Raw genomic sequence first — 57671 nt, 5'->3', positions numbered from 1 at the left:
TAGGTTATAATCTCCACGTTTGGTTGCCTGCTGTAATGCATGAATGGTCTGTGGATTGTAACGATGTTTTTCGCCTTCACTTTTTGCTTTGTGCATACCAAGACTGTCGAGCTGAAGATTTGTGGTAAGTCCAAGTGGGTCAAATGCTTTGGAGTGACGGGCATCAACATCTTTTTCAATATCTTTTAAGGTAATACCACCGACACGGCTTACAGTACCGGTGAAATATTTTTCAATGACATCGGCGGAAATACCGATTGCTTCAAAAATCTTAGAACCCTGATAGGACTGGATAGTAGAAATACCCATTTTAGAAGCAATTTTTACGATACCGTGAAGGATTGCGGAATTGTAATCATTTACGGCAGCGTAGTAATCTTTATTTAATAAGTTATTGTCGATTAATTCCTGGATTGTATCCTGTGCAAGGTAAGGGTTTACGGCACATGCACCATAACCAAGCAGGGTGGCAAAGTGGTGGACTTCTCTTGGTTCACCGGATTCAAGGATGATGGCAAGAGAGGTTCTTTTCTTTGTTTTTACAAGGTACTGATGAACTGCGGATACAGCTAACAGAGATGGAATCGGCATGTGGTTTTCATCGACCCCGCGGTCAGAGAGCACTAAGATGTTTGCTCCATCTTTATAAGCTTTGTCAACTTCTACAAAAAGGCGGTCAATTGCACGGTCAAGCGGTGCGCTCTTATAATAGGTAATCGGAACGACAGCCACTTTAAATCCTTTTACATTCATGTGTTTGATTTTCAGCATATCTGTGTTGGTCAAAATTGGGTTGTTGACTTTTAATACCTGGCAGTTTTCAGGCTGTTCGTGAAGCAGGTTTCCATCTTTTCCTACATAAACGGTTGTGCTGGTTACAATTTCTTCACGGATTGCATCGATAGGCGGGTTGGTAACCTGTGCAAAAAGCTGTTTAAAATAGTTAAATAATGGCTGATGTTTTTCTGAAAGAACGGCAAGTGGAGTATCTGTACCCATTGCAGCGATTCCTTCTGAACCATTTAATGCCATGTTATAAATGGACTGACGGTATTCTTCGTAAGTGTAGCCAAATGCCTGCTGCATTTTTGTCAGTTCCGTACCTTCATAATCCTCAACACGCACGTTTGGAATTTTTAAGCTCTTTAATTCGACCAGATTGCTGTCCAGCCATTCACCATAAGGCTGTTTGGTTGCATATCTTTCTTTTAAGGTATCATCGTCTACGATTTCCCCTTTTACAGTATCAACTAAAAGGATTTTTCCTGGATGCAGACGTTCTTTTAATACGATGTCCTCTTCAGGAACCGGCATAACGCCAACTTCTGAAGAAAGGATAACGTCACCGCTCTTTGTGATATAGTAACGGGATGGACGAAGACCATTTCTGTCAAGTACAGCTCCCATAACATCACCGTCAGAGAACAGGATAGAAGCAGGACCGTCCCAAGGCTCCATCATAGTTGCATAGTACTGATAGAAATCACGTTTTTCCTGAGTTAAGGTCTGATTGTTTGCCCATGGTTCAGGAATACAAATCATAACGGCAAGTGGTAAATCCATACCATTCATAACTAAAAATTCAAGAGTGTTGTCAAGCATTGCGGAGTCAGAACCTCTGGTATCAACAACCGGAAGTACTTTATGAAGCTGTCCTTTTAGATAGTCAGAAGCCATGGTTTCTTCACGTGCGAGCATCTTATCGGCATTTCCACGAATGGTGTTGATTTCACCGTTATGTACCATAAAACGGTTCGGATGAGCACGTTCCCAGCTTGGGTTTGTGTTGGTACTGAAACGGGAGTGAACCATTGCGATAGCAGATTCATAATCTGCATCCTGTAAATCTTTAAAGAATGTACGAAGCTGTCCAACAAGGAACATACCTTTGTAAACGATGGTACGGCTTGACATGGAAGCAACGTAAGTGTTGTCATTACTCTGTTCAAATACACGGCGTGCGATGTAGAGGCGTCTGTCAAATGGAAGTCCTTTTTCTACATCATCAGGTTTCTGGATAAATGCCTGAACGATATGTGGCATTTTTTCGAGTGCTTTGTGTCCAAGTACCTCCGGACATACCGGAACATCACGGAATCCTAAAAATTCCAGACCTTCTTTTTCTACGATGATTTCAAACATCTTTTTCGCCTGATTGCATTTTAATTCATCCTGTGGCAGGAAGAGAACGGCAATACCGTATTCTCTTTCTCCACCGATTTTGATACCCTCTTTTTTGCAGGCTTTGGAAAAGAATTTATGTGAAATCTGAAGCAGGATACCAACACCATCACCGGTTTTTCCTTCTGCATCTTTACCGGCTCTGTGCTCTAAGCTCTCTACGATTTTTAATGCATTTTCAACAGTTTTGTGGCTTTTGATACCTTTGCTGTTTACAACTGCACCGATACCGCAGTTATCATGTTCAAATTGCTGTCGATATAAACCTTGTTCTCTCATATTGATTGACCTCTTTCCTTTTTATATGTGGCAGCCGCCTGCACCAGTCCTTTAAATAGCGGATGTGCATGATTCGGTCTTGATTTTAATTCTGGATGACCCTGAGTACCGACGAAGAATGGATGCTCGGTAATTTCAATCATCTCTACAATTCGTCCGTCCGGAGAAAGTCCGACAAGACTCATTCCATTTTCTTCAAGCTGTTTACGATAGTCATTATTTACTTCATAGCGGTGTCTGTGACGCTCGGCGATATCCTGTTTTCCATATAATTCGTAGGATTTTGTTCCTTCTTTTAATTTACAAGGATAAGAACCAAGTCTTAAGGTTCCGCCTAAGTCTTCAATTCCGTCCTGTTCCGGCATAAGAGCAATGACTGGATGAAGGGTGTCCGGATTTAATTCAATGCTGTTTGCATCGTGATATCCGAGGACATTTCTTGCAAATTCAATAATTGCAACTTGCATACCAAGACAGATACCGAGGAATGGAATTTTGTGTTCTCTTGCATACTGAACGGCAAGAATTTTTCCTTCGGTTCCTCTGGTTCCAAAACCTCCGGGAACAAGGATTCCGTCGAGTCCTTTTAAAGATTCCTCATAATTTTCTATGGTAAGATGTTCGGAATCAATCCAGTGGATGTGGACATTGGCATGATTTGCGATACCGCCGTGTTTTAAGGCTTCCACTACACTTAAGTAAGCGTCATGAAGCTGAATGTATTTTCCGACAATTGCAATGTCTACTTCTGTCTGAGGATGTCTTAAATCGTTTACCATTGATTTCCAGTCATCCAAATCCGGTTGTGGACAAGGAAGTTTTAGTGATTCGCATACAACCTGTGCCAGATTTTCTTTTTCCATGGCAAGAGGTGCTTCATATAAATATTCTACATCAAGATTCTGTAATACGTGGCTTTGCGGTACGTTACAGAATAAAGCGATTTTATCTTTAATATCCTGACCAATTGGATGTTCGGAACGGCAGACTAAAATGTCCGGCTGAAGTCCCATTCCCTGAAGCTCTTTTACACTTGCCTGTGTCGGTTTTGTTTTTAATTCTCCGGATGCCTTTAAATAAGGAATCAGAGTAACATGAATTAAGATAGCATTTTCATGTCCGACATCATGCTGAAATTGTCTGATTGCTTCTAAGAATGGCTGACTTTCGATATCACCTACCGTACCGCCAACTTCGATAATAGCGATTCGCTCTTCATCAGGAAATTTTGCACGGTAGAAACGGCTTTTAATTTCATTTGTAATATGAGGGATAACCTGAACAGTCCCTCCGCCGTAATCCCCATGTCGTTCTTTTTGAAGAACGGACCAGTAAATTTTACCGGTTGTAACATTGGAATTTTTATCAAGGCTTTCATCAATAAAGCGTTCATAATGTCCAAGGTCAAGGTCAGTTTCTGTACCGTCGTCTGTGACGAATACTTCACCATGCTGGATGGGATTCATTGTACCTGGATCTACATTAATGTAAGGGTCAAACTTCTGCATGGTGACCTGATAGCCTCTGGCTTTTAATAAGCGTCCTAAAGATGCGGCGGTGATTCCTTTTCCGAGACCGGAAACAACACCACCTGTAACAAATACATATTTTACTGCCATCACATTTTCCTCCTGCTGTTGTTTCATTATCAGAAACAGGTTATGCGGTCCTGAGTCTGATAAATAAGATAATTTCATGGGATTACCGTGAAATCAAAAAAGGCGTCGAAACTCCCATAGAAAATACTATGGAAATTCGACGCCTTTGTCGTTTTCTATTCATTATGTAAGTTATCAGTCGTTTTCGGGAAGTTCTTGGAACTCCGAAAATTATGCAAATACTATAGCTCATTTTTTTTTATTTGTAAATCCCTTTTTTGAATTTTTTTTTTGAAAAAATTTTTTTAAAAAAAGTGATTGACAAATTTCTTTTTCCGTGCAATACTACATGGCATAAAGCAAAGGCGCTTTGAACTACAAAAGTTCAGAGTGCCTTTTTTGTTTTTACCAGAGTCAAAAATTGAAAACCAAACCAATCCGTAGGTAAAAACAAATTTAAGTAATAATTTTAAAAGAAAAAACAATCACATGAAGAAAAATGGAAAGGAGTGCTGTGAATATGTCAAAAGATATTCCTACACTGTATGGAAGCCTTGTTTTCAGTGACAAGGTAATGCGTAACAAATTACCGAAGGATGTTTACAAAGCTCTTCGCAAAACAATTGAAAATGGAACTCATCTGGAACTGGATGTTGCAAATTCCGTAGCTGTTGCCATGAAAGAGTGGGCAGTAGAAAACGGAGCAACACATTTCACTCATTGGTTCCAGCCAATGACAGGATTTACTGCTGAAAAACATGACAGCTTTATTACTCCGGTTGGAGAAGGCGAAGTTATCATGGAATTTTCAGGAAAAGAACTGGTAAAAGGTGAGCCTGATGCTTCCAGCTTTCCATCCGGTGGTTTAAGAGCTACATTTGAAGCAAGGGGTTATACAAACTGGGATCCAACATCACCGGCTTTCATTAAAGATAATACCTTATACATTCCGACAGCATTTTGTTCCTGGAGTGGAGAGGCGCTGGATAAGAAAACTCCGCTTCTTCGTTCTATGGAAGCGTTAAACAAAGAAGCTGTTAAGATTTTAAATTTATTAGGAAATACAGAAGTAACAAGTGTTACAACAACCGTGGGTCCGGAACAGGAATATTTCTTAATTCCAAAAGAATTATATGCAAAACGCCGTGATCTGATTTTTACCGGAAGAACTTTATTCGGGGCTTCCGCACCAAAAGGACAGGAAATGGAAGACCATTACTTTGGCGCATTAAAACCAAGAGTTGCAGCCTACATGCATGATTTGGATGAAGAGTTATGGAAACTTGGTATTCCTGCAAAAACAAAACATAATGAAGTTGCTCCGGCACAGCATGAGCTGGCACCGGTATTTGATACCACAAACGTAGCGGTTGACCACAATCAGCTGACAATGGAAATTATGAAGAAAGTTGCAGAAAAACATGACCTTGTCTGCCTGCTTCATGAAAAACCATTTGATGGAATCAACGGAAGTGGAAAACATAACAACTGGTCTGTTTCTACCAATACAGGAGTAAACTTATTAGACCCGGGAAAAACACCGGCAGAAAACATTCAGTTCTTAGTATTCTTAGTAGCAGTTATCAAAGCTGTCGATGAATATGCTGATTTAATGCGTGTATCTGCTTCCGGAGCCGGAAACGACCATCGTCTTGGTGCAAATGAAGCACCGCCGGCAATTGTTTCTATCTTCATCGGAGATGAACTGACGGAAATTTTAAAATCAATCGAAGAAGATAAATTCTTCAATGCACATAAAACCATTCAAATGGATATCGGTGCTCATGTACTTCCTCATTTTACAAAGGATACAACAGATAGAAACCGTACATCACCATTTGCATTTACCGGAAATAAATTTGAATTCCGTATGCTTGGTTCTTCTGCATCTGTTGCAAGTCCGAATGTTGTATTAAATACAGCAGTTGCTGAGGCTCTGGCACAGTTCTACAAAGAATTGGAAGGAACAGCACCGGAAGATATGGAAACAGCAGTGCATGAATTAATCAAACGTGCAATCAGAAAACATAAAAAAGTAATCTTCAATGGAAATGGTTATACAGACGAGTGGATTAAAGAAGCAGAGGAGAGAGGACTTTACAATCTGGTTTCTACTCCGGATGCACTTCCACAGTTTATCGCTGATAAAAACATTGAATTATTTACAAAACATAGTGTATTTACAAAAGAAGAAATTTATTCTCGTTATGAAATTTTACTTGAGAACTATGTAAAGACTATCAATATTGAATCTAAGACATTACAGGAAATGCTGACAAAAGACTTTATTCCGGCAGTAAACGGATATGCAGCAGAAGTTGCAGTCAATGCAAATGAAAAGAAAGCATTAATCGAAGGTCTGGCAACAACAGCCGAAGAATCTATTGTAAAAGAATTAACAGAAGCTTCTAATACCTTATCTGCAAAAGTAGCAGAATTAAAAGCTGTAACAGAAAAAGCAGATGCGGCAGCAGAAGAAGATATGCAGAAAGCAGCAGAATCCTTCCATAAAGATGTATTAACTTTAATGGATGAGATGAAAGATGTTGCAAATGCAGCTGAGGAAAAGATTCCAGACGAAGAACTGCCTTATCCAACTTATGACCAGATGTTATTTTATGTCTAAGGAGAGGGAGTCATGGAATTCTTACCAGAATGTGAAATAAAAGAAGAATGTGGTGTATTTGGAATTTTTAATCCGGATGGCGGAGATGTTGCCCCATCTATCTACTATGGACTGAGTTCACTTCAGCATAGAGGTCAGGAATCCTGTGGTATTGCAGTCTGTGATACCATGGGACCAAAAGGCAACATGAATGCACATAAGGGTATGGGACTTGTGAATGAAGTATTTAAAGAAGAAACTTTAAATAATCTTCACGGAAATCTTGGAGTTGGTCATGTGCGCTACTCCACAACCGGAGCTGCAAATATTAATAATGCACAGCCTCTGGTATTGAATTATATTAAGGGAACACTTGCGCTGGCTCACAATGGAAACCTGGTAAATACGGCAGAGCTTCGCTCAGAGCTGGAACGAACCGGTGCAATTTTCCATACAACAACTGATTCAGAGCTCATAGCCTATTTCATTGCAAGAGAAAGGGTAAATGCCCACAATGTAGAAGAAGCAATTCTTCATACAGCAAAAAAAATTCGTGGCGCTTATGGATTGGTAATTGCCAGTCCGCGTAAACTCATTGGCGTCAGAGACCCTCTTGGCTTAAAACCACTTTGTCTCGGAAAACGCGATGGAAGTTATATGATTGCCTCTGAAAGCTGCGCCCTTTCTGCAATCGGCGCAGAATTTATCCGTGATATCCGTCCGGGCGAAATCGTAACGATTACCAAGGACGGAATCACTTCAAACTGTCAGCTTTGTCAGGAAAAAAGAGCACATTGCATTTTTGAGTATATTTATTTTGCAAGGCTTGACAGTACAATAGATGGTATTAACATTTACGATGCCCGTATTCGTGCAGGTGCCGCACTTGCGGCAGCTTATCCTGTCGATGCGGATTTGGTTGTGGGAGTTCCGGACTCAGGTATTCCCGCAGCGAAGGGCTATTCAGAAGCTTCCGGAATCCCGTTCGGAATAGCCTTTTATAAAAACAGCTATGTGGGAAGAACGTTTATTAAACCGACACAAAAAGAACGTGAATCCAGTGTACGCTTGAAGCTGAATGTATTAGAGCCGGTTGTCCGTGGAAAACGAATTATTTTAGTTGATGACTCTATTGTCCGTGGAACAACAATGGCAAATCTGATTCGAATGCTCAAAAAAGCGGGAGCAGTAAGCGTTCATGTACGTGTGAGTTCTCCGCCGTTCCTGTATCCTTGCTACTTTGGAACGGACATTCCATCCAACAAACAACTTATTGCGTCTTCCCACACAGCAGATGAAATCAGAGAGATAATCGGTGCCGAGTCACTTGGTTATATGAAATTAGAAGATTTGCAGTCAATGGTAGGAGAACTGCCAATCTGCAGGGCGTGTCTTGATGGAAAGTATCCGATGGATATTACAGGACATACCGAGGACAAAAAACAGTAATTGCGGAAATGTAAGGCATTTTCCGATTACATATATCACATTTCGATACCCACGAATTGCTTCGCTGTAAACAGCTCACGCAATTCTGCAAACATTCGAAATCCGCTAATTTACTTTGTAAATTGCTACTTTCTCATGTTTGTGCGGGTCGTAAAGTCAAAAGTGTTATCGTGCAAGCACGAACGACTTTTGACCTTCGACCCTGGTATCATCACATTTTTCTTTATGCGACGGTGCGTATTTTGTGAGAGCAAAGTGCGCACCTTTTTGTATTTTAGAAAAATGTTGTATAAATAAAATTTAGAAAAATGTGAGCTTGAGGAAAGGGGAAATTAATATGGATTATTCAGCAGTAAATACGATATGGGTGCTTCTTGGCGCCGCATTAGTATTCTTTATGCAGGCTGGTTTCGCTATGGTAGAAACCGGTTTTACCCGCGCAAAAAACGCTGGTAACATTATTATGAAAAACTTAATGGACTTTTGTATCGGAACACCGGTCTTCTGGCTGGTTGGTTTCGGAATTATGTTTGGTGCAGGAAATGGCTTTTTTGGTTCGATTTCCGGTATCGCTTCAGAAAGTAATTATGGAACAGCAATGCTTCCGGATGGAGTTCCGTTTTGGGCATTTCTGATTTTTCAGACAGTATTCTGTGCAACATCTGCAACAATTGTTTCCGGTGCTATGGCTGAGAGAACAAAATTCTCTTCTTACTGCATCTACAGTTTCTTAATCAGTTTAGTTGTTTACCCGGTATCCGGTCACTGGATTTGGGGCGGCGGCTGGTTATCACAGATGGGATTTCATGATTTCGCCGGTTCCTGCGCCGTTCATATGGTCGGTGGAGTTGCTGCCTTAGTTGGTGCAAAAATCTTAGGACCTCGTATTGGAAAATATTCAAAGAGTGGAAAATCAAAAGCAATCCCGGGACATAACCTGACAATCGGTGCACTTGGTGTATTTATCTTATGGTTCTGCTGGTTTGGATTTAACGGTGCATCTACCGTTTCCATGGAAGGCGATGCAATTGTAACCGCAGGTAAAATTTTCGTAACAACAAACCTTGCAGCTGCAGTTGCAACTTTAACCGTACTTGCAATCACATGGGTAAGATACAAAAAACCAGATGTATCTATGTCCTTAAACGGTTCCCTGGCTGGTCTGGTAGGAATCACCGCAAGTTGTGATACCGTATCTCCGACATCTGCTGCAATTATCGGTATCTTAGCCGGATTTGTAGTTGTATTTGGTATTGAGTTTATCGACAAAGTATGTAAAATTGATGACCCGGTGGGTGCTGTCGGTGTACACGGAATGTGTGGTGCACTTGGAACACTTTGTGTAGGTCTTTTCTCTGATGGAACAGGTACAGAGTGGAAAGGACTTTTTACAGGCGGTGGATTTAAATTATTAGAAGTTCAGTTTATCGGATTTATCGCAACCGTTGCATGGGTTGTTGTAACAATGGTTATCATTTTTAACGTATTAAAACATACCGTAGGTCTTCGTGTATCTGCCGATGAAGAAATCGCAGGTCTGGATATCAGAGAGCATGGTCTTGCAAGCAGTTATGCAGACTTTGTTACAACCGATAACATGGGCGGTGGAAATGTTCCAAACGTAATGGGAACAAAGAGAGGACCGGTAGAATCTCCGGCTGCAACTCAGGCTCCGGCAGAACTGGTGAAAGAGCCGAAAGTTGGTACCGATGTACATAAACTGACAAAAGTGGTTATTATCACACGTAGAAATAAACTCGATGAATTTATGCAGGCAATGAATGAAATCGGTGTAACAGGTGTTACCATCACAAACGTATTAGGCTGTGGTGTACAGAAAGGTGCAACCGCTTACTATCGTGGTGTTGAAATGGATATGAATCTGCTTCCGAAAGTAAAAATTGAAATCGTTGTGAGCTTAGTACCGGTCGAAAAAGTAGTGGAAGCTGCAAAAGCAGTGCTTCATACCGGACAGATTGGTGACGGTAAAGTCTTCGTATATGATATTGAAAATGTAGTGAAGATTCGTACCGGAGAAGAAGGTTATCTGGCACTTCAGGATACCTCGGAAGAGTAAAAAAGTTAAAAAAAAAGACCATCTAAAAAAAGATGGTCTTTTTCTATTGACAAGAAAAATCGAGATTGCTATAATACCAAACATAAATGAAAGAACAAAGGCGTTCTTATTTGGAGGGTAAAACTCTCTAAATAAGAGCGCCTTTTTTGTTGATTGAATAAAAAAACAACTCGTAAGAGAGAGGAGATTATGCATGGAAAATTACACGAAGGAAGCCATATTGCAGATGGCAGAAGAGGAAGATGTCGAGTTTATCCGTCTTCAGTTTACAGATATGTTCGGATGCCTGAAAAATATTGCAATTCCTTACAGTAAACTGGAGAAAGCGATGGATAATAAATGTGTGATCGACGTTTCTTCTATTGAAGGATTTGTCCGTGATGAAGAATATGACATGTATTTATATCCGGATTTATCTACGTTTTCCATTTTACCGTGGCGTCCACAGCAGGGAAAAGTTGCCAGATTTGTGTGCGATATTTACAACGAAGACGGCACTCCTTATATAGAAAGTCCAAGATATATTTTAAAGAAAGCATTAGAAAAAGCGAAAGCAAAAGGTTATACCTTGATGGTCAATCCGGAGTGCGAATTTTTCTTATTCCATACCGATGATAATGGAATGCCGACAACAACAACTCATGAAAAAGCCGGGTATATGGATTTGAGTCCGATTGATTTAGGTGAGAATGCAAGAAGAGATATGGTATTAACATTAGAAGAAATGGGATATGATATTGAATCTTCTCATCATGAAATTGCACCGGGACAGCATGAGATTGATTTTGAATATTCTGAGGCAATGGAAACAGCCGATAAGGTCATGACCTTTAAGACAGCGGTTCGTACCATTGCAAAACGTCACGGACTGCATGCGACATTCATGCCGAAGCCGAGAGCCGGAGTCAATGGTTCAGGGATGCATGTCAATATGATGCTGATGAAAGATGGAAAAAATGTATTCACCGATAAAAATGATGAACTTGGATTAAGTAAAGAAGCGTATCAGTTTATGGCTGGTATTTTTGCTCACATCAAAGGCATGACCGCAATTTGCAATCCATTGGTTAACTCTTATAAACGTCTGGCACCGGGATTTGAGGCACCGTCTGATATTACCTGGTCTTCGAGACAGAGAACTGCACTGATCCGTGTTCCGCAAAATGTAGAAGATGGAACCAGATTAGAACTCAGGAGTCCGGATGCATCTTCTAATCCATATCTGGTACTGGCGCTTTGTCTGGAAGCAGGTCTTGACGGAATTGAGAAACAGATGGAACTCTCACCGGAATTAAAACGAAGCATAAGGAAATTAAACAAAAAAGAAAAAGAAGAAATGGGAATCGATTCCCTGCCTGAGAATTTAAACGATGCCTTAAATGAGTTTCATGCAGATGAATTGGTCAAAGAGGTATTGGGAAAAGATTTTACAAAATATTATCTGAAAGCAAAAAAAGAAGAATGGTTAGAATACATGGAGCAGGTATCTGAGTGGGAACTTGAACAGTATCTGTACCGTGTGTAAAAAATAAAGAGCAGGAGGCAGTACATGAGCAGCATCATTATTGTATTACCAAAAATCGAAGATGCGAAAAAAATCAAGAAAATACTGATGCAGCATGGATTTGATAATATCATATCATGCGCTACAGGTGCCTCTGCTCTTATGGAAATGAATAAACAGTCCGGAGGGCTTGTAATCAGCGGATATAAACTTCCGGATATGTATTACACCGAGCTCGCAGACATGCTCCCGAGTTTTTATGAAATTCTTTTAATTGGTTCAGCAAATGTGGTAAGTTCCGCACAGTCAGGAATCATGGCAGTCACAATGCCGATTCGGGTTCATGAACTGGTTAACACCGTGGAAATGCAGATGATGCAGATTCAGCGTCGTTTAAAGAAACAGAAAAAGAAACCAAAACCAAGAAGTGAGAGGGAGCAGAATTATATTCAGAATGCAAAGCGGCTTCTGATGGACAGAAACCATTTGACAGAGGAAGAAGCTTACAGATATATACAAAAGTGCAGTATGGACAGTGCAACCAGTATGGTCGAGACTGCACAGATGATATTGACTTTAATCTATGATGAAGTATAAGCATAAAGACAAATATAAGCAAAAAGGAGAAATGTGATATGTTTACAATTAATGAAAATTATTTAAAACTGCCGGGAAGTTATCTTTTTTCAAATATTGCAAAAAAGATTAATGCGTATCAAAGTGAAAATCCGGAAGCAGAAATTCTTCGCCTTGGAATCGGAGATGTGACACAGCCGCTTGCACCGGCAATTATTGAAGCTTTGCATAAAGCAGTAGATGAGATGGCAAATGCAGAAACCTTTCATGGTTATGCACCGGATCTTGGTTATGAATTTTTAAGAAGTGCTATTGCAAAAAATGATTATAAAGACCGAGGCTGTGCTATTGCAGCAGATGAAATCTTTGTATCTGACGGTGCAAAATGTGATTCCGGTAATATTCAGGAAATCTTTGGTCTGGATAATAAAATTGCAGTATGCGATCCGGTTTATCCGGTTTATGTAGACACCAACGTTATGGCGGGAAGAAGTGGGGAATATAATCCAAATACTCAGAACTTTGATGGCATGATTTATATGCCGTGTCTGGAAGAAAATGATTTTGTGCCGGAGTTCCCAAAAGAGAATCCGGATATCATTTACCTATGTTTCCCAAATAACCCGACCGGTGCCACAATTACCAAAGCACAGCTTCAGGAATGGGTAGATTATGCAAAACGTATCGGTGCAGTTATCATCTATGATGCAGCGTATGAAGCATATATTACAGAGGAAGAAATTCCACACAGCATTTATGAATGTGAAGGTGCAAGAGAGTGTGCAATTGAACTTCACAGTTTCTCAAAAAATGCCGGATTTACAGGCGTTCGTCTTGGATATACCGTAGTTCCGAAAGATTTAAAATGCGGTGATGTACAGCTTCATTCTTTATGGGCAAGACGTCACGGAACAAAATATAACGGTGCTCCGTACATTGTACAAAGAGCCGGTGAAGCCGTTTATTCAGATGCCGGAAAAGCTCAGTTAAAAGAGCAGGTTGCTTATTATATGCAGAATGCAAAAGTTATTTATGAAGGCTTAAAAAATGCAGGATATTCTGTATCCGGCGGTGTGAATGCCCCTTATATCTGGTTAAAGACACCGGATAAAATGACTTCATGGGAGTTCTTTGATAAGTTACTTCATGAAGCAAATGTAGTTGGTACTCCGGGAAGTGGATTTGGTGCTCATGGAGAAGGATACTTCCGTTTATCAGCATTCGGAAGTCATGAAAATACAATAAAAGCAGTAGAGCGAATTACAAAGATGTAATAACAGGCGTGAGAACGCGTGATTTGCGTCCCGGGGTCTGGATGCCCCGGGATGTCTGTTTTTAAAAACGCGATAAAGGAGAAATGTGATATGGAATTTGTTACAGGTGTAAAAGAAAAAGAGACAATGGAACTGCCAGAAGTTATCATACAGGAAGAAGGAACAGAAGTTATCGTAGAAGGTGCAATTCACAGCATCCGAAATATGGGTGAGATTGCATTTGTCATCTTAAGAAAAAGAGATGGTCTCATTCAGACTGTATGGGAAGAAAATAAGACAAATCTGGATATCTCTGAATTAAAAGAAGCTGCCTGTGTCAGTGTAAAAGGAGTCGTAAAAGATGAAGAAAGAGCTCCGCACGGAAAAGAAGTCCGTCTGGAACAAATTACCATTTTATCACAGCCGACTGCTCCGCTTCCACTTGCGATTGATAAATGGAAATTAAATACCTCACTTGAAACGAAACTGGATATGCGTTCGGTTTCTCTTAGAAACTTAAAAGAAAGAGCGAGATTTAAAATTCAGGAGGCAATCTGCAGAGGATTTCGTGAGTATCTTTATGCACAAGGCTTTACGGAGATTCACACTCCAAAGGTTGGGGCAAAAGGCGCAGAAGGTGGTTCCAATATGTTTAAGTTAAGTTATTTCCATACACCGGCGGTGCTGGCACAGAGTCCCCAGTTTTATAAACAGATGATGGTTGGCGTGTTTGACCGCGTCTTTGAAACCGGCCCGGTTTTTCGAGCAGAGAAACACAACACCAGACGTCATTTAAATGAATATACCAGTCTTGATTTTGAGATGGGATACATTGACAGTTTCCTTGATATCTGTGAAATGGAAACCGGATTTTTGCAATATACGATAGAATTATTAAAGAAAGATTATGCAAAGGAATTAAAGATGCTTGGAATCACACTTCCAAACGTGGAAAAAATTCCATATGTCCGCTTTGATGAAGCAAAACGTCTGGTATCTGAAAAATATAACAGAAAAATTCGCAATCCATTTGACTTAGAACCAGAAGAAGAAGAGTTAATCGGTAAATATTTTAAAGAAGAATATGATGCCGATTTTGTATTTGTCACCCATTATCCGTCAAAGAAGAGACCGATGTATGCAATGGATGACCCGGAAGATGACAGATATACCTTAAGCTTTGACCTCTTATTTAAAGGACTTGAGATCACAACCGGAGGTCAGCGTATTCATGATTATAACATGCTGGTAGAAAAAATCGAAAAGAGAGGCATGAGCCAGGAGGGAATGGAACAGTACTTAGATACCTTCAAATATGGCATGCCGCCTCATGGTGGACTTGGAATCGGACTGGAGCGACTGACAATGCAGCTTTTAGGAGAGGACAACGTAAGAGAAGCATGCCTGTTCCCAAGAGATATGAAACGTTTGGAGCCGTAAGAAAGGAGAAACAGCCATGGCAAAGCAGATAATTGATGATACAGTAATGGAAAATGTAGAAATTCTTGCAAAACTTGCCCTTACGGAAGAAGAGCGGAAAAAAGCAAAAGAAAAAATGCAGGAAATGCTGGATTATGTTGATAAGTTAAATGAGTTGGATACCGATGGAATTGAACCTCTGTCCCACACATTTTCTATGGGAAATGTATTTCGTGAAGATGTAGTAACCAATGGAGATGACAGGGATGCAATGCTTGACAATGCACCAAAATGCAAAGACGGACAGTATCAAGTGCCGAAGACGGTACAGTAGGAGGAAAGGGTATGGATTTGAAAGATTTAAGTGCTCTTGAACTTTCCACTGCGATAAAAAAAGGAGAAGCAGGTGTGGAAGAAGCTGTAAAGGTGTCACTCAAACAGATAAAAAACTCAGAAGACACGGTACATGCATTTCTTGAGACAGATGAAGAAAAAGTATATCAAAGAGTAAAAGAAGTAGAAGCAGGAATTGCTTCCGGAAAATATAGCGGACCGCTCGCAGGTGTTCCGATTGCAGTTAAAGATAATATTTGCACAAAAGGCAGAAAGACAACTTGTGCATCAAAAATTCTTGGAAATTTTGTTCCGCCTTATGATGCAGAAGCCGTGAAAAAATTAGAAGAGGCCGGAATGATTATTCTTGGAAAGACAAACATGGATGAATTTGCCATGGGAAGTACCAGTGAGACATCTGCATTTGGAATTACCACAAATCCATGGGATCAGACAAAGGTACCGGGTGGATCTTCCGGGGGTTCATGTGCCGCAGTGGCCGCAGGAGAGGCTTTCCTGGCACTTGGTTCGGATACCGGTGGTTCGATTCGTCAGCCATCTTCTTACTGTGGTGTGGTCGGGATGAAGCCGACTTATGGAACGGTTTCTCGTTATGGATTGATTGCGTATGCCTCTTCACTTGATCAGATTGGACCGGTTGCAAAAAATGTGTCAGACTGTACGGCTTTATTAGAGGCAATTTCCGGATACGATAAAAAAGACAGCACTTCGATTGAAAGAAATGATTTGAATTTTACAGAAGCGTTAAATGGAGATTTAAAAGGGGTTCGTGTCGGTATTCCTGCCGAGTATCTTTCGGAGGGACTCGATGAAGATGTGAAAAAAACACTTCAGGAAACCGTAGAACTGATGAGGGCAAACGGAGCAGTTGTTGAAGAATTTTCACTTGGACTCGTTGACTATGTGATTCCGGCTTATTATATCATTGCTTCCGCTGAGGCAAGTTCCAACCTGGCGCGTTTTGATGGCGTAAAATACGGTTATCGCGCAGAGGAATTTGAAGGACTTCATGATATGTATAAAAAGAGTCGTGCACAGGGATTTGGAGAAGAAGTCAAACGAAGAATTTTACTTGGTTCTTTCGTATTAAGTTCCGGCTACTATGATGCGTATTATTTGAAAGCATTAAAAGTAAAAGCCATGATTAAAAAAGCATTTGATGATGCATTTGCAAAATATGATATGATTCTGGCACCGGCAGCACCGTCTACCGCACCGAAGGTAGGAAGCAGTTTACAAGACCCGCTTAAAATGTATTTAAGTGATGTCTACACCGCAGGGGTAAATCTCGCAGGTCTTCCGGCAATCAGTGTTCCGGCGGGAAAAGACAGAAATGGAATGCCGGTTGGTCTTCAGTTTATCGGAGACTGCTTTAAAGAAAAGAAAATTATACAGGCAGCTTATGCTTATGAAAAAATCCGTGGAGTATTTCCTATGGCATATCAGAAGGAGGGAAAATAGATGGCAAAACAATATGAAACAGTCATTGGACTTGAAGTTCATGTAGAGCTTGCCACAGCGACCAAAATCTTCTGCGGATGCTCTACGAAATTCGGAGGCGCACCAAATACACATACCTGTCCGGTCTGCACCGGTATGCCGGGGTCTCTTCCGGTCTTAAACAAACAAGTAGTAGAATATGCACTTACACTTGGACTTGCAGCAAACTGTGAGGTTAATCAGAACTGTAAATTTGACCGAAAGAACTATTTCTATCCGGATAACCCACAGAATTATCAGATTTCCCAGTTATATCTGCCAATCTGCCATGATGGATTTCTGGAAATCCAGACCAATGCAGGAACAAAGAGAATCCGTATTCATGAAATGCACATGGAAGAAGACGCAGGTAAATTAATCCATGATGAATGGGAAGACTGCTCCTTAGTAGACTATAACCGAAGCGGGGTTCCGCTTGTAGAAATCGTATCGGAACCGGATATGAGAAATGCAGAAGAAGTGATTGCCTATCTGGAAAAATTGAGAATGATTTGTCAGTACCTCGGTGTGTCTGACTGTAAATTACAGGAAGGTTCGATGCGTGCAGATGTCAACTTATCCGTACGTGAAGTTGGCACAGAAACTTTTGGAACAAGAACGGAGATGAAAAACCTAAACTCTTTTAAAGCGATTGCCCGTGCGATTGAAGGAGAAAGAGAACGTCAGATTGAACTCATTGAAGAAGGAAAAGCGGTTCAGCAGGAGACCAGAAGATGGGATGACAATAAGGAATATTCCTATGCAATGCGTTCCAAAGAAGATGCAAAAGACTACCGTTACTTCCCAGACCCTGATTTACCGCCGGTCTTTATCAGTGATGAATGGATAAAACGTATCAAAGACAGCCAGCCGGAACTTCAGGAAGCAAAATCTGCACGTTATGAAAAAGAGTATGGACTTTCCGCTTACGATGCTTCACTTTTAACCCAGTCCAAACATCTTGCCGATTTATTTGAAGAAACCGTAAAAGAAAGCCAGAATCCGAAAAAGACAGCAAACTGGTTTATCGGTGAAACTCTGCGTCTGTTAAAAGACAGAGCAATGGAAGCAGAAGAACTGCGCTTTACTCCAAAACATCTTGCCGATTTGATTCTTATGGCTGAAAAAGGAGAAGTCAATAACCAGAATGCAAAGAAAGTCTTTGAAAAGATTTTTGATGAAGATGTAGAACCGAAGGCTTATGTAGAAGCAAATGGATTAAAGACCGTAGAAGATACCGGTATGCTTGAATCTGTTGTCGATAAAGTACTTGCAGATAACCCGAAAACTGTAGAAGAATATCATAGCGGAAAAACAAAAGTGCTTGGATTCTTAGTCGGACAGGTTATGAAACAGATGAAAGGCAAGGCAAATCCGGCGTCTGTTAATAAAATGCTGATGGAGAAACTGTGATTAATTGCATGCCTGTTTCTTTTACCGAAACAGTAGAAATTATTTTTGAAGCCATAGAATAGTAGAAATTGTATTTTAAAAATATTGGCTAGTTCGGGGACAGAAATCTTGTCCCCGGACTTTTTTATTTCATAGGATTCTTTTTATGTGCTATGCTTCATTCTTCTCATTCTGCTCAACCAGATAATCCAGCGACCGAAACTGATACCCCATTTCTTCCCATTTGCCAAGCAATTCATCTAGAATTTGAGCATTGGTTGAGGAAGTGCTGTGGAGCAGTACAATTGCGCCGGGGTGAATCCGGTTAAGCAGTTTGTCGAAGGCTTCTTCTTTTGAGGGCTGGTTATCCTGGTACCAGTCTACATAAGCAAGACTCCAGAAGAAGGTTTTATAACCTAAATCTTTTGCCATTTTTAAGTTGGTTTCGCTGTATTTGCCTTGAGGAGGGCGATAATATTTTTTCATTTCCTGTCCGGTAGTCTCTTTGTATAAATCAGAAAGTTCCTGTAATTCTTTTGAGAAGGAATCAATGGAAGAAATCTGAGACATATCCGGATGGTGATAAGAATGATTGCCTACGATATGTCCGTCGGAAATCATGCGTTTGACAATTTCAGGACTTGTAGAGAGAAAATTTCCAACGACAAAAAAGGTTGCAGGGGCATTGTGTTTTTTTAAGGCGTCTAAAATAATTTCAGTATTGCCATTTTCATATCCGCAGTCAAAAGTGAGATAAATATTTTTTTCATCGGTGTCTTGTGCATAGTAGGCGTCATATTGCTGTAATTCCTCGATAGAGGCATTTCCGACAGGACGTTTTCCTTCTTCCTGAAAGCTTAGCCCCCAGTTGCTGACGGCATTGGAAATGGTTTCCTGTGCAGAATAATAGTGGATGGCAAAGCTTAAAAAATTTCCAAATGCAAAAGAAGCAGTAAGCAATAAAAAAAGTGCAAGATACTTTAAAATAAAATTTCTATGTAACATAAAAAATCCTAAATGCATTGTTGTTACCTAATATATTGAGAAAAAAGGAAAAATATCACAGAAAAAGTGAGATTGCGAAATCCTCAAAATCATGTTAGAGTAAAAAAACAGAAGAGAAAGATAAAGAGAGGAGAACAAAGGTGAATAGAAAATTAATTTTCTTTGATATAGATGGAACAATTATTCCGGAAGATACAGGAGTGATTCCGGAAAGCACGAAAGAGGCAATTAAAAAAGCAAAAGAAAACGGGCATCTGGTCTTTATTAATACAGGACGTACTTTTAGCGGAATTACCCAGCCGATTTTTGATTTGGAATTTAATGGTTATGTCTGCGGATGTGGAACGCATATTTATTTTGATGGAAAGAAAATCTATTCCTCTGTGATTCCGAAAGAAAAATGCATTGAAACGGTAGCTGTTCTTCGAAAAAATAAAGTAAATGCTTTTTACGAAGGAGACAAGGGAATTTATTTTGATTACAGCTATTCGAATCCGTTTATGGAACGGGCAAAAAAAATGCTTAGAACGAATGGTAAATCGGTTGAAGTGATATTAGAAGATAAGGATGAAGTATTTGATAAATGCCTGATTAAATTCACAGATGAGGATATCAATAAGAAAGATATCATTATGCCATTTTTTGAAGCAAATTATTATTGTATTGACCGTGGGGAAGATATGTGGGAGATGGCACAGAAAGGTCACAGCAAGGCAACAGGAATCCAGAAAGTCTGCGAATATCTTGGGGCAAATATCGATGACTGTATTGCAATTGGCGACAGCACCAATGACCTTGATATGTTAAAGGCAGTAAAAAACAGTGTGGCAATGGGAAATTCCATGGAGAGCATTCTTCCTTACTGCAGTTATAAGACAACAGATATTAAGGAAGATGGAATTTATAACGCACTGGTACATTTTGGAATTATCTAATGTTTCCGGTAGATTGTTTTTTCAAGGTTTAGATATTCGCGAAACTTTCTTGGAGTATATCCGGTCATTTTTTTAAACTGATTGCTAAAAGCGGCAGCATCTTTAAAGCCACAGGAATAAGCAATTTCTGTAATGCTGTAGTCTGAAGAAGAAAGCATATCAGATGCAATGTGGATTCTTAATTGAAGCAGATATTGTTTCGGAGAAATTTTCTGCTGTTCCATAAAAAGACGATAGAGATAAGTCCGATCAATTTCAATAGCGGCTGCAATGTCCTGAATACGGATGTTGTAGCCGTAATTATTTTTCATATAATCCATTGCGCGTTTTACATATTGAGTGGAATAAGAGTTTCCTTCTACAACAGACGGACCAGTCATCAAACCAAGAAGTTCAAGAAACAACCCTGTCAGAGTAAAAGGATTATAGTTGGCTGAAGAGAAAGTATTTAAGATAGAATGCATCAGAGTGCGCAGATTCAACTTTCGTTCAGAATCAGGAGGACAAATAAAAATACAGGAGTCCTGAAAACAGGTCTGGTTTAAAAGGGCAGGGATTTCCTGTCCATTAAAGCCAATCCATGCATATTCCCAGGGATTGGTTTGGTCGGCTTCATAGTAGGTAGAGTCCATTGGTTTGATTAGAAAGGAGTCTCCGGATTTGAGAGAATACGTATGTCCTTGATGTTTAAAAATACCTTTTCCGGAAAGCACAACATGAATCAAATAATGGGGACGTACGGCAGGACCGAAAGAGTGTCCGGGCTGGCAGTGTTCGTGACCACAAAAATAAATAGATGGAATTCCAGACAGAGGCTGGTTCATAAATAAAATCCTCCATTTTACAACATTTTTACAAGTTTTGAGAAACAAATCAGATAGAAAGTCCTTTTCTTTGATTATATAATAAGAATCATAAAAAGACAACGGATTATGATAAAATCAAGGAGGATGAAAAATGGCAAAAATAACGTTTATGGGAGCAGGAAGCACTGTTTTTGCAAGAAATGTATTAGGAGACTGCATGTGTAGTGAAGCACTCTGTGAAAGTGAAATTGCATTATATGATATTGATGCAAAACGTCTGGAAGATTCAGAGATTATTTTAAATGCAATCAACAAAAATGTAAATGAGGGCCGTGCACAGATTAAAACATATCTCGGTGTGGAAAATCGAAAAGAAGCACTTAGAGGAGCAGATTTTGTGGTTAATGCGATTCAGGTGGGAGGATATGACCCTTGTACTATTACGGACTTTGAAATTCCGAAAAAATATGGTTTAAGACAGACAATTGCGGACAGCCTTGGAATTGGCGGAATTATGAGAGGTCTGCGTACAATTCCGGTGATGCAGGAATTTGCAAATGATATCGAAGAGGTATGCCCAGATGCATTATTTTTAAATTATACAAATCCAATGGGGATTTTATCCGGTTATATGCAGAGATATACTGGTGTAAAAACCGTAGGTCTTTGCCATAGCGTTCAGGTGTGCTCAAAAGATTTATTGACGAAGCTTGGCATGGAAGATAAATTAGAAGGACGCGTAGAAACAATTGCCGGTATTAATCACATGGGTTGGCTGTTAGACATCCGTGATAAAGATGGAAATGATTTATATCCGGAAATCAGAAAAAGAGCAGCCGAGAAAAATGCAACAGAAAAACATGATGATATGGTACGTTTTGAGTATATTAAACGTTTGGGTTATTATTGTACGGAATCAAGTGAGCACAATGCAGAATACAATCCATTCTTTATCAAGGCAAAATATCCGGAACTAATTGAAAAATACAATATTCCGTTAGATGAATATCCAAGACGATGCATCAAGCAGATCGCAGAATGGGAAGAAGAGAAAAACAATATCTTAAAAGACGGAAAGATTACCCATGAGCGAAGCAGAGAGTATGCATCTCATATTATGGAAGCAGTTGTAACCAATCAGCCGTATAAAATTGGTGGAAACGTAATTAATAAAGGCATGATTGAAAATCTTCCGGTAGATGCCTGTGTAGAAGTACCGTGTATGATTGACGGAAATGGAGTCAACCCATGCAGAGTCGGAAGACTTCCGGTACAGCTGGCTGCAATGAATATGACAAATATCAATGTACAGCTGCTTACCATTGAAGCAGCAGCAACGAAAAAGAAAGAATACATCTATCAGGCTGCGATGCTTGACCCTCATACCGCAGGAGAACTTTGCATTGATGATATTGTAAAAATGTGCGATGAGTTAATTGATGCACATGGAGATTATATGAAGATGTATAAATAGTGATAAAGTTTCGCATTGACTTGACGGAAATCGGGTATCGGCTTATAATCAAATTCACCTGAAAAAGGCATTTGGAGGAATATGATTATGGCAATGAATCCAGTAAAGTTAATGCAGATAAAAGCGACAATTGCCGGAGTAGAGAGGCGGCATCCGAATCTTCGAAAGTTTTTTGAGGCAGTTGGAAGAGAGGAATTAAGAGAAGGAACGATTTTGGAACTGAAGGTGCAGACACCGGAAGGGAAAAAGCTGGTTTCTAATGTAAAACTGACCAAAGAAGATGAAAAATTAATTTCAGAGCTGTTAAAGAATAAAGACACCTTGCTTTAAAAAAGCACCTTGCTTAAAAAGCAGGGTGTTTTTTTCTTGACAAAGGTAAGAATTGGGAGTAATATAATACTAAAATGTTCACGAAAATTAAAAAGGTGGATTACATGAATATACAAGAATATGATATTATGAACGAAATCGCAGAAAGCGGTTATGAAAATCAGAGAATTTTAACGGAAAAGACAGGATATTCTCTTGGAAAGGTTAATCAGTCCTTAAATGAATTGATTCAGAAAGAGTATCTTACCAAAGAATATCAATTAACAGAAAAAGCAGAAGCGGAGTTTGAAAAGAAAGCTCCGAAAAATGCAATTATTTTGGCAGCAGGTTATGGAATCCGAATGATGCCGATGAATCGGGAAGTGCCAAAGGGGTTAATCGAGGTTAATGGAGAACCGTTGATTGAGCGCCTGATTCGCCAGCTTCATGAAGCCGGAATTTTTCAGATTGATATTATTGTCGGGTTTATGAAAGAGCAGTATGAATATCTGATTGATGAGTTTCAGGTAAACCTAATTGTCAATCGTGAATATGCGCAGTACAATAATCTTCATTCTCTGGCACTTGCAAAAGACAGGATTTCAAATACATATATTATTCCGTGTGATGTCTGGTGTGAAAAAAATCCATTTTCCAAAAGAGAGCTGTATTCCTGGTACATGGTGACAGATTTGGTGGATGACGAAAGTGATGTCAGAGTCAATCGAAAATTAGAGCTGGTTTCGGTAGATGCAGAAAAAAGCGGAAATGCAATGGTAGGCATTGCTTACATCCTTGAAGAAGAAGCAGAAGAACTTCAGAGCCAGATAAAAGAAATGTGTAAGAAAAAAGCTTATGAAAACGTATTCTGGGAAAGCGCTCTAATGAAAAAAGGTAAAATGTATGTATCAGCGAAAATCGTGCCGTCAAGAAGTGTTTATGAAATTAATACTTATGAGCAGTTAAGGGAACTCGATGACACGTCAAAACAGTTAGACTCAGATGTGATTCATTTGATTTCTGAAATTTTGGCATGTGAGCCGAATGAATTAGAAGAGATTGAAGTTCTAAAGAAAGGCATGACAAATCGTTCTTTTATGTTCAAGTGCAGAGGCAAACGGTTTATCATGAGGATTCCGGGTGAGGGAACAGAAATGCTGATTAACCGAAAGCAGGAATACGAAGTTTATCAGGTAATCAAACCGCTTGGTATCTGTGATTCGATTCGATATATCAATCCGGAAAATGGTTACAAACTGACAGAATTTATCGAAGATGCAAGATGCTGTGATTCTGGAAACCCGGAGGATGTAAAAGCATGTATGGCGGTGCTCCGTAAGTTTCATGAAAGTGGGGTAAAGGTGGAACACACCTTTGATGTTTTTGAACGGCTGGAGTTTTATGAAAAATTGTGGAAGGGAATTCCGTCCTGCTATCGTGATTACAAGCAAACCAAAGCGCATGTATATGAATTAAAAAACTATATTGATAAGCAGGAAAAGCAGATTTCACTGTGTCATATTGATTCTGTTCCGGATAACTTTTTAATGACCAAAGACAGAATCGCATTAATTGACTGGGAATATGCGGGGATGCAGGATACAGATGTGGATCTTGCGATGTTTATCATTTATTCCATGTACGGGAAAGAACAGGCAGATGATTTGATTGATGCATATTACACAGAAGGATGCAAAAAAGAAAAACGATTAAAGATTTACTGTTACGTTGCAGTCTGTGGTCTGTTGTGGAGTAACTGGTGCGAAGTAAAATACCATGAAGGTGTTGAATTTGGCGAGTATTCCTTAAGACAGTACCGATACGCAAAAGAATATTATAAATATGTAAAGGAAGAACTGGAAAATGGCTTATAAAGTAGAAAATGCAGTTATTATGGCAGCAGGATTGTCCAGTCGGTTTGCCCCTCTTTCTTATGAAAAACCAAAAGCGCTGATTACAGTCAAAGGTGAGGTGCTGATCGAACGGCAGATTCGCCAGTTAAAAGAGGCCGGAATCCATGATATTGCAATTGTTACGGGATATAAAAAAGAAAAATTTGAATACTTAAAAGAAAAGTGTCAGGTGACACTTATCGAAAATCCAGAGTATGCAACCAGAAATAATAATGGTTCGATTTATTCGGCAAGAGAATGGATTGGGAATACTTACGTGTGCAGTGCAGATAATTATTTCCCTGAAAATCCATTTGAATCGGAAGTGGAAGGCAGTTATTATTCGGTACTTTATGCCGATGGGAAGACAAATGAGTGGTGCGTCACAGAAGATGAAACCGGAAGGATTACTTCAGTTAAAGTCGGAGGCAGAGATTCCTGGTATATGATGGGACATACCTTCTGGGCAGAGCCGTTTAGCAAACGTTTTCTTGAAATCTTAGAAGCCGAGTATAACAAACCGAAAACCAGGAATAAATTATGGGAAGATATTTATATTGAACATATCGAAGAACTCTCGATGAAAACCAGAAAATATAATCAAGATGAAATTTATGAATTTGATTCTTTAGATGAATTAAGGGAGTTTGATGAGAACTATAAAACAAATTCCGGTTCTGAAATCTTAAAGAAAATTTCTGATGAACTTCAAATAAAAGAAGAGGAAATCTACCACCTCGTTCCGGCAAAGGATGAGAATGGACTGGTGACCGGAGTTAAGTTTGAAATACAGGGAAAACAGTTTGAGTATGACTATCAGCTACAAAAGCTGATACATGGAGGAAAAATCGATGAATAAATTAGATCGCAAAAGAATAGACTGGCTCATCACGTTAGCTCCTTTTATTAGCATTATGTTATTAGCGGGTGTATTATTTGTATTTCCAAATGAGTCCAATAACATTATAAGTAAGGTGCGATTTTTTTTCGGTGATACAGTCGGGATTTATTATTTAGTAATTGGTTTGGCAGTTTTGCTGGTTTCTGTTTATTTAGCTTTTTCAAAGTATGGGAATGTCGTATTAGGTGAGCCAAATGAGAAGCCGAAATATCCATTTTTTGTATGGGGAAGCATGATGTTTACTTGTGGACTTGCAGCAGACATTTTGTTCTATTCATTTGCGGAATGGGTAATGTACGCAACTAATCCGCATATGGAAGAACTTGGCTCCGTGGCAGAATGGGCCGGCGTTTTTCCACTGTTTCATTGGAGCTTTATTCCGTGGGCATTTTATCTGGTACTTGCAGTTGTATTCGGTTTTATGTTACACGTGAGAAAAAGAAATCGTCAGAGATATTCGGAAGCATGTCGACCAGTTATTGGGAAACATGCGGATGGTGTGTTGGGACGTGTGATTGACTTATTTGCATTATTTGCACTGCTTGCCGGAACCGCAACGACATTTAGTGTTGCAACACCGCTTTTGGCAGCAATTATTGTAAAATTATTTGGTATCACTCTTAGCCGAACAGTCGTTACAATTATTATTTTACTGGTTACCTGTGCAGTATATACCTATGCAGTTTTGCATGGGTTTAAAGGAATTAGTTTTTTGGCGAAGCTGTGTATTTATCTTTTCTTTGGCTTATTATTGATCGTGTTGCTAATCGGTGGTCAGGGGAAATTTATCATTGAAAATGGTTTCCAAAGCTTTGGAAAGATGTTACAGCATTTTATAGAGTTAAGCACATTTACGGATCCGGAACGCACCAGTAATTTCCCGCAAGATTGGACGATTTATTATTGGGCCTATTGGATGGTTTGGGCAGTCGCAGCTCCATTCTTTATTGGTAACATTTCACGTGGCAGAACGATTAAACAAACGATTCTTGGAGGATATGTGTTTGGTGTTGGATCAACAATTATTAGTTTTGTCGTACTTGGAAATTATGGGCTTGGGCTTCAAGTGAGTGGAAAAGCAGATTTTATTTCCCAATATGCGAAAGATGGAGATCTTTACGGACTCATTTTGAATATTATAGATACAATGCCGCTGGCAAAGGTGATTTTAGTAATCACAGTGTTATGTATGATTGCATTTTATGCGACTTCATTTGATTCGATTGCATATACGGCAGCTTGTTATAGTTACAAGGAGCTTGGAGAAAATGAGCATCCGCATAAACTGATTGAATTATTATGGTGTTTACTATTGATTGTACTGCCGATTGCGTTAGTGTTTTCGGAAAGTTCGATGAATAACATTCAGAGTATCAGTATCATTTCGGCATTTCCGATTGGCATTATTATGATTCTTATTTTGATAAGTTTCTTTAAAGATGCAGGAAAATATTTAGCTGAATCAAGTAAATCTCCTGATTCAACTACGAAAAGCAAGAAGTAGTGGGTAGAGACTTGCTTTTTGTAGAGAACGGTAAAGAACTGGAGAATTTGATATGACACTTATACAGTTAAAATATATTTTGACAATAGCAGAAACAAAATCCCTAAATAAAGCGGCAGAGCAGCTTTATGTTTCACAGCCTTCTCTAACCAATGCTCTGAAGGAACTGGAAAAAGAAATTGGGATTACGATTTTTTTTAGAAGCGGACGTGGTGTAACACTGACGAATGATGGCGTGGAATTTTTAACCTATGCCAGAGAGCTTTATCATGAGTATGAACAGTTACTGCACCGTTATACAGAAGGCAGTTCTTATAAGAAGAAATTCGCAGTTTCCACCCAGCATTATTCCTTTGCGGTCAAAGCGTTTGTGGACGTTGCAAAGACGCTGGATATGTCACAGTATGAACTTGCAATCCGTGAAACAAAGACTGCAGAAGTTATTATGGATGTCAGCACAATGAAAAGTGAAATCGGGGTATTATATTTAAGTGACTTTAACCGCAAATCCATGGAAAAACTCTTAAACTCTGCAAATCTGGAATTTCATCCCTTAATTGAGTGTGATGCTTATGTTTATTTATGGAAGGGACATCCGTTAGCGGAAGAAGCATGTATTACGATGAAGCAGTTAGAGAATTATCCATGTCTGGCATTTGAGCAGGGAGACAACAGTTCCTTTTATCTTTCAGAAGAATTACTGCCGACAAATGAATACAGTCAGATTATTCATGCAAATGACAGAGCGACGATGCTGAATTTGATGGTGGGCTTAAATGGTTATACGCTTTGTTCCGGTCTAATCTGTGAAGATTTAAATGGAAATGACTATCGTGCAGTACCGTTTAAAAATAGTGAAGGACCGGAAGAAAACAAAATGGAAGTCGGATATGTGACAAGAAAGAATCTGATTTTAAGTAAATTAGGTGAGATGTACGTAAATGCATTAAAAGAATATCTGAAAACGGAATAACGAAAGGAATCATGAAATAGCCAGTTATAGCTTAAAACTATAACTGGCTATTTTTTTTGTGTATTAGACAGGTAAATTTGATTGTGTTAATATCAATGGCATGTAAAACATATTAAACAGGTATGAAAATAGGGATATAAAAACAGGAGGAAAAACAGATGACGGATGTTCTGATTATTGGCAGTGGTCCGGCCGGTATGACAGCAGGCATTTACATAAAAAGAGCAAACTTAGATGTGCAGATAATAGAAAAAGAATATGAAGGAACCGGTCAGATGGCAGAGAGCAGCCGCATTGATAATTATCCTGGATTTTATGGAATAAGCGGTTATGACCTGGGAGAGAAAATCAGGGAGCATGCCGAAAACTTAGAGATTGAATTTTTAGAAGAAGAAGCAGTTGCCTTTGAAGAGACCAAAAAAGGATTTTTGGTTATCCTGGAAAGTGGAAAAACACTGGAGGCAAAAACAGTGATTTATACAGCCGGGGCAGAACACAGAAAATTAAATGTTCTTGGAAGTGATACATTTGAAAATAAAGGAATTTCCTATTGTGCCTCCTGCGACGGAGCTTTTTACAAAGAAAAAGACGTGGTGGTGATTGGCGGAGGAAACAGTGCATTGGATGATGCTTTGTTACTTTCTGAAATTTGTAACAAAGTATATCTGGTTCACAGAAGAGATAAGTTTCGAGGCAATCCTGGAACACTTGCAAAATTAGAAGCAAAAGAGAATGTTGAAATTATTCGAAATGCAAATGTCCAGGAAATCAAAGGAACAAAAAAAGTAGAAACTGTTTTATTAGATACAGGAGCTTCCCTTGAAGTACAAGGTGTGTTTGTGGCAGTGGGGATGATTCCACAGACAGAAAAATTAAAAGACCTGGTTGAGTTAGATGAAAATGGATATGTAAAAGCTGGGGAAGATGGAATGACTTCCAAACCGGGATTTTTTGTAGCAGGAGATGTAAGAGCAAAGAAACTTCGACAGATTATTACAGCAGCAGCAGATGGAGCAAATGCAGCAGATTCAGCCATTCATTATATCATACAGTAGTACAACGTACGAATAGAAAGGAAACAATATCATGGTAAATCAACTGACAAGAGAAAATTTTGAAAAAGTAATAAAAGAAAACAGTAGTGTTGTTGTAGAGTTCTATTCTGCAACTTGTAAGCACTGTAAAAAGCTGGAGGCAGGAATTGCAGAGCTTTCCGAGGAAGCCGGAAATGAAGTGTACTTCGGAAAAGTATTAGTTTCTGATGAACTGGCTCTGGCAGACGAATATGAAATCACCTCAGTTCCGACTTTATTATATTTTAAAGACGGAGAGATTCGTGAAAAATCAATTGGCTTTACACATAAACTGATTATTGCAGAAAACATAAAGAAATTATAAAAGAACAGGAGTAGATAGATTATGGGATATCCAAGTATTTTTCCAACAGGAACATTAATTTATGATAAAGAGAAAACATTTAATGGTTATACGATTTTTCCTTCCGCAAAAGGAGCATTATTAATCGATATGAACGGTCGTGAAGTTCAGCTTTGGGCAGGACTTGGCGGATTTCCAAATAAAATTCTTCCAGGCGGATATGTAATGGGAACAACAGGAACAAGACCTGGTAAAAAAGCGTATCAGGACCAGATTGATTTGGTTCAGGTTGACTGGGATGGAAATATTGTCTGGAAATTTGATAAAACAGAATTGATTGCAGACGGAGATAAAGACCCGGTTTACATGGCAAGACAGCATCATGATTATCAAAGAGAAGGCTCTACTGTTGGTTATTATTATCCGGGCGGAGAACCAAAGACAGATAGTGGAAATACCTTAATTTTAACACATGAAAATCTTTACAATCATGATATTTCAGATAAACGTCTGATTGATGACAAGATTATCGAAGTAGACTGGGAAGGAAACATCTTATGGAGCTGGAGAGCAAGCGACCATTTCGACCAGTTAGGATTTGATGAGGCAGCAAAAAATGCACTGTTCCGTAATCCATGCCTGCAGGGTGAAGCCGGTGGTGACTGGATGCATATCAACAGCATGTCAGTCTTAGGTGAAAATAAATGGTACGACCAGGGAGATGAGCGTTTCCATCCGGACAACCTGATTATCGATGCAAGAAATGCAAATATTCTCGCAATCATCAGCAAAGAAACCGGAGATATTGTATGGCGTGTCGGACCAGACTTTAATGAAAACGAAGCAACCAAAAAACTTGGATGGATTATCGGACAGCACCATTTACATATGATTCCAAAAGGACTTCCGGGAGAAGGAAATCTGCTGGTATTTGACAATGGTGGAGAAGGCGGATACGGTACTCCAAACCCTGGAGCATTAACAGGTGTCAACAATGCAAGGAGAGATTATTCAAGAGTACTTGAATTTAACCCGATTACACTTGAGATTGTATGGCAGTATACTCCACTTGAAGCAGGAAATCTGTTATTTACGGATGCATCTAAATTTTATAGTTCCTACATCAGTGCAGCACAGAGACTTCCAAATGGAAATACTTTAATTACAGAAGGTTCTGACGGACGTCTCATTGAAGTGACACCGGAACATGAAATTGTATGGGAATACATTAATCCATACTTTAATACCATCCTTGGACAGTTTACGAACAACATGGTTTACCGTGCATACCGTGTACCTTATGAATGGATTCCACAGGTAGAAAAACCGGAAGAAATTTCTGTTGAACCGATTGATGTGGAAAACTTCCGTGTGCCGGGTTCTTTAGTTGGAAATGGACTTGGAAAAGTTACCACAATCGACGGAGTAGACCCAGAAGCACGCCTGATGACAGGTGGCGGAGCCTCCGATGACGAAGATGAAGAAGTAAACTTCTGTGTGGCAACCGTAAAGAAAAGCGATTTAATTCATAAATAAATTTAAGGTCATGATACCTGAAAGGGAGTGAAGAAAATGAAAAGCAAAAAAATTACAGCAGCAGTTTTTGGTCTTGTTCTTACATTAGGTCTGGTGGTTACAGGTTGCGGAAGTAATAGTAGTAAAGCAGATGACAGTGCGAAGACAGATTCAGGAAGCAAGAAAGAAGCAAATGCAGATGGATATCAGGTAGTCAATATCGGTTTCCCGAGTGCCGGTTATGAATGGGCAGAAGGTGCACTGGCAGTAGCAGAGGAAAAAGGTTATCTGGATGAATACTTAAATCCACTTGGCTATGATGCAGATTTGATTCCATTTACAGGGGCAGCACCGGCGATTCATGAAGCTTTGGTATCCGGAGATTTGGATTATGCATATTATGCAGGATTTGCAGGAATTATGGCAAAATCAAATGGAATTGATACAAAGTTATTGGCTGTAACAAGCTTTGGATCTGCATGGCAGTTAGCGGTCAGCGCAGATTCCGGAATCACTTCCTTAGAGGATTTAAAAGGAAAGACCATTTCCTATCAGAGAGGTGCAACTCCTCAGATGTATATATTAAAGGTATTAGAAGAAGCAGGTCTTAGTGCGGATGATGTACAGCTTGTAAACAGTACCATTCCGGAAGGACTTTCCAGTCTTTCTACCGGTGCAGTTGATGCTGCAGTTGTTACTTATGGACAGGCAGATACCTTAGTAGAACAGGGAAAAGCTTCTATTATTCATAAAGGGGTAGATGCGGATGCAGATACGTTCTATGAACCAAGCGTGTTAACAGGAAGAACAGATTTTGTGGAAAAAAATGCAGATGTCTCAAGCGCAATTATTGAAGCTATGTTAAAAGCAAGAGATGATATTATTGCAGACCCGGAAGCATTTTACGAATTGTCTTCTGAAAAGAGCGGAAGAACATTAGAACAGGTGAAATCCGTAGCCGTATCTGATGTAGAACTCGCTTATCCGGTCAACTTAGATGAAAGGTACATTACTTCATTAAAGAATATTGAACAGTTTGAACTCGACAATGATATTATTACCAATCAGGTAGATTTTGATTCCTGGATTGATTCCTCCTATCTGGAAAAGGCAGTGCAGGACTATCAGGGAAACGCACAGTAGGGAGGATACATGAGCATGTACAAAGGAAATAACGTATTTATACAAAAATTATTGCTCTTTCTTAATATGATTATATTGCCGGTACTGATTGTACTGGCATGGCATTTTGCCACTTCTACCGGAGCAATGTCCACACTGATTTTACCAAAAATCAGTACTGTGATTGAGACATTAAAAGACCAGCTTACAAATGGTCCGCTTGCCGGAGATATCGGCATTAGTTTAAGCCGTATTGCAAAAGGATATGCGCTGGCAGTCGTTGTAGGAATTTTACTTGGCGTGCTCATGGGAATGAACAAATCTGCAAACCGGTTTTTTATGCTGACATTTACAGCAATTCGTCAGATTCCAATGATTGCATGGGTTCCGATTTTAATTATCTGGTTTGGTATCGGAGAAGAATCTAAAGTAGCAGTTATCTTCTTAGCAGCATATTTCCCGGTACTGGTAAATACAGTCAGCGGAATTGAACGTACAGACCCGAAACTGATTGAAGTTGGAAAAATGTACCATTTAAATGGATGGCAGCAGTTTACACAGATTTATCTTCCATCTGCTCTTCCTTCTATTTTTGTAGGATTAAAACTGGGATTAAGTGTATCCTGGATGGCAGTAGTCGGTGCAGAAATGATTGCAGCCACATCAGGTATCGGTTTCCGTATCAATGATGCACGAAGCCTGATGCAGTATCCGATTGTATTTGCAGGAATTATCGCCATTGCAGTGGTTGGTGTGATTATGGATTTGGTCATCTCACTCATTGGTAAGTTATGCACACCTTGGGAAAGAAGCAGGTAGGAACATGGGAAAGAAAAAGTTAATCATTCATGATGTAAATAAAAGCTTTGTAGTTAATGGACAAAGCGTAGATGTATTAAAAGATATTAATCTTGAAATAGAAGAAGGCGAATTTGTAGTCATTGTCGGACACAGTGGATGTGGAAAAAGTACGTTATTGAAAATGATTGCAGGACTTGAGAAAAATGATACAGGAATCTTAAGTGTAGATGGAAAAGAAGTCGATGGACCAGGAATGGACAGAGGAATGATTTTCCAGGAACATAGATTATTTCCATGGATGAGTATCGAGAAAAATGTACAGCTTGGTCTAAAGGGGCTGAGCAAAGAAGAAAAAAGAAAACTTTCTGACCAGTATCTGGAGTTGGTAAAGCTTAGCGAATTTAAAAAAGCATATCCAAGTCAGCTCTCAGGTGGAATGTCACAAAGAGCTGCCATTGCAAGGTCTTTGGTAAGTCAGCCGGAAATTCTTCTCTTAGATGAACCATTTGGAGCATTGGATGCGCTGACAAAAATTGAACTTCAGGAAGAAATGCTTAAGATTCGTGAACGCTTTCATAATACCATGATTATGGTTACACATGATATTGAAGAAGCTGTATTTTTAGCGGACCGTATCGTGGTTATGTCCGCAAGACCGGGACGAATCAAAGATGTAATTAAGGTAGAACTTGGAAAATACAGAGACCGTGGAAGCACAGACTTCACACATTATAAAAAGAAAATCTTTGATTATTTCTTTGAAGAAAAAACAGTTACACCAGAATACAATATTTAAAAAAAACCATGTAGATGCCTGAGAAGGATTTACATGGTTTTTTGATTTTTGGAAAAATGTGTAAAATCACGTCAAAAAAGCTGGAAAAATGTGAAAAAAACAAGAAAAAAATTCGGAAAAATGTGTAAAAATGGATTTGAAAAGCCGGAAAAATGTATTAGCATTAATATAGAATGAATTTAAAAGGCGGTGGTTTTCAATGAAAAGAAATGCAATGCAGGATTTAGTACAATGGAAAAACGATGAAGAACGGAAACCAATGGTATTAAAGGGAGCAAGACAGGTTGGAAAGACCTGGATTATGAAAGAATTTGGCAGGCAGTATTATGAGAGTTATGTATATTTCAACTTTGATGAAGAGGAAGAGTTAAAATCCATTTTTGAAACCAATAAGAATCCGTACCGCATTATTGAATTGCTATCTATAATAATTATTTGATTATTGGGGGAATGCCGGAATGTGTAGTTTCCTGGATAAAATATAAAGACCCAGCCAGAGTTTCGAGGATTCAAAAAGAGTTAATTGAAGTTTATGAGAACGACTTTTCAAAACATAATGGAAAAGTAAATAGTGGACGGATTCTCATGGTATTTCGCAGTATTGTTTCTCAGCTTGCAAAATCAAATGAAAAATTCATGTATAGTGCAGTTCGTGAGGGTGCAAGAGCACGTGATTTTGAAGAAGCGATTGAATGGTTAGTATCAGCAGGTATGGTGAATCGTATTTATAATGTGTCTAAAATGGAGCATCCACTTTCAGCTTTTAATCGTTTGGACCAGTTTAAATTATTTGTATTCGATACAGGGTTATTAAAGTATATGGCAGGGATTGACAACAGTGCGATTTTATTAAATTCCAGTTATCAGTTTAAAGGAGCATTGACGGAAAATTATATACTTCAGCAGCTTCATGGTCAGTTTGAAGTTGAACCGCACTATTTTTCTTATAAGAATCAGGAGATTGATTTTGTACTTCAGAATGGAAATTGTTCCTGTTGAAGTAAAAGGCGGTGAAGATAAGTCAGCGCCGTCATTTAAAAAGTATGTTCAGGAAAAAGAACCGAAAACAGCGTTGAGATTTTCAAAAAGAGGATATCGGAAAGATGGAAATGTCACGAATGTGCCGTTGTATCTGGCAAGGAAAATAAGAGAGTTGATGTGAAAAGATGAGTATGATAATATAAAGTAAAATTTGGTGATGAAGGTAGGAATTAAAAAATGTGTTATCTAATTGCTAAAGACAGAGATGTGCATGGATGCTTCGCATTAAAAACAAAACATGGAAAACATTTAGCAGAATTAAAAAGAGAATTAAATGAAGCAGTTGGCTATAAAGGAGTTCAGTTAGTAACAATTAGCAGACCAACAGCTTATGGAGAATATGCACCGTATTGTTTTGTGGATACAGAGAAAGAGTTTGAAACTCTTGTAAAGTCATTGCGTTGATGAAAAATGTATTAACGAGAAAACCAGCCAATATACGGCTGGTTTTTTAGTAAATTATTAAATGGCAACTTTAAACATTGCTTTCTTTATCCGTTCTGGTTTCTCAGGAGCAATTCCCGGGCGATGAGCATCTGTTGGATAACAGATAAGAAAATCATTCTCTTTTAAGAAAATCGTTCCATTTGCTGTTCCGGAGAACGTCTCAAAGTCATTTGCCTCGAGATAGTTAAGAGGCTTCATATTTGGTGTAAAGTTCACGTCGATTTGTTCTGCACCTTTTAAGATGAAATGAATATCAAGAAATCTTCTATGAGCTTCCCAGCCTTTTTCTTCTACAGGGACAGTTTCAAATTCCATAATATTTAGATAGACATTATCGCCATCAATTTCGTAATGACCACAGGGAAAAGAAGCAAGGTCGTTATTTTTTGCATAATTTAAACATTTTGCAATGCCATCTGCAAAATGAGAAATATCGTTTGGTGTAAGGTTATTAAGATTGTCGAAATACATAAAGAGTCCTTCTTTCTTTTAAATTTGTATGTTATGCTGTTTTAAAGTATTACGCAAAATAGTTGCCATGATATCATAGCCTTTTCCATTTGGATGAAGACCATCATAAGTAATGCCGTCTAAAGGAATACTGGCCCCCGGATAGCAGGTAGGGGTATAGTAGTTAACAAAAATAAGTCCTTCTTGTCTTGCTTTTTGGGTAAGCCAGTTATTAAAATCTTTTATAAAATCTTTTCGTTCCCTTTCATGTAAAGAAGTTGGCATGTAAATTGGCATTAAAGAAGTAATGATTAATTGAGTACTGGTTTGTTTTGTCTGATAGATAATGTCACAGTAATTTTCTTTTGCTTTTTCGAGCACGGCATCGTATGGAGCAGGAGGAATTAATTTCCAATAATCTCCCTCCAAATTAATTGTGTCATTAATTCCGATGTCCAAAATACAATATTTCGGTTCAAGCTGTAAAACATCGGTAAAAAAACGTTTTCTTAAATAAGTTGTGTTGTCTCCCGCAATTCCCCGGTTGATAATAAACAGGTTAGGATTTCTGAAATATGCATTGAGTTCCCAAAAATGTGTAATGGAATCTCCTGCAAAAATGAAATCCGGCTTTTGATTTGAGTACATTAAAGAATGATTTTTAATATTAAATTCTTTCCGGCGGCTGTCAGCAGCCACAACTTCAGAATAGTATCCGGCATTGTGATTTGACATATCAGAACCTCCAAAAGTAATAATCTTAAGACTGATTATATAATGAAGAATCAATAGAAAAAATGGAATAGACACTTAATAATAGCATAATGCTGTCAAAAAACAATATTTTTGTATTGATTATAGCTTAGGATAAGACTATCATATAAGAGGAGGTGATTTTTTTGAAACAGGGTGTGGATAATGTAAGGTTTAATTTTCTTTATGTGGATAAATATTCTTTTGGCAGAACGTGGGTCTATCCGGAGAGTATTGTTCCATACAATATGTTAAGGTATATTCGCTCGGGTGCGGCTACATTTTTTATTGATGACAAGGAAATATCGGTAGAAAAGAATCAGATTATATATGTTCCGAGAAATTGTAAATTGTCTTGTTATGCCCAAACGGATAACTTTTCTTTTATAAGTATACGATTTACCACATCTGTATTTTTTGAAGGTGGAGATTTTCTGGCAGATTATTACGGAGTACCATTGGTAACAGAAGCAAAAGGCGAGGAAAAATATTTTGACCTGATTTATGATTATATTAAAAGTGAAAATCCAGCCAGAATTTATTTTGTCAGAGGTTATTTGGAAATTTTAATTGGAACTTTGATATCCAGAGCAGATGCAGATAACTATGGAATATTAAGAAGAAACAAGACGGATGAGGAATATACTTTGGAAAAAGTGAGACAGAGAATCCGTAAATCAGATAATCGGATTGATTCGAGAATACAGGTTGTTGTAGATTATATTGCACTTCATCCTACGGAACACTATACACCGGAGAGTATGGCAAAGATGGCGGAGTTAAGTAAACAAAGATTTAGTCATTTATTTAAAGAGCAACTTGGAAAAGCACCGATGACATATTTAAAAGAGCTACGTTTAACAACAGCGGCCAGAAAGCTTTTAGTAACAAATGATAATATTAGTGATATCGCATATAGCGTGGGGTATGAAGACCCGAATTATTTTACGAGAGAATTTAAACACGCATTTGGATATACACCAAATCAATACCGAAAAGCAGCGAGAGATTAGCATCAAAGAATGAGCGTATTATGCTATTAATGCGACACGATTGCGGAAATGATAAGCTTAGTGGAGAAAAATTGATTAAAAAAAGGCAGTACAGACTAGAAAAAACGTGACTAATAGAATAAAAAACAACTGAAACAGCGGAGATTGTAGCAAAGGTGATACTTTTTAAGCAGGTTGAAAAGTACCACCTTTTAATGTTGAAAAACGAGCGTATTGTGCTATTAATAGGTTAGAGCTTCATTGAAAATGCCTAAAAAAATACTTATAATGACAACATAAACAGCAATATGACGAAAAGGATAGAGCATATTGTAATGGGGCTAGGAAAAACAATTTAAAAATCACCAAAATGAGAAGAGTGAAAGGAGAACAATATGAAAAAAAGACTAGCGATGCTATTGGCAGGAGTAATGTTGACCGGCAGTTTATTAACAGGATGTGGAGGGGATTCATCAGCGAGTGATACAAACTCAGATGCAAAAAAAGAAGCATCTAATTCAGATGAAACTGGAGAATTAGAGGGAGATATTACATTCTGGCATTCATTTACACAAGGACCGAGACTTGAAACCATTCAAAAAGCAGCAGATAAATTTATGGAAGAAAATCCGAAAGTTAATATTAAAATAGAAACTTTCTCATGGAATGACTTTTATACCAAATGGACAACAGGTCTTGCTTCCGGAAATGTACCAGATATGAGTACCGCACTTGTTGGACAGGTTGCTGAAATGATCGATTCCGATGCAATTATTCCTTTAAATGATTTGATTGATGATATTGGGCGTGATAAATTCCAGGAAAATGCATTAAATGAATTAACAGTAGATGGAAATAATTATGCAGTTCCATTATATTCACATGCAATGGTAATGTGGGTTAGAAAAGATTTACTTGAAGCAAATAATATGGAAGTTCCAACAACTTGGGATGAGCTGTATGAAGATGCGAAGGCTTTAACAAAAGATGGAATTTATGGATTATCTTTCCCATGTGGAACAACAGATTTCCAAGCAACAAACTTCTTAAACTTCTATGTTAAGAGTGGAGGCGGAAGCCTTTTAACAGATGATTTAAAAGCTGACTTGACAAGTGATTTAGCAATTGATGGTATTAATTACTGGTTAAAAGTATACGAAGACTGTTCACCGAAAGATTCTATTAACTACGATGTATTAGACCAGGCAACCTTGTACTATCAGGGAAAAACAGCGTTTGATTTTAACTCTGGATTCCAGATTAGCGGTGTTGAGGCAAACTCACCGGATTTATTACAGTATGTAGACTGCTATCCAATTCCAACAATTAATAAAGGCGATGAGCAGAACGGTATTACAACTTCTAACCAGCCAATGGTTGTTTGGAAAAATTCAAAACATCCTGAAATTTGTGAAGCGTTTATTGAAACATTATATGATGAAGATACTTATGTTGAATTCCTTCATGCAACACCTGTAGGTATGTTACCTGCAATTAAAGGTATTTCTGATACAGATGCGTATAAAGATAATGACATGATTAAACAGTTTGAACATGCAGAATCCGTAATTGAAAGTCAGATTCCAGGAGGAACAGCAATTGGATTTGAACATGGTCCAAGCACTCAGGCTGGCATCTTAACAAATCAGCATATCATTGAAAAGATGTTCCAGGATATTATCACAAACGGAACAGATGTAGAAGAAGCAGCGCAGGCAGCAGAAGATGAATTAAATGCTTTATTTGAAGCAGTTCAGTAAGCATCGACTGTATTAACATTATAAAGCAGGAAATACTTTAAAATTCCTGCTTTATAATTTGAAGAGGGTGAATAAACAAGATGAATAAAAAAAATTATACTAGATGGCTATTTGTGCTTCCTGCGATTATCATTGTTTTGGCTTTGTTTGTATATCCAATTATATCAAGCTTTTATTTTAGTTTTACAAATAAGAATCTGATTCGGCCTACTTATGATTTTGTTGGACTCGATAATTATATAGCAGTATTAAAAGATAAAGGCTTTTGGAATGCTTTTCTCAATTCTTTAAAATGGACAATTTTTTCACTTGGCGGTCAGTTGCTTGTAGGATTTACAGCAGCTTTGGCACTTAATAAAGTAAAACACTTAAAAGGTTTTTATAAAACATTATTAATTATCCCATGGGCGTTTCCATCTATTGTTATTGCGTTTTCATGGCAGTGGATTTTAAATGGGGTATACGGATTTTTACCGAACATTCTTGTACAACTTGGTCTGTGTGATATGCCGCCACAGTTTTTAACAGATAGAGTGTTGGCGTTTGTGGTTTTAGTATTTATTAATATTTGGTTTGGTGCTCCAATGATTATGGTAAATGTTTTAGCAGCTTTACAGACTGTTCCACAAGACCAGTATGAAGCGGCGGAAATCGATGGAGCAAAAGGATGGCAGTCATTCTTATATATTACCGTCCCTCACATTAAGGTTGTAACTGGATTATTAGTAGTTCTTAGAACAGTGTGGATTTTCAATAACTTTGATTTGATTTATCTGATTACAGGTGGCGGACCTGCTGGTGCTACTCAGACAGTTCCGGTTTATGCTTATGATATGGGATGGGGAACAAAATTACTTGGAAAATCATCAGCAGTAACAGTGCTGTTATTTATATTCCTGATGGCTGTATGTGTTGCTTATTTTGCAGTTCTTGCACATTGGGAAAAGGAGGATAAATAGATGAAACATAAAGGACAAAAAATACAAAGCTTTATCTGTCATTTTTATCTGATTATTCTTACGATTATTGCAATTTTCCCATTGGTATGGATTATATTATCTTCCATAAAAGGAAAAGGTGAGTTAACAGGAAATCCAACCGGATTTTTACCAAAGACATTTACATTGGAATATTTCAGACATGTTATTTTTGACTTGGGATTCATTAATAATATTAAAAATAGTGCAGGAATTGCACTTGTAACAACATTGATTGCAATTATTGTTGCAGCTTTGGCAGCTTATGGTATTGTAAGATTTTTTCCTAAATTTGGAAGTGTAATGTCTAAAGTGCTTGTAACAACTTATATTTTCCCACCAATTTTATTGGCAATTCCATATTCAATTGTTATGGCTAAGGCAGGGTTGGTAAATACAAGAATTGGTTTGATTATTGTATATTTATCTTTCAGTATTCCATATGCGGTATGGCTTCTTGTGGGATTCTTTAAAAGTGTTCCGATTGGGATTGAAGAAGCTGCAAGAATTGATGGAGCAAATAAAATTAAAGTATTTGGAACAGTTGTACTTCCATTGGTTGCTCCTGGTATTGTAGCAACCGCAATTTATACATTCATCAATGCATGGAATGAATTTTTGTATTCATTAATTTTGATTAATGATACTTCTAAGATGACAGTTGGTGTGGCACTTCGTTCTTTGAATGGTTCAGAGATTCTTGACTGGGGAGATATGATGGCGGCATCTGTAATTGTAGTAATCCCTTCAATCATTTTCTTCTGTTTAATTCAAAACAAGATTGCAGGTGGCTTAACAGAAGGTTCTGTTAAATAAAAAAGAACTAAAAACAACAATATAAATCAAAAAAGGAGAAGAAAAATTATGAATTACGGTGTAGTTGGAGTTGGATATTTTGGTGCAGAGCTGGCACGCATTATGAAACAGAATGAGGATGCAAATATTGTAGCTGTTTATGACCCAGATAATGGAAAGACAATCGCAGAAGAACTTGGATGTGATGCAACAGAGTCTTTGAATGAACTGGTAACAAGAGATGATATTGATTGTGTTATTGTAGCAACTCCAAATTATCTGCATAAAGAGCCGGTTATTGAGGCTGCAAAACATGGAAAACATGTTTTCTGTGAAAAACCAATTGCATTAAGTTATCAGGATTGTGATGAAATGGTTCGTACCTGTGAAGAAAATAATGTAACTTTCATGGCAGGTCATGTAATGAATTTCTTCAATGGCGTACATCATGCAAAAGAATTAATTAAAAATGGTGTGATTGGTGATGTTTTATACTGCCATTCTGCACGTAATGGATGGGAAGATATTCAGCCGAGTGTTTCATGGAAAAAAATTCGTGAAAAATCTGGAGGGCATTTATACCACCACATTCACGAATTAGACTGTGTACAGTTTATTATGGGAGAAATGCCTGAAACAGTTTATATGAACGCAGATAACGTTGCACATAGAGGAGAAGCTTTTGGTGATGAAGATGATATGATTTTTATTAACATGAAGTTTTCAAATCATAGATATGCAGTATTAGAATGGGGTTCTGCATTCCACTGGCCAGAGCATTATCTGTTAATTCAGGGAACAAAAGGTGCAATTAAGCTGGATATGTTTGATGCAGGTGGAACTCTTAAAGTAGATGGAAAAGAAACACATTTCCTGCTGCACGAAAGTCAGGAAGAAGATGATGATAGAACAAGAATTTATCATGGAACAGAGATGGACGGAGCAATCCAGTATGGTAAACCAGGTAAAAAACCTCCAATGTGGTTACATGGTATCATGGTAAAAGAAATGAAATACTTAAATGATATTATGCATGGAATGGAACCAGATGATGAATTCAGACCACTGTTAACAGGAGAAGCAGCGAGAGCCGCAATTGCAACAGCAGATGCTTGCACAAAATCAAGTGCAGAGGGAAGAGTTGTAAAAGTAAGTGAGATTTTAGAAAAATAAAAAGAAAGAACCAAGGGAGACTGTCATCCGCAGTCTCCCTGAAAGCTTTTCAAAAAGCAGGACAAAAAATAGGAAAGCATTAAGCCTTCCTATTTTTATTATACATTTATTTATCAATCTTACTCAGTGCTGCTTCATCTGCAACGATTGTTACATCATTATGTAACTGCAGAATAGAAGCAGGAACTTCTGGAGTAATTGGCCCGTAAAGCACTTCTTTTAAGATGTCTGCTTTATCTGCACCACTTACAACAACGAGGATTTTCTTTGCCTGCATAATGTTTTTAATACCCATTGTATAAGCTTGTTTCGGAACATCATCTTCGGATTCAAAGAAGCGTTTATTTGCTTCGATTGTACTTTCTGTCAAGTCTACGCAGTGAGTTTCTTTTTCAAATGCTTCACCTGGTTCATTGAATCCAATGTGTCCGTTATGTCCAAGACCAAGAAGTTGTAGATCAATTGGCCCTTTTTCCTGAATGATTTGATTGTAATCATTGCAGGCTTTCTGGGAATCCGGTTCAAGTCCGTTTGGTACAAAGGTACGAGTCTTGTCAATGTTTACGTGGTCGAAGAGATTGGTATTCATGAAGTAGCGGTAGCTCTGGTCGTTTTCTGGACTTAAACCTTTGTATTCATCCAGATTAATACTTGTTACCTGTGAAAAATCTAAATCTCCTTTTTCGTACCATTCAATCAACTGTCTATAAGTTCCAACTGGTGAAGAACCAGTTGCCAGTCCAAGTACACAGTTTGGTTTCATGATGATTTGTGCGGAGATAATATTTGCAGCTTTTCTGCTCATATCCTGATAGTTTTTTGCTTTATAGATATTCATATCTATACCCCTTTTCTTTTTTGTAATAATTGTGTTTTTAGCTGTATTTCTGAGTATTAGTATAAGAAATTTCAGGATGATTTTCAATAAAATAGGGAGAAGTTGGGAGTAAATTAGCCATTTTGGAACGATAATCCTATTATTGTACAAAATTGCTAAAAATAAAGCGGTACAACTAAGAGAAACATGGATAAAAGTGAAAAACTTTGAAACTAATTTCATAATAAAACAACTATATTGAAAAAAGTTTCAAAAAGAACTATACTTTGGGCATAACAAAGGAGGTCAAAAAAGGATGAATCAAAAAGTAGAAAATCTGAAAGGAAAATTAATTGTATCTTGTCAGGCACTTCCACATGAACCGTTACATTCTTCTTTTATTATGGGAAGAATGGCATTGGCAGCGAAAGAGGGCGGAGCAAAAGGAATCCGTGCAAATACAAAAGAGGATATTAAAGAAATTCAGTCACAGGTAGACCTTCCGATTATCGGTATTGTAAAGAGAGATTATGATGACAGTAAAATTTACATCACACCTACAATGAAAGAAATTGATGAGTTAATGGAAGTAAAACCGGAGATTATTGCAATGGATGCAACGATTTCTACAAGACCAGGAAATAAAACATTAGATAAATTTTTCCATGAGGTGAAAGAAAAGTATCCAGACCAGCTTTTTATGGCAGATTGTTCAACGGTAGAAGAAGCACTTCATGCAGATGAACTTGGATTTGATTTTATTGGTACGACAATGGTAGGTTATACCGAACAGAGTAAGGGTGATAAGATTGAGGCAAATGATTTTGAAATTTTAAGAAAAATTCTTGCGAGTGCAAAACACAAAGTAATCGCAGAGGGAAATATTAATACACCTGAAAAAGCAAGAAGAGTAATCGAACTCGGAGCATATAGTGTTGTAGTTGGTTCGATTATCACAAGACCTCAGTTGATTACAAAATCATTTGTAGAAGAAATGGAACGATAATATTTATAAATTAGAGAATAGAACAAAAAAGCGAGGAGAAAAAGCTATGAGAAATCTTGAAAAGTACAAAGGTGTGATTCCTGCATTTTATGCATGCTATGATGAAGAGGGAAATGTAAGTCCAGAGGGTGTTCGTGCGTTAACAAAATATTTTGTAGAAAAAGGCGTGAAAGGTGTTTACGTAAATGGCTCTTCAGGAGAATGTATTTATCAGAGTGTGGAAGACAGAAAAATTATTCTGGAAAATGTAATGAAAGCAGCAGAGGGAAAATTGACAGTCATTGCACATGTTGCCTGCAATAATACAAAAGAAAGTCAGGAACTTGCAAAGCATGCAGAAAGTCTTGGAGTTGATGCAATCGCAGCAATCCCTCCAATTTATTTCCACCTGCCGGAATATGCAATCGCAAAATACTGGAATGATATCAGCGAAGCTGCTCCAAATACAGATTTTGTAATCTATAACATTCCTCAGCTTGCAGGAGTTGCCCTGACACAGTCCTTGTTTACGGAGATGAGAAAAAATCCGCGTGTGATTGGTGTAAAAAACTCCTCTATGCCAGTTCAGGATATTCAGATGTTTAAAGCAGCAGGCGGAGAAGATTATGTTATCTTTAATGGTCCGGATGAACAATTTATGAGTGGACGTGTAATTGGAGCAGAGGGAGCAATCGGTGGAACTTATGGAGCTATGCCAGAATTATATTTGAAACTGGATGAATATGTAAAAGCCGGAGAAATGGAAAAGGCAAGAGAGCTTCAGTATGCATGCAATGAAGTAATTTACAAAATGTGTTCTGCTCATGGAAATATGTATGCAGTGATTAAAGCAATTTTAAAAATTAATGAAAGTCTGGAACTTGGCGGAGTAAGAGAGCCACTGCCATCATTAATTGAAGAAGATATGGAAATTGTAAAAAGAGCAGCGCAGATGATTCGTGATGCGAAAGCAAAATATTTATAAGTAAAATAGTTATTTAAGTAGAAACACAATAGAAAATACAGAAAAAAGAGAAAGGGGCAGACCGAAAAGAAAGGTTTGTCCCTTTTGGGGTATTTGGTTATAAAGAAGCGGTAAAACGGATGGCTTGAGAAAGTGTAAGAAAGTGTATATAATAAAAGGAAAGCATAAGAGGAAAAAAGAGATGAAACAGTACATAAGTATTGATATTGGTGGAACAGCAATTAAATATGGTGTGATTGATGAAAATGCACAGATTTTAATAAAAAAATCTATGGAAACAGAAGCCTTTAAGGGTGGTCCTGAGATTCTTAAGAAAGCAATTGGAATTGTAGAGAAATTAATGAAGGAAACAAAATTAGAAATTTCTGGTATTTGTATTTCAACAGCAGGAATGGTAGATATCGAAAAAGGTTCTATTTTCTATTCGGCTCCATTAATTCCGAATTATGCGGGAACTCAATTTAAAGAAGTTCTGGAAGAAAAATTTAAAATTCCATGTGAAGTGGAAAATGATGTAAACTGTGCAGGACTTGCAGAATATCAATCTGGCGTAGCAAAGGGAAGCCACGTTGCTGTGATGTTGACAATCGGAACAGGAATTGGTGGCTGTATCATTTTAGATGGAAAAATCTTTCATGGTTTCAGTAACAGTGCGTGTGAAGTAGGTTATATGCATCTGGATGGCGGAGAATTTCAGGATTTGGGAGCGGCCAGTATTTTGACAAAAAAAGTTGCCAAAAGAAAACAGGAGTCAGAATCAGACTGGAATGGATATCATATTTTTGAGTCGGCAAAACAGGGAGACGAAACCTGTATTCAGGCGATTGATGAAATGGCGGATGTATTGGGAAAGGGAATTTCAAATATTTGTTATGTACTGAATCCAGAAATTGTTGTACTGGGAGGCGGAATTATGGCGCAGGAAGAATTTCTTGGAGACCGTATTAAGCAGGCGGTAAAGAAGTATCTGGTATCAAGTATTGAAGTAAATACGACAATTGCATTTGCAAAACATCAAAATAATGCGGGAATGTTAGGGGCGTTTTATCATTTCTGTGGAGTACATAAAAAAGAATAGTGCATAAGAAGAATAGGATGAAGAAATGGGATATTATGTGAAATCAGTAGTGCCGGTAATTGAATCGAATTATGATAAGTTTACGACAGTAGAAAAAACAATAGCGGATTTTTTTATTCAAAATAAAGAGAAAAGTGATTTTTCAGTGAAGGCTGTTTCAGAACGGCTTTTTGTATCAAAGGCTTCGCTGGTGAGGTTCGCCCAGAAATGTGGTTATCATGGCTATAAAGAATTTATTTATCAGTATGAAGATTCGTTGATAGAAAAACAGGAATCAATTACCGGAAATACACGCATGGTATTAAATGCATATCAGGAACTTTTGAATAAAACATATAGTCTTGTAGATGAGACGCAGGTTGGAAGAATTATAATTTATCTAAACCAGGCAGAGCGGGTATTTGTATGTGGAAAAGGAAGTTCCGGACTTTCTGCGCGAGAGATGGAACTGCGGTTTATGAGAATTGGGCTGAGAATTGATTCGCTCACAGATACAGATATGATGAGAATGCAGGCGGTCTTTCAGGATAAAAAAAGTCTGGTAGTAGGATTCAGCATCAGTGGAGAGAGGGAAGATGTGATTTATTTACTTCGTGAAGCTTATAAAAAAGGAGCAAAAACGATTTTGTTTACTGCAAAAAGCAAGGACAGTTTTAAGAAATACTGTTCGGAAGTTGTGCTGATTCCATCTTTACGACATTTAAATCATGGAAATGTGATTTCACCGCAGTTTCCAATTTTAATCATTCTTGATATTATTTATGCCTATTATATGGAACAAAACAAACATGTAAGAGAGGGCATGCATGACAGTACAATTCGTGCTTTGGAAGAAGCAGAAGAGATGCATACAAAATTTTTGGATGAAGAATAAAGGAGTAAAAAACCAATGCTGATTAAGAATGTAAAAGTCTTTACGGAAGACAAAAAATTTAAAAACGGAGCAATCGTCCTGGAGGGGGACAAAATCAAGGCAGTTTACACAGAAGCAAACATGCCGGATTCAGACTTGGAGGAAACCATTGATGGAAACGGTGCTTATGCAATTCCCGGTCTGATTGATTTACATTTTCATGGATGTAAAGGTGATGATTTCTGTGATGGAACAAAAGAGGCGATTGGAAGAATCGCAGAGTATGAGGCCTCCATTGGGGTAACTGCGATTGCTCCTGCAACTATGACTCTTCCAGTGGAAGAACTGGAGCATATTTTAGAGGTGGCTGCAGAATACAAAAAAGAAAATACAGACAAGCGCAGAGCTGATTTACTTGGCATTAATATGGAAGGACCATTTATCAGTCCTGCCAAAAAAGGTGCACAGGATGAAAGAAATATTATCCCTTGTAATGTAGAAATCTGCGAGCGGTTTTTAAAGGCATCGGATGGTCTGGTAAAATTTATTGGAATTGCACCGGAAGAGAGCGAAGAAGCGATTGATTTTATCAAGGCAGTAAAGGATAAAGTAAATGTCTCTCTTGCACATACCAATGCAGATTATGAAACTGCAAAAGCGGCATTTGAAGCCGGTGCAAATCATGCAGTTCATCTTTATAATGCAATGCCGCCGTTTTCACATCGTGCGCCAGGAGTGGTAGGTGCGGTCTATGACTGTAAACATGTAATGCCGGAAATTATCTGTGATGGAATCCATATTCATCCGGCAACGGTTCGTGCGACATTTGAAATGATGGGAGCAGAGCGTATGATTTTAATCAGTGACAGTATGCGTGCAACCGGAATGCCGGATGGTCAGTATACGCTTGGGGGTCTGGATGTAAAAGTAGTTGGAAAACTGGCTACTTTAGTATCAGACGGAGCAATTGCAGGTTCTGCGACAAATCTTATGGACTGCGTGAGAACGGTAGTAAAAGAGATGGGGCTTCCTCTTGAAACAGCTGTTGCATGTGCGACAATGAATCCGGCGAAGAGCCTTGGAGTCTGTGACGAGTACGGTTCCATTACAGAGGGCAAAAAAGCAAATATTGTGTTACTTGATAAAGATTTGGAATTACAGGCAGTTATTAAAGACGGGATGAAATTATAATGGAGTTTCGATTAGCGAAAAAACAGGAATTTGATAGCGTCAGAGATTTATATTGGATGTTGATTGATGAGACTTCTCATCTGCCGTCTTTTCCACACTGGAAAAAAGGTCTGCATCCATCAGATGAGTGGCTGTTAGAGAGTCTTGAAAAATCTCAGATGTTTGTATTAGAAGAAAATGGGGAAATTCTTGCCAGTGTTATCTTAAATAGCAAGGCAAATGAAAGTTATCGACTGGTAAACTGGAGCAGAGAGGTTCCGGACGAAAAGGTTCTGATTATTCATGTGCTTGCGGTTTCTCCAAAACATGCAGGCAAAGGGCTTGGCACAAAGATGATGCAGTATATTTTGGATTATGCAAAAGAAATCAGGATGCAGGCAGTACGGCTGGACGTAATCAGTAATAACAGTTCGGCGGAACATTTATATCAGAAAATGGGATTTCGGTTTGTACAGACACAGAGGCTGTATTATGAAGTGACAGGAGAAAAAGATTTTAATCTGTATGAATATTATTTATAGCGGTCAACTTTTTCTGCCAAAGGATTTTGATGAGCCATGTCGTGGATGTTGGAGTTGTTTTAAGTTTTCGCATAATTCTCTTGAATTTCCACATACTACCCATACAGTACAATAATGGGAAACTAAGAGTATGATGAAAAAATACAGGAGGAATTTAAGATATGAAAGCGACAGGAATTGTCAGGCGGATTGATGACTTAGGAAGAGTTGTAGTGCCAAAGGAAATCAGAAGAACTCTGCGGATTAAGGAAAGTGATCCACTGGAGATTTTTACGGACCGTGATGGAAAGATTATCTTAAAGAAATATTCACCAATTGGGGAACTGGGAGATTTTGCAAAGGAATATGCACAGAGTCTGGCACAGGTTTCGGGCTATACGGTGTGTATTGCCGACCATGACCAGATAATTGCAGCAAGTGGAAAGCGGGCAAAAGAATATGCGGGAAGATTAATTGATGAAGAACTTGAAACCGTAATTTTGAATCGTAAAACGGTAAAACTTGCGAAGAAAGAAGCAGTCAGATTGACGCAAAACGATGCGGGAGGATATCAGTCGCAGGTGATTTCGGTAATTACAAGTCTTGGTGATTGTGTCGGAGCAGTGATTATTTTCAGCGAAAATGGCGAGACAGAACTTGGCGAGACAGAAATTAAACTTGCAAAAGCGGCAGCAGGATTTTTAGGAAGACAGATGGAGCAATAGAATTTCGTTTGCGAGATTAAAAAAATGGACATGACAAAGCGAAAAAATTGTCATGTCCATTCTTTATTTCATGATTTTATATTCTATTCGTTTTTAATTGCTGCCTGACTCATTTCTTCAAGCAAGTCACTTTTAATTTTATAGAGTTTGTCGGATAAATCCACATATACTTCCTGCGGATTAACGAGACGCAGAGTTTCGCCCCACAAGGTCTGTTTTTCTTTTTGACAGATGTCGCGAATTTCCATTACAGATGGAGAAGTATAGACACATTCGCCTTTTTTGAATACCGGAACAAGCAGTTCACGTAAGGTATAAGTGCCACCTTCTATTTTTGTCTTTTTCCAGGTTGCCATAGGGTCAAAAATAATCATATCTTTTTCCGGGTCAAAGACTTCATCGGCAAGGCAGATTAAATCTGCACGGATTTTTCCGGTTGCTTTGTCGTAAATACGGAAAATTGTTTTGTTTCCAGGGTTAGTTACTTTTTCTACATTTTCAGAGAGTTTGATTTTTGGAATGAAATCTTCATCTTCTTTATTTTTGATTGCAGCTAGTTTGTAGACACCGCCAAAAGCCGGATGCCCTTTAGAGGTAATCAGATTTGTACCAACACCCCAGGAATTGACTTTTGCGCCCTGGGCTTTTAAGCTGTCGATCAGATATTCGTCAAGATCACTGGAAGCAGAGATGATAGCATCTTCAAATCCAGCTTCTTTTAACATTTTATATGCCTGTTTGGATAGATAAGCAAGGTCACCGCTGTCAATACGGATTCCATAGCCTTTTAATTCAATGCCTTCTGCTTGCATTTCTTTAAAGACGCGGATTGCATTTGGAACACCGGATTTCAAGACGTCGTAAGTGTCAACGAGCAGGATACAGGCATCCGGGTATAAGTTCGCATAAGCTTTAAATGCAGTATATTCATCCGGAAAACTCATAATCCAGCTGTGAGCGTGAGTTCCTTTGACCGGAACATCAAACATCTGGCCGGTTAAAACATTGGATGTGCCGATACATCCACCAATCATTGCGGCTCTTGCACCGTAGATTCCGGCATCCGGTCCTTGTGCACGACGCAGACCAAATTCCATAATTCCGTCACCTTTTGCAGCATAGACAACGCGGGAAGCTTTGGTTGCAATTAAAGACTGATGATTTAAAATATTTAAAATGGCAGTTTCAATTAACTGTGCTTCCATAACCGGGGCAATAACTTTAAGTAAAGGTTCTCTTGGGAAAATAATAGTTCCCTCTGGGATTGCATAGATATCGCCGGTGAAATGGAATCCTCTTAAATATTCCAGAAAATCAGTATCAAAAATTTTCAGGGATTTTAAATAATCAATATCGTCCGGTGCAAAATGCAGGTCACGGATATATTCAATTACCTGCTCCAGTCCGGCACAGATTGCATAACCGCCATCGCACGGATTTTTGCGGTAAAATGCATCAAAAACCACGATTTGGTCAGTAGGATTTTTAAAATATCCCTGCATCATGGTCAACTCATATAAATCTGTAAGTAATGTTAAATTTAGGGCTCTCATAAATTCTTCCTTTTCCATACGTTCTTTTGTGTCTCAATTATATAACAGATGAGGGGAATAATTCAAGGAGTTTGGCATAGTAACACGCTATTTTGGTGGAAGATGAAGTCCTCTTTCATAATATTCTTCCAAAGTCATTCCGGTAAGCGTCAGACTGGAGGCAAGCCCAATTCCGGTATAGCGGATATGCCATGGCTCAAACGGAAAACCGGTAATCTCTTCTTTATTTTTAGGATAACGCAGGATGAATCCAAAAAGAGCACAATGGTGGGCAAGCCAACAGCCTTCTTTGGTTTTTGCAAAACTTTCTTCTAATTCATAGTTTTCATCCGGGCAGGAGATATCAAGGGCAAGACCGGTCTGATGTTCACTGCATCCAGGCGGAGCAACACCGGAGCGTCCATTTGCAGAAGAGAACAGTTCTTCCTGTCTTTTATAGGAACGATAACCGGAAATTCCCCATAAATGGATTTTCTCTTTTTGGGCGCGTTCAAACAGTTCTTCTGCGGCAATGGCAGCTTCCCGCTGTAAGAGGCGACGTGGGTCGTTGCCCGGGGCATAAAAAGGAATATCAGGTTCAATTAAATCAGAAGGTATGTAGTGAGGGTTCAGAGGATTTTTTTTATTTACAAGAATAGAAAAAGGATACATGCAATGCCTCCATTTCACAGGAATAGACTTACATCATTTTATGCGAAATATTCGAGAAAAATCACACAAAAAAAATATTTAAAAAAATTTCAAAAAAAGTGTTGACTTTTTTCTGAGTATCATATATAATTCATTTTGTTGTAAGACATTGGGCTATCGCCAAACGGTAAGGCAACGGACTCTGACTCCGTCATTTCAAGGTTCGAATCCTTGTAGCCCAGCTCTCATATCCCAGACAGAAGTGTCTGGGATTTTTTTTTACCAGATAGAATCCCGCAGATAAAAAATTTCAATGCAAGAAGGGATTCCTTTTATATAGTAATCGTTAAATTTCATCGAAGGGAGAAATTTATGAAATATTCTTTTGACAGTTGTGTCAGATTCAGTGAGGTAGGAGAGGATCAGAAACTTACGCTCGGTTCTGTGATTAATTATTTTCAGGACTGTAGTACATTTCAGTCAGAGTCACTTGGAGCAGGAGTCGAATTTTTAAGAAAACAGCATAGAGTATGGGTGTTGTCTTCCTGGCAGGTCGTTATTGAACGATATCCGGCTTTGTGTGAGAAAATCAGGATAACAACCTGGGCTTATGGTTTTAAGCGCTTTTTGGGAAATCGAAATTTTACAATGGAAGATGAAGCTGGAAATGTGGTTGCTTATGCTAATTCCATCTGGACTTATTTAAACACAGAAACAGGACTTCCGGTGGCAGTTTCCAAAGAACAGGTAGATGCCTATGGATTAGAAGAAAAATTCTCGATGGAGTATGCACCGAGAAAGATTGCAGTACCGGAAGGCGGAATGGAATATGAACTATTTCCGGTACGTTCCCATAACTTAGATACCAACCATCATGTGAATAATGAACAGTATGTGGCAATGGCATGTGAATATCTGCCAAAAGATTTTAAAGTATGGCAGATGCGTGCAGAATATAAAGGGCAGGCTGTGCTTGGGGATATCATAGAGCCGATTGTTTATACAGATGAAGAAAAATGCATTGTATCACTTTGCAAAGAAACCGGAGAACCGTATGCGATTGTGGAATTAAAGGAGAAAAAGAGATGAGATTAGGTGAAAGACAGAAACTGATTGTAGTAAAGAAAGTAGAATTTGGTGTTTATCTGGCTGAAAGACAAGATGCAGGAGAAAAGGACAGAGTCCTGCTTCCGATTAAACAAGTTCCGGCAGGAACAAAAGAGGGAGATAAATTAGAAGTCTTTTTATATAAAGATTCACAGGATCGTCTGATTGCAACTATGCGTCAGCCGAAATTAATGCTTGGAGAAACCGGATTTTTAAGAGTGGCTCAGGTTTCAAGAATCGGAGCCTTTCTTGACTGGGGGCTGGAAAAAGATTTATTTCTTCCATATAAAGAGCAGACTAAGAAAGTGCATGAAAATGAAGAAGTGCTGGTTTCTGTTTATATTGACAAGAGCAGCCGACTTTGTGCAACCATGAAAGTATATCATTATTTACAGACGAATTCTCCTTATACAGAAGGAGATACTGTAACGGGAACGGTTTATGAGAGCAGCGATAACTTTGGTGTCTTTATTGCCGTTGACGGAAAATATTCCGGTATGATTCCAAGGCAGGAAGCACAGGGGAATTATAAAGCAGGGGAAGAACTGACCTGCCGTGTAACAGCAGTCAGAGAAGACGGAAAGCTGACTTTAAGCGGACGTCAGAAAGCACACATCCAGCTTTATGAGGATGCAGAAAGTGTATATAGTATTATTGAGGACTTTGAAGGGGTGCTTCCATTTGATGACAAGGCTTCACCGGAAGTGATTCAAAGAGAATTTGGTCTTAGCAAAAATGCGTTCAAACGTGCAGTTGGACATCTTTTAAAAGAGAAAAAAATAGCAATAAAAGACGGAAAAATTTATCTTCTTTAACGCTTCACGAATGAAATCAAATATGTTATAATAAGCCCGAAAATATCCCCTGTAGGGGAGACTACGAATACTATGTTTGTCATTGTCCAAGAAGGAGGAAAATAAGTGGACTCGATTGATTATTATGACCGATACGCGGTACCTTATTATGAAGAAACTGTTAATTTAAGCATGGAGGAGCAGTTACAAAGTTTTATGGAATTGCTGCCGGAAAACGGGGAAGTGCTTGATTTAGGCTGCGGGTCGGGAAGAGACACCTTGTTTCTCGAGGAAGAAGGTTTCAGTGTTACGGCCATGGATGGTTCAAAGAGAATGTGTGAACTCGCCGAAATTCATACAGGAAGGGATGTTCTGCATCTTCGTGTAGAGGATATGGAATTTGATGATGTATTCCATGGAATCTGGGCATGTTCCGTGCTGGGACACTTTGCGCCAAATAAGATTCATGAAGTGCTGGGGAAAATTCTGGATGCCCTGAAAGATGATGGAATTCTTTATTTTTCAGTGCGTAAGGGCGAAAGAAAGGGAATGTACAGCGGGCGTTATTACTGTGATTATGACAGAGATTCCCTGGATGACCTTTTAGATTCTTTTGATAATATTGAAATCATTGATATATGGAAAACAAGTGATGCAAGAGGAGACGAACAAAGTAAGTGGTACAATGTGCTTCTTAGAAAAATCAGTAAAGAGAAAGAATAAAAACGAGTAGTTAGTTGATGTACTCTCGAAATCAAGTACAAAAAGATTTCAAGAGCACATAGTTGGAAAAAGGAGAATGACAGTGAATTTTACTCATTTGCATGTACATACAGAGTACAGCCTGTTAGACGGTTCCAACAAGATAAATGAATATGTGTCCAGAGTAAAAGAACTGGGAATGAAAAGTGCAGCCATAACTGACCATGGGGTCATGTTTGGTTGCATTGATTTTTATAAGGCGGCAAAAGCTGCCGGCATTAAACCAATCCTTGGATGTGAGGTTTATGTTGCTCCTGGTTCACGCTTTGACAAAGAAAAAGGAAAAGAAGAGGACCGTTATTATCATCTGGTGCTGCTTGCGGAAACGCAGGAGGGATATCAGAATCTGATTAAAATTGTATCTTACGGGTTTGTGGATGGATTTTATTATAAACCGCGTGTGGATATGGAATTGTTAGAACAATATCATGAAGGAATTATTGCATTAAGTGCCTGCCTTGCAGGAGAGGTTGCAAGAAATCTTGCAAGAGGATTTTATGAAGAAGGAAAGGAAGCAGCACTCAGATACGAAAAAATTTTCGGAAAGGGAAATTTCTTTCTGGAGCTGCAGGATCATGGAATTCCGGAACAGAGGCAGGTCAATCATGAATTGATTCGAATGAGTCGTGAAACCGGAATTGAACTGGTGGCAACAAATGACGTTCATTATACCTACAGTTCCGATGCTGAGGCGCATGATATTCTGCTTTGCGTACAGACCGGAAAATCGTTAAAAGATGAGAACCGTATGAGGTATGAGGGTGGACAGTATTATGTCAAATCAGAAGAAGAGATGAGACGATTGTTCCCTTATGCACCCGAAGCGATTGAGAATACCGGAAAAATTGCAGAGCGATGCAATGTGGAAATTGAATTTGGTGTGACGAAACTTCCAAAATTCGATGTGCCGGATGGATATACTGCATGGGAGTATCTGAACAAATTGTGCTTTGAGGGGCTTGATAAGCGTTATACCGATAATAAGGAAGAACTCAAAAAGCGTCTGAATTATGAACTTGGTGTCATCAAAGACATGGGTTATGTAGATTACTTTTTGATTGTGTGGGATTTCATCCGTTATGCACGGGAACAAGGAATCATGGTAGGACCAGGGCGAGGCTCGGCAGCGGGAAGTCTGGTTTCTTATACACTTGGAATCACGAAACTTGACCCGATTAAATATGATTTGCTGTTTGAACGTTTTTTGAATCCGGAGCGAGTGTCCATGCCGGATATCGATGTGGATTTCTGTTTTGAACGACGCCAGGAAGTCATTGACTATGTGGTTGAAAAGTATGGAAAAGACCAGGTAGTTCAGATTGTTACTTTTGGTACGATGGCGGCAAGAGGTGTTATCAAAGACGTTGGAAGAGTTATGGATGTTCCTTATGTGCAGTGTGATACGATTGCGAAAATGATTCCGCAGGAACTAAATATTACGATTGATAAAGCAATGAAGGCAAATCCGGAATTAAAGAAAATTTATGAGACGGATGAGACGGTTCGCAAACTCATTGACATGAGCCGGAGGCTGGAGGGACTGCCGAGGCATACCTCCATGCATGCAGCCGGTGTCGTAATCAGCCAGAAACCGGTTATGGAATATGTTCCATTATCAAGAGGTTCAGATGGTTCGCTGGTTACGCAGTTTACAATGACAACACTCGAAGAACTTGGTTTGCTTAAAATGGATTTTCTTGGGCTTCGTACGTTGACAGTGATTCAAAATGCAGAAAAACTGGTTCGGCGGGATAAAGGAATTGAGCTTGATATGGACAAGATCGACTACGAAGATAAAAAAGTCTATGGAATGCTTGGAGCAGGAAAAACAGAAGGGGTGTTCCAGTTAGAAAGCACAGGTATGAAAAACTTCATGAAAGAGTTAAAACCTGGAAATCTTGAAGATATTATTGCGGGATTGTCGTTATACCGTCCGGGACCGATGGATTTCATTCCACAGTATATTAAGGGAAAAAATAATCCGGATGAAATCCACTATGACTGCCCTGAATTAGAGCCGATTTTAAAGGCAACATACGGGTGTATCGTTTATCAGGAACAGGTTATGCAAATCGTACGTTCACTTGGAGGATATACCCTTGGGCGAAGTGATTTGGTGCGTCGTGCCATGAGTAAGAAGAAAGCATCCGTCATGGAAAAAGAACGCCAGAATTTCGTTTACGGAAACGAAGAAGAGGGAGTTCCGGGGTGTATTCATCGTGGAATCAGTGAAAAAACAGCAAATAAAATTTACGATGACATGATTGATTTTGCCAAGTATGCGTTTAACAAGTCACATGCTGCGGCTTATGCAGTGGTTTCTTACCAGACTGCATTCTTAAAATATTATTATCCGGTAGAATATATGGCTGCGCTTATGACTTCCGTGATTCATAATCCGTCTAAAGTTGCAGAGTATATTTTATCAAGCAGAAAAATGCAGATTGAAATTCTGCCTCCGGATATTAATTTTGGAGAGAGTGAATTTTCAGCAGACCATGGAGCAATCCGCTATGGGTTATCCGCAATCAAGAGTCTCGGAGCACCGATGATTCGTGCGATTGTGGAAGAAAGAAAAGAAAATGGAAAATATCAGTCACTTCGGGATTTTATTGAGCGGATGAGTGGAAAAGAACTGAATAAAAGAGCAATTGAAAATCTGATTAAAGCAGGAGCACTTGACCAGGTTGCAGGAAACCGTCGTCAAAAGCTGATGGTCTATGCGGAAATTGTGGATGCAGTTAATCAGGAAAAGAAAAATGCAATGACCGGTCAGATGAGTCTGTTTGATTTGATTTCGGATGAAGAAAAAGAAGCTTATGAGATTCAGATGCCAAAAGTTGAGGAATATTCCAAAGAAGAACTGCTTTCCTTTGAAAAAGAAGTGCTTGGTGTGTATATAAGCGGTCATCCTCTGGAAGAATATGAAGAGAGATGGAGAAAAAATATTACAGCACGGACAGTTGATTTTCAGATAGACGAAGAATTGGGAACTTCAAAAGCAGGAGATGGAGAAATAGCAGTCATAGGCGGAATTATCACAAATAAGACTGTAAAGTATACAAGAAACAATAAAGTGATGGCATTTCTTACCATTGAAGATTTGGTGGGAACGGTGGAAGTCGTTGTTTTTCCGAATGATTATGAAAAAAATGTTCAAAAGATGGAGGAAGATTCCAAAGTATTTATCCGAGGAAAAGTTCAGGGTGATGCAGATAAGGCAAGTAAATTAATTTGTGAAAAAATTTATTCGTTTGACGATGTACCAAAAGAACTCTGGGTTCAGTTTGAGACAAAAGAGAACTATCTTACAGAGGAAAATGAGTTCCTGAAACTTCTGTCAGGTTCTCGCGGAACAGACCGAGTTATTATTTATGTACGCACTCCAAAATCGATTAAATATTTAGGAATTGAAAAATCCGTGAAAATTAACGAAACACTGTTGGGTAAGTTGTACGAAAAATACGGCATGGACAACGTGAAAGTTGTAGAAAAGAGTATTGAAAATATTACAAAAATGCATTAAAATTAAGTACGATTAGAGGTCAAAGAGGAAACGTATATATTAATACTTTATGGAGGAAGAAAATGACTGCAAAAAAAGAAATTAAGACAATCGGTGTTTTAACCAGCGGTGGAGATGCTCCAGGAATGAATGCTGCAATTCGTGCAGTAGTAAGAAGAGGATTAAGTAAAGGAATCAAGATGAAAGGTATCCTGAAAGGAT

The 57671-nt window shown here is 38.5% G+C and carries 53 protein-coding genes and 1 tRNA gene (2 of these 54 running past the window's edge); 45 read left to right on the top strand and 9 right to left on the bottom strand.

The window, feature by feature from the left end; all coding sequences use genetic code 11:
• Together gltB and pyrG are read right to left on the bottom strand one after the other, a co-directional pair.
• A protein-coding gene (gene gltB / locus ACYQ2D_RS09615; protein WP_459785269.1) for a glutamate synthase large subunit crosses the window boundary here: on the bottom strand, positions 1–2460 show its 5' portion. Its footprint begins 2076 nt before the window's first position; only the first 2460 of its 4536 coding nucleotides appear in the window; its start codon is at positions 2458–2460; its stop codon lies beyond the left edge, outside the window.
• A complete protein-coding gene (pyrG, locus tag ACYQ2D_RS09610) occupies positions 2457–4079 on the bottom strand; it encodes a CTP synthase (RefSeq protein ID WP_459785268.1) in 1623 nt (540 codons plus the stop codon). The genes gltB and pyrG overlap by 4 nt, the downstream gene beginning before the upstream one ends.
• Before the next feature lie 499 nt (positions 4080–4578).
• Between pyrG and ACYQ2D_RS09605 the strand changes: the two genes are divergently transcribed.
• The 10 genes from ACYQ2D_RS09605 to gatB all read left to right on the top strand — a co-directional run bounded on the left by ACYQ2D_RS09605 (position 4579) and on the right by gatB (position 18187).
• Complete coding sequence (locus ACYQ2D_RS09605) at positions 4579–6684, top strand: glutamine synthetase III family protein (RefSeq protein ID WP_459785266.1); 2106 nt, start codon at positions 4579–4581, stop codon at positions 6682–6684.
• A gap of 12 nt (positions 6685–6696) precedes the next feature.
• Positions 6697–8112 carry an amidophosphoribosyltransferase gene (purF, locus tag ACYQ2D_RS09600; protein WP_022303382.1) on the top strand — a complete coding sequence of 472 codons (1416 nt, stop codon included), beginning with the start codon at positions 6697–6699 and terminating at the stop codon, positions 8110–8112.
• A 337-nt stretch (positions 8113–8449) separates the two neighbouring features.
• Positions 8450–10189: an ammonium transporter gene (locus ACYQ2D_RS09595; protein WP_187558758.1), complete on the top strand. Its 1740-nt coding sequence runs from the start codon at positions 8450–8452 to the stop codon at positions 10187–10189.
• A gap of 193 nt (positions 10190–10382) precedes the next feature.
• Complete coding sequence (gene glnA, locus ACYQ2D_RS09590; RefSeq protein WP_459785265.1) at positions 10383–11714, top strand: type I glutamate--ammonia ligase; 1332 nt, start codon at positions 10383–10385, stop codon at positions 11712–11714.
• 24 nt (positions 11715–11738) lie between these two features.
• A complete protein-coding gene (locus tag ACYQ2D_RS09585; RefSeq protein ID WP_459785264.1) occupies positions 11739–12290 on the top strand; it encodes an ANTAR domain-containing response regulator in 552 nt (183 codons plus the stop codon).
• A 38-nt stretch (positions 12291–12328) separates the two neighbouring features.
• Positions 12329–13543: an LL-diaminopimelate aminotransferase gene (locus tag ACYQ2D_RS09580; protein ID WP_459785263.1), complete on the top strand. Its 1215-nt coding sequence runs from the start codon at positions 12329–12331 to the stop codon at positions 13541–13543.
• Positions 13544–13633: 90 nt separating this feature from the next.
• Positions 13634–14962, top strand: a complete 1329-nt coding sequence (gene aspS, locus ACYQ2D_RS09575; RefSeq protein WP_459785262.1) for an aspartate--tRNA(Asn) ligase — start codon at positions 13634–13636, stop codon at positions 14960–14962.
• Positions 14963–14978: 16 nt separating this feature from the next.
• Positions 14979–15275 (top strand): Asp-tRNA(Asn)/Glu-tRNA(Gln) amidotransferase subunit GatC, encoded by a 297-nt coding sequence (gene gatC, locus ACYQ2D_RS09570; protein ID WP_022303376.1) that lies wholly within the window; start codon positions 14979–14981, stop codon positions 15273–15275.
• Positions 15276–15286: 11 nt separating this feature from the next.
• Entirely contained in the window at positions 15287–16756 is a 1470-nt protein-coding gene (gene gatA, locus ACYQ2D_RS09565; RefSeq protein WP_459785261.1) for an Asp-tRNA(Asn)/Glu-tRNA(Gln) amidotransferase subunit GatA, read from the top strand.
• Complete coding sequence (gatB, locus tag ACYQ2D_RS09560; protein WP_459785260.1) at positions 16757–18187, top strand: Asp-tRNA(Asn)/Glu-tRNA(Gln) amidotransferase subunit GatB; 1431 nt, start codon at positions 16757–16759, stop codon at positions 18185–18187.
• A 150-nt stretch (positions 18188–18337) separates the two neighbouring features.
• On the opposite strand, the gene ACYQ2D_RS09555 is transcribed toward gatB, so the two are convergent.
• Positions 18338–19171, bottom strand: coding sequence for a delta-lactam-biosynthetic de-N-acetylase (locus tag ACYQ2D_RS09555; protein WP_459785259.1), 834 nt, complete (start codon positions 19169–19171; stop codon positions 18338–18340).
• Positions 19172–19311: 140 nt separating this feature from the next.
• Between ACYQ2D_RS09555 and ACYQ2D_RS09550 the strand changes: the two genes are divergently transcribed.
• On the top strand, positions 19312–20106 hold the full coding sequence (locus tag ACYQ2D_RS09550) for an HAD family hydrolase (protein ID WP_459785258.1): 795 nt from the start codon (positions 19312–19314) through the stop codon (positions 20104–20106).
• On the opposite strand, the gene ACYQ2D_RS09545 is transcribed toward ACYQ2D_RS09550, so the two are convergent.
• Positions 20103–20930, bottom strand: a complete 828-nt coding sequence (locus ACYQ2D_RS09545) for an AraC family transcriptional regulator (RefSeq protein WP_459785256.1) — start codon at positions 20928–20930, stop codon at positions 20103–20105. The two genes, ACYQ2D_RS09550 and ACYQ2D_RS09545, sit on opposite strands and share 4 nt — an antisense overlap.
• Positions 20931–21063: 133 nt before the next feature.
• Here ACYQ2D_RS09545 and melA point away from each other — a divergent pair, with 133 nt between their 5' ends.
• The 16 genes from melA (at position 21064) to ACYQ2D_RS09465 (ending at position 35022) form a co-directional block, all read left to right on the top strand.
• Complete coding sequence (gene melA, locus ACYQ2D_RS09540) at positions 21064–22386, top strand: alpha-glucosidase/alpha-galactosidase (RefSeq protein ID WP_459785255.1); 1323 nt, start codon at positions 21064–21066, stop codon at positions 22384–22386.
• Positions 22387–22473: 87 nt separating this feature from the next.
• Positions 22474–22716 (top strand): hypothetical protein, encoded by a 243-nt coding sequence (locus tag ACYQ2D_RS09535; RefSeq protein WP_459785254.1) that lies wholly within the window; start codon positions 22474–22476, stop codon positions 22714–22716.
• 104 nt (positions 22717–22820) lie between these two features.
• Positions 22821–24569, top strand: a complete 1749-nt coding sequence (locus ACYQ2D_RS09530; protein ID WP_459785253.1) for a phosphotransferase — start codon at positions 22821–22823, stop codon at positions 24567–24569.
• A complete protein-coding gene (locus ACYQ2D_RS09525) occupies positions 24559–25446 on the top strand; it encodes an NTP transferase domain-containing protein (protein WP_117457088.1) in 888 nt (295 codons plus the stop codon). Before ACYQ2D_RS09530 ends, ACYQ2D_RS09525 begins: the two co-directional genes overlap by 11 nt.
• Complete coding sequence (locus tag ACYQ2D_RS09520; RefSeq protein WP_117457089.1) at positions 25439–26992, top strand: BCCT family transporter; 1554 nt, start codon at positions 25439–25441, stop codon at positions 26990–26992. The genes ACYQ2D_RS09525 and ACYQ2D_RS09520 overlap by 8 nt, the downstream gene beginning before the upstream one ends.
• 52 nt (positions 26993–27044) lie before the next feature.
• On the top strand, positions 27045–27965 hold the full coding sequence (locus ACYQ2D_RS09515; RefSeq protein ID WP_187558771.1) for a LysR family transcriptional regulator: 921 nt from the start codon (positions 27045–27047) through the stop codon (positions 27963–27965).
• 158 nt (positions 27966–28123) lie between these two features.
• Complete coding sequence (locus tag ACYQ2D_RS09510) at positions 28124–29020, top strand: NAD(P)/FAD-dependent oxidoreductase (RefSeq protein WP_459785251.1); 897 nt, start codon at positions 28124–28126, stop codon at positions 29018–29020.
• 31 nt (positions 29021–29051) lie between these two features.
• Entirely contained in the window at positions 29052–29363 is a 312-nt protein-coding gene (locus ACYQ2D_RS09505; protein WP_459785250.1) for a thioredoxin family protein, read from the top strand.
• A gap of 21 nt (positions 29364–29384) precedes the next feature.
• Entirely contained in the window at positions 29385–30878 is a 1494-nt protein-coding gene (locus tag ACYQ2D_RS09500) for an aryl-sulfate sulfotransferase (RefSeq protein WP_459785249.1), read from the top strand.
• A 36-nt stretch (positions 30879–30914) separates the two neighbouring features.
• Complete coding sequence (locus ACYQ2D_RS09495) at positions 30915–32000, top strand: ABC transporter substrate-binding protein (protein ID WP_459785248.1); 1086 nt, start codon at positions 30915–30917, stop codon at positions 31998–32000.
• Between the two features lie 9 nt (positions 32001–32009).
• Positions 32010–32798 carry an ABC transporter permease gene (locus tag ACYQ2D_RS09490; protein ID WP_459785246.1) on the top strand — a complete coding sequence of 263 codons (789 nt, stop codon included), beginning with the start codon at positions 32010–32012 and terminating at the stop codon, positions 32796–32798.
• Between the two features lie 4 nt (positions 32799–32802).
• Positions 32803–33576, top strand: a complete 774-nt coding sequence (locus ACYQ2D_RS09485) for an ABC transporter ATP-binding protein (protein ID WP_117457095.1) — start codon at positions 32803–32805, stop codon at positions 33574–33576.
• Between the two features lie 199 nt (positions 33577–33775).
• Positions 33776–34015 (top strand): AAA family ATPase, encoded by a 240-nt coding sequence (locus tag ACYQ2D_RS09480; RefSeq protein WP_459785244.1) that lies wholly within the window; start codon positions 33776–33778, stop codon positions 34013–34015.
• Between the two features lie 11 nt (positions 34016–34026).
• On the top strand, positions 34027–34575 hold the full coding sequence (locus ACYQ2D_RS09475; RefSeq protein WP_459785243.1) for a DUF4143 domain-containing protein: 549 nt from the start codon (positions 34027–34029) through the stop codon (positions 34573–34575).
• Positions 34544–34738 (top strand): hypothetical protein, encoded by a 195-nt coding sequence (locus ACYQ2D_RS09470; RefSeq protein ID WP_459785241.1) that lies wholly within the window; start codon positions 34544–34546, stop codon positions 34736–34738. Before ACYQ2D_RS09475 ends, ACYQ2D_RS09470 begins: the two co-directional genes overlap by 32 nt.
• A gap of 56 nt (positions 34739–34794) precedes the next feature.
• Positions 34795–35022, top strand: a complete 228-nt coding sequence (locus ACYQ2D_RS09465) for a DUF6718 family protein (RefSeq protein ID WP_117457096.1) — start codon at positions 34795–34797, stop codon at positions 35020–35022.
• A gap of 57 nt (positions 35023–35079) precedes the next feature.
• Here ACYQ2D_RS09465 and ACYQ2D_RS09460 read toward each other — a convergent pair whose 3' ends face one another.
• Together ACYQ2D_RS09460 and ACYQ2D_RS09455 are read right to left on the bottom strand one after the other, a co-directional pair.
• Entirely contained in the window at positions 35080–35535 is a 456-nt protein-coding gene (locus tag ACYQ2D_RS09460; protein ID WP_117457097.1) for a NanQ anomerase/TabA/YiaL family protein, read from the bottom strand.
• 18 nt (positions 35536–35553) lie between these two features.
• Complete coding sequence (locus ACYQ2D_RS09455; protein WP_117457098.1) at positions 35554–36249, bottom strand: SGNH/GDSL hydrolase family protein; 696 nt, start codon at positions 36247–36249, stop codon at positions 35554–35556.
• 164 nt (positions 36250–36413) lie between these two features.
• Between ACYQ2D_RS09455 and ACYQ2D_RS09450 the strand changes: the two genes are divergently transcribed.
• The 5 genes from ACYQ2D_RS09450 to ACYQ2D_RS09430 all read left to right on the top strand — a co-directional run bounded on the left by ACYQ2D_RS09450 (position 36414) and on the right by ACYQ2D_RS09430 (position 41964).
• Positions 36414–37280 carry an AraC family transcriptional regulator gene (locus tag ACYQ2D_RS09450; RefSeq protein WP_459785239.1) on the top strand — a complete coding sequence of 289 codons (867 nt, stop codon included), beginning with the start codon at positions 36414–36416 and terminating at the stop codon, positions 37278–37280.
• A 374-nt stretch (positions 37281–37654) separates the two neighbouring features.
• On the top strand, positions 37655–39019 hold the full coding sequence (locus ACYQ2D_RS09445) for an ABC transporter substrate-binding protein (RefSeq protein WP_117457099.1): 1365 nt from the start codon (positions 37655–37657) through the stop codon (positions 39017–39019).
• Between the two features lie 80 nt (positions 39020–39099).
• Positions 39100–39978: a carbohydrate ABC transporter permease gene (locus ACYQ2D_RS09440; RefSeq protein ID WP_117457100.1), complete on the top strand. Its 879-nt coding sequence runs from the start codon at positions 39100–39102 to the stop codon at positions 39976–39978.
• Entirely contained in the window at positions 39979–40812 is an 834-nt protein-coding gene (locus ACYQ2D_RS09435; RefSeq protein WP_117457101.1) for a carbohydrate ABC transporter permease, read from the top strand.
• A 48-nt stretch (positions 40813–40860) separates the two neighbouring features.
• Entirely contained in the window at positions 40861–41964 is a 1104-nt protein-coding gene (locus ACYQ2D_RS09430) for a Gfo/Idh/MocA family protein (protein WP_459785237.1), read from the top strand.
• Positions 41965–42070: 106 nt separating this feature from the next.
• Here ACYQ2D_RS09430 and nagB read toward each other — a convergent pair whose 3' ends face one another.
• On the bottom strand, positions 42071–42802 hold the full coding sequence (gene nagB / locus ACYQ2D_RS09425) for a glucosamine-6-phosphate deaminase (protein ID WP_022303344.1): 732 nt from the start codon (positions 42800–42802) through the stop codon (positions 42071–42073).
• A 295-nt stretch (positions 42803–43097) separates the two neighbouring features.
• Here nagB and ACYQ2D_RS09420 point away from each other — a divergent pair, with 295 nt between their 5' ends.
• From ACYQ2D_RS09420 to spoVT, 7 genes are all read left to right on the top strand, one after another.
• The gene (locus ACYQ2D_RS09420) at positions 43098–43787 is read left to right on the top strand and encodes an N-acetylmannosamine-6-phosphate 2-epimerase (RefSeq protein WP_022303343.1); all 690 of its coding nucleotides are present in this window, start codon (positions 43098–43100) and stop codon (positions 43785–43787) included.
• A 46-nt stretch (positions 43788–43833) separates the two neighbouring features.
• On the top strand, positions 43834–44751 hold the full coding sequence (locus tag ACYQ2D_RS09415) for a dihydrodipicolinate synthase family protein (protein WP_022303342.1): 918 nt from the start codon (positions 43834–43836) through the stop codon (positions 44749–44751).
• A gap of 181 nt (positions 44752–44932) precedes the next feature.
• Complete coding sequence (locus ACYQ2D_RS09410) at positions 44933–45829, top strand: ROK family protein (RefSeq protein ID WP_022303341.1); 897 nt, start codon at positions 44933–44935, stop codon at positions 45827–45829.
• Between the two features lie 25 nt (positions 45830–45854).
• Positions 45855–46703 carry a MurR/RpiR family transcriptional regulator gene (locus tag ACYQ2D_RS09405; protein WP_117457103.1) on the top strand — a complete coding sequence of 283 codons (849 nt, stop codon included), beginning with the start codon at positions 45855–45857 and terminating at the stop codon, positions 46701–46703.
• A 15-nt stretch (positions 46704–46718) separates the two neighbouring features.
• On the top strand, positions 46719–47873 hold the full coding sequence (gene nagA / locus ACYQ2D_RS09400; protein WP_117457104.1) for an N-acetylglucosamine-6-phosphate deacetylase: 1155 nt from the start codon (positions 46719–46721) through the stop codon (positions 47871–47873).
• Complete coding sequence (locus ACYQ2D_RS09395; RefSeq protein ID WP_117457105.1) at positions 47873–48394, top strand: GNAT family N-acetyltransferase; 522 nt, start codon at positions 47873–47875, stop codon at positions 48392–48394. The genes nagA and ACYQ2D_RS09395 overlap by 1 nt, the downstream gene beginning before the upstream one ends.
• A 161-nt stretch (positions 48395–48555) precedes the next feature.
• Positions 48556–49098: a stage V sporulation protein T gene (gene spoVT / locus ACYQ2D_RS09390; protein ID WP_022303337.1), complete on the top strand. Its 543-nt coding sequence runs from the start codon at positions 48556–48558 to the stop codon at positions 49096–49098.
• A gap of 83 nt (positions 49099–49181) precedes the next feature.
• Here spoVT and ACYQ2D_RS09385 read toward each other — a convergent pair whose 3' ends face one another.
• On the bottom strand, positions 49182–50651 hold the full coding sequence (locus tag ACYQ2D_RS09385; protein WP_117457106.1) for a nicotinate phosphoribosyltransferase: 1470 nt from the start codon (positions 50649–50651) through the stop codon (positions 49182–49184).
• Positions 50652–50738: 87 nt separating this feature from the next.
• Positions 50739–51302: a M15 family metallopeptidase gene (locus tag ACYQ2D_RS09380; RefSeq protein ID WP_117457107.1), complete on the bottom strand. Its 564-nt coding sequence runs from the start codon at positions 51300–51302 to the stop codon at positions 50739–50741.
• Positions 51303–51451: 149 nt separating this feature from the next.
• Between ACYQ2D_RS09380 and ACYQ2D_RS09375 the strand changes: the two genes are divergently transcribed.
• The 6 genes from ACYQ2D_RS09375 to pfkA all read left to right on the top strand — a co-directional run.
• A tRNA-Gln gene (locus ACYQ2D_RS09375) sits at positions 51452–51523 on the top strand.
• A 130-nt stretch (positions 51524–51653) separates the two neighbouring features.
• A complete protein-coding gene (locus ACYQ2D_RS09370) occupies positions 51654–52370 on the top strand; it encodes an acyl-[acyl-carrier-protein] thioesterase (protein WP_117457108.1) in 717 nt (238 codons plus the stop codon).
• Positions 52367–53203, top strand: coding sequence for a CvfB family protein (locus ACYQ2D_RS09365; protein ID WP_117457109.1), 837 nt, complete (start codon positions 52367–52369; stop codon positions 53201–53203). Before ACYQ2D_RS09370 ends, ACYQ2D_RS09365 begins: the two co-directional genes overlap by 4 nt.
• Before the next feature lie 105 nt (positions 53204–53308).
• Positions 53309–53905, top strand: coding sequence for a class I SAM-dependent methyltransferase (locus tag ACYQ2D_RS09360; protein WP_022303332.1), 597 nt, complete (start codon positions 53309–53311; stop codon positions 53903–53905).
• 82 nt (positions 53906–53987) lie between these two features.
• Positions 53988–57470, top strand: a complete 3483-nt coding sequence (locus tag ACYQ2D_RS09355; RefSeq protein WP_117457110.1) for a DNA polymerase III subunit alpha — start codon at positions 53988–53990, stop codon at positions 57468–57470.
• A 62-nt stretch (positions 57471–57532) separates the two neighbouring features.
• A protein-coding gene (pfkA, locus tag ACYQ2D_RS09350) for a 6-phosphofructokinase (RefSeq protein WP_022303330.1) crosses the window boundary here: on the top strand, positions 57533–57671 show its start. Its footprint extends 860 nt past the window's final position; 139 of the gene's 999 nt are visible here — the first part of the coding sequence; it begins with the start codon at positions 57533–57535; its stop codon lies beyond the right edge, outside the window.

The organism is Blautia stercoris, assembly GCF_054657695.1.
This window is presented reverse-complemented; position numbering and strand designations above follow the sequence as displayed.

Bases quoted from the DNA above. Each gene is read 5' to 3' on its own strand.
- ACYQ2D_RS09395 (WP_117457105.1), top strand. From the start codon at position 47,873: ATGGAGTTTCGATTAGCGAAAAAACAGGAATTTGATAGCGTCAGAGAT.
- ACYQ2D_RS09500 (WP_459785249.1), top strand. From the start codon at position 29,385: ATGGGATATCCAAGTATTTTTCCAACAGGAACATTAATTTATGATAAA.
- ACYQ2D_RS09490 (WP_459785246.1), top strand. From the start codon at position 32,010: ATGAGCATGTACAAAGGAAATAACGTATTTATACAAAAATTATTGCTC.
- ACYQ2D_RS09530 (WP_459785253.1), top strand. From the start codon at position 22,821: ATGAATATACAAGAATATGATATTATGAACGAAATCGCAGAAAGCGGT.
- ACYQ2D_RS09585 (WP_459785264.1), top strand. From the start codon at position 11,739: ATGAGCAGCATCATTATTGTATTACCAAAAATCGAAGATGCGAAAAAA.
- ACYQ2D_RS09515 (WP_187558771.1), top strand. From the start codon at position 27,045: ATGACACTTATACAGTTAAAATATATTTTGACAATAGCAGAAACAAAA.
- ACYQ2D_RS09440 (WP_117457100.1), top strand. From the start codon at position 39,100: ATGAATAAAAAAAATTATACTAGATGGCTATTTGTGCTTCCTGCGATT.
- ACYQ2D_RS09435 (WP_117457101.1), top strand. From the start codon at position 39,979: ATGAAACATAAAGGACAAAAAATACAAAGCTTTATCTGTCATTTTTAT.
- ACYQ2D_RS09445 (WP_117457099.1), top strand. From the start codon at position 37,655: ATGAAAAAAAGACTAGCGATGCTATTGGCAGGAGTAATGTTGACCGGC.
- ACYQ2D_RS09480 (WP_459785244.1), top strand. From the start codon at position 33,776: ATGAAAAGAAATGCAATGCAGGATTTAGTACAATGGAAAAACGATGAA.
- ACYQ2D_RS09365 (WP_117457109.1), top strand. From the start codon at position 52,367: ATGAGATTAGGTGAAAGACAGAAACTGATTGTAGTAAAGAAAGTAGAA.
- ACYQ2D_RS09545 (WP_459785256.1), bottom strand. From the start codon at position 20,930: ATGAACCAGCCTCTGTCTGGAATTCCATCTATTTATTTTTGTGGTCAC.
- gatB (WP_459785260.1), top strand. From the start codon at position 16,757: ATGGCAAAACAATATGAAACAGTCATTGGACTTGAAGTTCATGTAGAG.
- ACYQ2D_RS09385 (WP_117457106.1), bottom strand. From the start codon at position 50,651: ATGAGAGCCCTAAATTTAACATTACTTACAGATTTATATGAGTTGACC.
- ACYQ2D_RS09430 (WP_459785237.1), top strand. From the start codon at position 40,861: ATGAATTACGGTGTAGTTGGAGTTGGATATTTTGGTGCAGAGCTGGCA.
- ACYQ2D_RS09510 (WP_459785251.1), top strand. From the start codon at position 28,124: ATGACGGATGTTCTGATTATTGGCAGTGGTCCGGCCGGTATGACAGCA.
- ACYQ2D_RS09520 (WP_117457089.1), top strand. From the start codon at position 25,439: ATGAATAAATTAGATCGCAAAAGAATAGACTGGCTCATCACGTTAGCT.
- ACYQ2D_RS09485 (WP_117457095.1), top strand. From the start codon at position 32,803: ATGGGAAAGAAAAAGTTAATCATTCATGATGTAAATAAAAGCTTTGTA.
- ACYQ2D_RS09420 (WP_022303343.1), top strand. From the start codon at position 43,098: ATGAATCAAAAAGTAGAAAATCTGAAAGGAAAATTAATTGTATCTTGT.
- melA (WP_459785255.1), top strand. From the start codon at position 21,064: ATGGCAAAAATAACGTTTATGGGAGCAGGAAGCACTGTTTTTGCAAGA.
- ACYQ2D_RS09555 (WP_459785259.1), bottom strand. From the start codon at position 19,171: ATGTTACATAGAAATTTTATTTTAAAGTATCTTGCACTTTTTTTATTG.
- ACYQ2D_RS09525 (WP_117457088.1), top strand. From the start codon at position 24,559: ATGGCTTATAAAGTAGAAAATGCAGTTATTATGGCAGCAGGATTGTCC.
- spoVT (WP_022303337.1), top strand. From the start codon at position 48,556: ATGAAAGCGACAGGAATTGTCAGGCGGATTGATGACTTAGGAAGAGTT.
- ACYQ2D_RS09410 (WP_022303341.1), top strand. From the start codon at position 44,933: ATGAAACAGTACATAAGTATTGATATTGGTGGAACAGCAATTAAATAT.
- ACYQ2D_RS09415 (WP_022303342.1), top strand. From the start codon at position 43,834: ATGAGAAATCTTGAAAAGTACAAAGGTGTGATTCCTGCATTTTATGCA.
- gatA (WP_459785261.1), top strand. From the start codon at position 15,287: ATGGATTTGAAAGATTTAAGTGCTCTTGAACTTTCCACTGCGATAAAA.
- ACYQ2D_RS09465 (WP_117457096.1), top strand. From the start codon at position 34,795: ATGTGTTATCTAATTGCTAAAGACAGAGATGTGCATGGATGCTTCGCA.
- ACYQ2D_RS09405 (WP_117457103.1), top strand. From the start codon at position 45,855: ATGGGATATTATGTGAAATCAGTAGTGCCGGTAATTGAATCGAATTAT.
- ACYQ2D_RS09475 (WP_459785243.1), top strand. From the start codon at position 34,027: ATGCCGGAATGTGTAGTTTCCTGGATAAAATATAAAGACCCAGCCAGA.
- ACYQ2D_RS09380 (WP_117457107.1), bottom strand. From the start codon at position 51,302: ATGTATCCTTTTTCTATTCTTGTAAATAAAAAAAATCCTCTGAACCCT.
- ACYQ2D_RS09535 (WP_459785254.1), top strand. From the start codon at position 22,474: ATGGCAATGAATCCAGTAAAGTTAATGCAGATAAAAGCGACAATTGCC.
- ACYQ2D_RS09580 (WP_459785263.1), top strand. From the start codon at position 12,329: ATGTTTACAATTAATGAAAATTATTTAAAACTGCCGGGAAGTTATCTT.
- aspS (WP_459785262.1), top strand. From the start codon at position 13,634: ATGGAATTTGTTACAGGTGTAAAAGAAAAAGAGACAATGGAACTGCCA.
- ACYQ2D_RS09505 (WP_459785250.1), top strand. From the start codon at position 29,052: ATGGTAAATCAACTGACAAGAGAAAATTTTGAAAAAGTAATAAAAGAA.
- gatC (WP_022303376.1), top strand. From the start codon at position 14,979: ATGGCAAAGCAGATAATTGATGATACAGTAATGGAAAATGTAGAAATT.
- purF (WP_022303382.1), top strand. From the start codon at position 6,697: ATGGAATTCTTACCAGAATGTGAAATAAAAGAAGAATGTGGTGTATTT.
- pyrG (WP_459785268.1), bottom strand. From the start codon at position 4,079: ATGGCAGTAAAATATGTATTTGTTACAGGTGGTGTTGTTTCCGGTCTC.
- ACYQ2D_RS09595 (WP_187558758.1), top strand. From the start codon at position 8,450: ATGGATTATTCAGCAGTAAATACGATATGGGTGCTTCTTGGCGCCGCA.
- glnA (WP_459785265.1), top strand. From the start codon at position 10,383: ATGGAAAATTACACGAAGGAAGCCATATTGCAGATGGCAGAAGAGGAA.
- ACYQ2D_RS09370 (WP_117457108.1), top strand. From the start codon at position 51,654: ATGAAATATTCTTTTGACAGTTGTGTCAGATTCAGTGAGGTAGGAGAG.
- ACYQ2D_RS09495 (WP_459785248.1), top strand. From the start codon at position 30,915: ATGAAAAGCAAAAAAATTACAGCAGCAGTTTTTGGTCTTGTTCTTACA.
- ACYQ2D_RS09605 (WP_459785266.1), top strand. From the start codon at position 4,579: ATGTCAAAAGATATTCCTACACTGTATGGAAGCCTTGTTTTCAGTGAC.
- nagB (WP_022303344.1), bottom strand. From the start codon at position 42,802: ATGAATATCTATAAAGCAAAAAACTATCAGGATATGAGCAGAAAAGCT.
- ACYQ2D_RS09455 (WP_117457098.1), bottom strand. From the start codon at position 36,249: ATGTCAAATCACAATGCCGGATACTATTCTGAAGTTGTGGCTGCTGAC.
- nagA (WP_117457104.1), top strand. From the start codon at position 46,719: ATGCTGATTAAGAATGTAAAAGTCTTTACGGAAGACAAAAAATTTAAA.
- ACYQ2D_RS09460 (WP_117457097.1), bottom strand. From the start codon at position 35,535: ATGTATTTCGACAATCTTAATAACCTTACACCAAACGATATTTCTCAT.